46 protein-coding genes and 10 pseudogenes (1 of these 56 cut by a window edge) are annotated in these 57,671 nt (G+C 44.0%); 25 read left to right on the forward strand and 31 right to left on the reverse strand.

Annotated elements, in window-relative coordinates:
- The 7 genes and pseudogenes from Xhom_RS01410 to Xhom_RS01430 form a co-directional block, all read left to right on the forward strand.
- Nucleotides 1–130, forward strand: a 130-nt coding sequence (locus Xhom_RS01410; protein WP_244590775.1) for an IS1 family transposase, incomplete at its 5' end; no start/stop codon positions are given.
- Between the two features lie 23 nt (nt 131–153).
- Nucleotides 154–2,367: a CRISPR-associated helicase Cas3' gene (gene cas3 / locus Xhom_RS01415; RefSeq protein WP_232326121.1), complete on the forward strand. Its 2,214-nt coding sequence runs from the start codon at nt 154–156 to the stop codon at nt 2,365–2,367.
- A gap of 35 nt (nt 2,368–2,402) precedes the next feature.
- Nucleotides 2,403–2,846 (forward strand): annotated as a pseudogene (gene casA / locus Xhom_RS42650) (type I-E CRISPR-associated protein Cse1/CasA); the annotation flags it as partial.
- 95 nt (nt 2,847–2,941) lie between these two features.
- Nucleotides 2,942–3,067 (forward strand): annotated as a pseudogene (locus Xhom_RS48775) (hypothetical protein); the annotation flags it as partial.
- Nucleotides 3,068–3,129: 62 nt separating this feature from the next.
- Nucleotides 3,130–3,273, forward strand: coding sequence for a type I-E CRISPR-associated protein Cse1/CasA (locus Xhom_RS48780; RefSeq protein ID WP_472574430.1), 144 nt, complete (start codon nt 3,130–3,132; stop codon nt 3,271–3,273).
- Nucleotides 3,242–3,430: pseudogene (locus tag Xhom_RS01425) on the forward strand (IS5/IS1182 family transposase); the annotation flags it as partial. The gene Xhom_RS48780 and the pseudogene Xhom_RS01425, both read left to right, overlap by 32 nt.
- 286 nt (nt 3,431–3,716) lie before the next feature.
- The gene (locus Xhom_RS01430) at nt 3,717–5,231 is read left to right on the forward strand and encodes an MFS transporter (RefSeq protein WP_084023337.1); all 1,515 of its coding nucleotides are present in this window, start codon (nt 3,717–3,719) and stop codon (nt 5,229–5,231) included.
- Between the two features lie 558 nt (nt 5,232–5,789).
- Here the strand turns inward: Xhom_RS01430 and Xhom_RS36250 are convergent.
- A pseudogene (locus tag Xhom_RS36250) lies at nt 5,790–6,309 on the reverse strand (IS5 family transposase); the annotation flags it as partial.
- Nucleotides 6,310–6,668: 359 nt separating this feature from the next.
- Between Xhom_RS36250 and Xhom_RS01440 the strand changes: the two are divergent.
- From Xhom_RS01440 to Xhom_RS45575, 3 genes and pseudogenes are all read left to right on the forward strand, one after another.
- Entirely contained in the window at nt 6,669–7,484 is an 816-nt protein-coding gene (locus Xhom_RS01440) for a helix-turn-helix transcriptional regulator (RefSeq protein WP_069317103.1), read from the forward strand.
- Between the two features lie 35 nt (nt 7,485–7,519).
- A pseudogene (locus tag Xhom_RS45570) lies at nt 7,520–7,798 on the forward strand (IS1-like element transposase).
- A gap of 128 nt (nt 7,799–7,926) precedes the next feature.
- Complete coding sequence (locus Xhom_RS45575; protein WP_084023341.1) at nt 7,927–8,022, forward strand: hypothetical protein; 96 nt, start codon at nt 7,927–7,929, stop codon at nt 8,020–8,022.
- A gap of 514 nt (nt 8,023–8,536) precedes the next feature.
- Here Xhom_RS45575 and Xhom_RS01460 read toward each other — a convergent pair.
- Nucleotides 8,537–10,039: pseudogene (locus Xhom_RS01460) on the reverse strand (IS3 family transposase).
- Nucleotides 10,040–10,131: 92 nt separating this feature from the next.
- Between Xhom_RS01460 and Xhom_RS36260 the strand changes: the two are divergent.
- Nucleotides 10,132–10,399: pseudogene (locus tag Xhom_RS36260) on the forward strand (transposase); the annotation flags it as partial.
- 171 nt (nt 10,400–10,570) lie between these two features.
- On the opposite strand, the gene xhpG reads toward Xhom_RS36260, so the two are convergent.
- The 7 genes from xhpG to Xhom_RS01495 all read right to left on the reverse strand — a co-directional run bounded on the left by xhpG (nt 10,571) and on the right by Xhom_RS01495 (nt 23,772).
- On the reverse strand, nt 10,571–11,371 hold the full coding sequence (xhpG, locus tag Xhom_RS01465; protein WP_069317104.1) for a pyrrolizixenacetamide deacetylase: 801 nt from the start codon (nt 11,369–11,371) through the stop codon (nt 10,571–10,573).
- A gap of 45 nt (nt 11,372–11,416) precedes the next feature.
- Entirely contained in the window at nt 11,417–12,724 is a 1,308-nt protein-coding gene (locus Xhom_RS01470) for a phthiocerol/phthiodiolone dimycocerosyl transferase family protein (protein ID WP_069317105.1), read from the reverse strand.
- Nucleotides 12,724–13,524 (reverse strand): hypothetical protein, encoded by an 801-nt coding sequence (locus Xhom_RS01475; protein ID WP_069317106.1) that lies wholly within the window; start codon nt 13,522–13,524, stop codon nt 12,724–12,726. The genes Xhom_RS01470 and Xhom_RS01475 overlap by 1 nt, the downstream gene beginning before the upstream one ends.
- A gap of 94 nt (nt 13,525–13,618) precedes the next feature.
- Nucleotides 13,619–14,479 (reverse strand): 3-amino-tetrahydro-pyrrolizinone reductase, encoded by an 861-nt coding sequence (gene xhpD / locus Xhom_RS01480; protein ID WP_069317107.1) that lies wholly within the window; start codon nt 14,477–14,479, stop codon nt 13,619–13,621.
- A 33-nt stretch (nt 14,480–14,512) separates the two neighbouring features.
- Nucleotides 14,513–15,373, reverse strand: coding sequence for an SDR family NAD(P)-dependent oxidoreductase (locus Xhom_RS01485; RefSeq protein WP_069317108.1), 861 nt, complete (start codon nt 15,371–15,373; stop codon nt 14,513–14,515).
- Nucleotides 15,374–15,389: 16 nt separating this feature from the next.
- Nucleotides 15,390–16,586, reverse strand: a complete 1,197-nt coding sequence (locus Xhom_RS01490; RefSeq protein WP_069317109.1) for an FAD-dependent monooxygenase — start codon at nt 16,584–16,586, stop codon at nt 15,390–15,392.
- Complete coding sequence (locus tag Xhom_RS01495) at nt 16,579–23,772, reverse strand: amino acid adenylation domain-containing protein (protein ID WP_069317110.1); 7,194 nt, start codon at nt 23,770–23,772, stop codon at nt 16,579–16,581. Before Xhom_RS01495 ends, Xhom_RS01490 begins: the two co-directional genes overlap by 8 nt.
- 296 nt (nt 23,773–24,068) lie before the next feature.
- Between Xhom_RS01495 and Xhom_RS01500 the strand changes: the two genes are divergently transcribed.
- Nucleotides 24,069–24,734: a TetR family transcriptional regulator gene (locus tag Xhom_RS01500; protein WP_069317111.1), complete on the forward strand. Its 666-nt coding sequence runs from the start codon at nt 24,069–24,071 to the stop codon at nt 24,732–24,734.
- Nucleotides 24,735–24,825: 91 nt separating this feature from the next.
- Here the strand turns inward: Xhom_RS01500 and Xhom_RS01505 are convergent.
- Nucleotides 24,826–24,976, reverse strand: a pseudogene (locus Xhom_RS01505) (IS1 family transposase); the annotation flags it as partial.
- 114 nt (nt 24,977–25,090) lie between these two features.
- Here Xhom_RS01505 and Xhom_RS45580 point away from each other — a divergent pair.
- The 7 genes from Xhom_RS45580 (at nt 25,091) to Xhom_RS01525 (ending at nt 29,698) form a co-directional block, all read left to right on the forward strand.
- Nucleotides 25,091–25,549, forward strand: a complete 459-nt coding sequence (locus tag Xhom_RS45580) for a transposase (protein WP_420855240.1) — start codon at nt 25,091–25,093, stop codon at nt 25,547–25,549.
- Nucleotides 25,550–25,572: 23 nt separating this feature from the next.
- Complete coding sequence (locus Xhom_RS45585) at nt 25,573–25,701, forward strand: hypothetical protein (protein WP_420855241.1); 129 nt, start codon at nt 25,573–25,575, stop codon at nt 25,699–25,701.
- A complete protein-coding gene (locus Xhom_RS45590) occupies nt 25,662–25,778 on the forward strand; it encodes a hypothetical protein (protein WP_420855253.1) in 117 nt (38 codons plus the stop codon). Before Xhom_RS45585 ends, Xhom_RS45590 begins: the two co-directional genes overlap by 40 nt.
- 20 nt (nt 25,779–25,798) lie before the next feature.
- Nucleotides 25,799–25,978, forward strand: a complete 180-nt coding sequence (locus Xhom_RS45595) for a hypothetical protein (protein ID WP_420855254.1) — start codon at nt 25,799–25,801, stop codon at nt 25,976–25,978.
- 455 nt (nt 25,979–26,433) lie between these two features.
- Nucleotides 26,434–27,408 carry a hypothetical protein gene (locus Xhom_RS01515; RefSeq protein WP_069317112.1) on the forward strand — a complete coding sequence of 325 codons (975 nt, stop codon included), beginning with the start codon at nt 26,434–26,436 and terminating at the stop codon, nt 27,406–27,408.
- Entirely contained in the window at nt 27,408–28,559 is a 1,152-nt protein-coding gene (locus tag Xhom_RS01520) for a BamA/TamA family outer membrane protein (protein WP_069317113.1), read from the forward strand. Before Xhom_RS01515 ends, Xhom_RS01520 begins: the two co-directional genes overlap by 1 nt.
- Nucleotides 28,559–29,698, forward strand: coding sequence for a DUF4056 domain-containing protein (locus tag Xhom_RS01525; protein ID WP_069318494.1), 1,140 nt, complete (start codon nt 28,559–28,561; stop codon nt 29,696–29,698). The genes Xhom_RS01520 and Xhom_RS01525 overlap by 1 nt, the downstream gene beginning before the upstream one ends.
- Here Xhom_RS01525 and Xhom_RS01530 read toward each other — a convergent pair.
- Nucleotides 29,674–29,819: pseudogene (locus tag Xhom_RS01530) on the reverse strand (IS1 family transposase); the annotation flags it as partial. The gene Xhom_RS01525 and the pseudogene Xhom_RS01530 overlap by 25 nt on opposite strands.
- Nucleotides 29,820–29,847: 28 nt before the next feature.
- On the opposite strand from Xhom_RS01530, the gene ampC reads away from it, so the two are divergent.
- Together ampC and Xhom_RS01540 are read left to right on the forward strand one after the other, a co-directional pair.
- Nucleotides 29,848–31,005: a CMY2/MIR/ACT/EC family class C beta-lactamase gene (gene ampC / locus Xhom_RS01535; RefSeq protein WP_069317114.1), complete on the forward strand. Its 1,158-nt coding sequence runs from the start codon at nt 29,848–29,850 to the stop codon at nt 31,003–31,005.
- A gap of 90 nt (nt 31,006–31,095) precedes the next feature.
- Complete coding sequence (locus Xhom_RS01540; RefSeq protein ID WP_069317115.1) at nt 31,096–31,689, forward strand: type 1 glutamine amidotransferase family protein; 594 nt, start codon at nt 31,096–31,098, stop codon at nt 31,687–31,689.
- 152 nt (nt 31,690–31,841) lie between these two features.
- Here the strand turns inward: Xhom_RS01540 and Xhom_RS01545 are convergent, their stop codons facing one another.
- The 10 genes from Xhom_RS01545 to Xhom_RS01585 all read right to left on the reverse strand — a co-directional run bounded on the left by Xhom_RS01545 (nt 31,842) and on the right by Xhom_RS01585 (nt 42,990).
- Nucleotides 31,842–32,312, reverse strand: a complete 471-nt coding sequence (locus Xhom_RS01545; RefSeq protein ID WP_069317116.1) for a MarR family winged helix-turn-helix transcriptional regulator — start codon at nt 32,310–32,312, stop codon at nt 31,842–31,844.
- An 83-nt stretch (nt 32,313–32,395) separates the two neighbouring features.
- Nucleotides 32,396–33,151, reverse strand: a complete 756-nt coding sequence (locus tag Xhom_RS01550) for a maleate cis-trans isomerase family protein (RefSeq protein WP_069317117.1) — start codon at nt 33,149–33,151, stop codon at nt 32,396–32,398.
- Nucleotides 33,148–34,179, reverse strand: a complete 1,032-nt coding sequence (locus Xhom_RS01555) for a carbon-nitrogen hydrolase family protein (protein WP_069317118.1) — start codon at nt 34,177–34,179, stop codon at nt 33,148–33,150. Before Xhom_RS01555 ends, Xhom_RS01550 begins: the two co-directional genes overlap by 4 nt.
- A gap of 30 nt (nt 34,180–34,209) precedes the next feature.
- Nucleotides 34,210–35,121: a fumarylacetoacetate hydrolase family protein gene (locus tag Xhom_RS01560; RefSeq protein WP_069317119.1), complete on the reverse strand. Its 912-nt coding sequence runs from the start codon at nt 35,119–35,121 to the stop codon at nt 34,210–34,212.
- Nucleotides 35,122–35,123: 2 nt separating this feature from the next.
- On the reverse strand, nt 35,124–36,044 hold the full coding sequence (locus Xhom_RS01565) for a cupin domain-containing protein (RefSeq protein WP_232326122.1): 921 nt from the start codon (nt 36,042–36,044) through the stop codon (nt 35,124–35,126).
- A gap of 24 nt (nt 36,045–36,068) precedes the next feature.
- Complete coding sequence (locus Xhom_RS36265; protein WP_232326123.1) at nt 36,069–36,251, reverse strand: hypothetical protein; 183 nt, start codon at nt 36,249–36,251, stop codon at nt 36,069–36,071.
- 66 nt (nt 36,252–36,317) lie between these two features.
- On the reverse strand, nt 36,318–38,681 hold the full coding sequence (locus tag Xhom_RS01570) for a bifunctional salicylyl-CoA 5-hydroxylase/oxidoreductase (RefSeq protein ID WP_069317120.1): 2,364 nt from the start codon (nt 38,679–38,681) through the stop codon (nt 36,318–36,320).
- 102 nt (nt 38,682–38,783) lie between these two features.
- Entirely contained in the window at nt 38,784–39,203 is a 420-nt protein-coding gene (locus Xhom_RS01575; protein WP_069317121.1) for an acyl-CoA thioesterase, read from the reverse strand.
- 22 nt (nt 39,204–39,225) lie between these two features.
- Entirely contained in the window at nt 39,226–40,818 is a 1,593-nt protein-coding gene (locus Xhom_RS01580; protein WP_232326124.1) for an indolepyruvate oxidoreductase subunit beta family protein, read from the reverse strand.
- A 15-nt stretch (nt 40,819–40,833) separates the two neighbouring features.
- Nucleotides 40,834–42,990 carry a thiamine pyrophosphate-dependent enzyme gene (locus Xhom_RS01585; RefSeq protein WP_069317122.1) on the reverse strand — a complete coding sequence of 719 codons (2,157 nt, stop codon included), beginning with the start codon at nt 42,988–42,990 and terminating at the stop codon, nt 40,834–40,836.
- Nucleotides 42,991–43,429: 439 nt separating this feature from the next.
- Here Xhom_RS01585 and Xhom_RS01590 point away from each other — a divergent pair, with 439 nt between their 5' ends.
- The 3 genes from Xhom_RS01590 to Xhom_RS01600 all read left to right on the forward strand — a co-directional run bounded on the left by Xhom_RS01590 (nt 43,430) and on the right by Xhom_RS01600 (nt 46,739).
- On the forward strand, nt 43,430–44,554 hold the full coding sequence (locus tag Xhom_RS01590; RefSeq protein WP_099139634.1) for an AraC family transcriptional regulator: 1,125 nt from the start codon (nt 43,430–43,432) through the stop codon (nt 44,552–44,554).
- Between the two features lie 251 nt (nt 44,555–44,805).
- The gene (locus Xhom_RS01595) at nt 44,806–45,381 is read left to right on the forward strand and encodes a TerD family protein (RefSeq protein WP_069317123.1); all 576 of its coding nucleotides are present in this window, start codon (nt 44,806–44,808) and stop codon (nt 45,379–45,381) included.
- Between the two features lie 113 nt (nt 45,382–45,494).
- On the forward strand, nt 45,495–46,739 hold the full coding sequence (locus tag Xhom_RS01600; RefSeq protein WP_069317124.1) for a VWA domain-containing protein: 1,245 nt from the start codon (nt 45,495–45,497) through the stop codon (nt 46,737–46,739).
- 258 nt (nt 46,740–46,997) lie between these two features.
- On the opposite strand, the gene Xhom_RS01605 is transcribed toward Xhom_RS01600, so the two are convergent.
- From Xhom_RS01605 to Xhom_RS01640, 9 genes are all read right to left on the reverse strand, one after another.
- Entirely contained in the window at nt 46,998–48,773 is a 1,776-nt protein-coding gene (locus tag Xhom_RS01605) for an ABC-F family ATP-binding cassette domain-containing protein (RefSeq protein WP_069317125.1), read from the reverse strand.
- Between the two features lie 349 nt (nt 48,774–49,122).
- Complete coding sequence (locus Xhom_RS01610; protein WP_069317126.1) at nt 49,123–50,046, reverse strand: SphA family protein; 924 nt, start codon at nt 50,044–50,046, stop codon at nt 49,123–49,125.
- A gap of 61 nt (nt 50,047–50,107) precedes the next feature.
- A complete protein-coding gene (locus Xhom_RS01615; RefSeq protein ID WP_069317127.1) occupies nt 50,108–51,709 on the reverse strand; it encodes a phytoene desaturase family protein in 1,602 nt (533 codons plus the stop codon).
- Nucleotides 51,710–51,739: 30 nt separating this feature from the next.
- Nucleotides 51,740–52,210, reverse strand: coding sequence for a cyclase family protein (locus Xhom_RS01620; RefSeq protein ID WP_232326125.1), 471 nt, complete (start codon nt 52,208–52,210; stop codon nt 51,740–51,742).
- Nucleotides 52,162–52,629, reverse strand: coding sequence for a flavin reductase family protein (locus Xhom_RS01625; protein WP_232326128.1), 468 nt, complete (start codon nt 52,627–52,629; stop codon nt 52,162–52,164). The genes Xhom_RS01620 and Xhom_RS01625 overlap by 49 nt, the downstream gene beginning before the upstream one ends.
- Before the next feature lie 15 nt (nt 52,630–52,644).
- Nucleotides 52,645–53,622 (reverse strand): styrene monooxygenase/indole monooxygenase family protein, encoded by a 978-nt coding sequence (locus Xhom_RS01630; protein ID WP_232326130.1) that lies wholly within the window; start codon nt 53,620–53,622, stop codon nt 52,645–52,647.
- On the reverse strand, nt 53,597–53,890 hold the full coding sequence (locus Xhom_RS36270; protein WP_232326132.1) for an NAD(P)-binding domain-containing protein: 294 nt from the start codon (nt 53,888–53,890) through the stop codon (nt 53,597–53,599). The genes Xhom_RS01630 and Xhom_RS36270 overlap by 26 nt, the downstream gene beginning before the upstream one ends.
- Before the next feature lie 36 nt (nt 53,891–53,926).
- The gene (locus Xhom_RS01635) at nt 53,927–54,715 is read right to left on the reverse strand and encodes an SDR family oxidoreductase (protein ID WP_069317128.1); all 789 of its coding nucleotides are present in this window, start codon (nt 54,713–54,715) and stop codon (nt 53,927–53,929) included.
- 310 nt (nt 54,716–55,025) lie between these two features.
- On the reverse strand, nt 55,026–55,604 hold the full coding sequence (locus Xhom_RS01640) for an Ail/Lom family outer membrane beta-barrel protein (protein WP_069317129.1): 579 nt from the start codon (nt 55,602–55,604) through the stop codon (nt 55,026–55,028).
- A gap of 423 nt (nt 55,605–56,027) precedes the next feature.
- Here Xhom_RS01640 and Xhom_RS01645 point away from each other — a divergent pair, with 423 nt between their 5' ends.
- Nucleotides 56,028–57,302 carry a bifunctional O-acetylhomoserine aminocarboxypropyltransferase/cysteine synthase gene (locus tag Xhom_RS01645; RefSeq protein ID WP_069317130.1) on the forward strand — a complete coding sequence of 425 codons (1,275 nt, stop codon included), beginning with the start codon at nt 56,028–56,030 and terminating at the stop codon, nt 57,300–57,302.
- 185 nt (nt 57,303–57,487) lie between these two features.
- On the opposite strand, the pseudogene Xhom_RS01650 reads toward Xhom_RS01645, so the two are convergent.
- Nucleotides 57,488–57,671: pseudogene (locus tag Xhom_RS01650) on the reverse strand (RtcB family protein) (it continues 1,217 nt past the right edge of the window).

The following is a 57,671-nucleotide window of genomic DNA, read 5'->3' on the forward strand; positions in this document are numbered from 1 at the left end:
AGAGAGAACGAATTTAACTCAGCGTACTCGAGTAAAAAGACTGAATAGAAAAACTATCAGTTATTCAAAATCCGAAGAAATGCACGATAAGGTGATAGGAACTTTTATTGAGCGTGAGTACTATTTTTGATATTCAATCTAACTATTTAATACATGACCCAAAATATTGATGATGCAACAGCATTTACCCATGAGCTGCTTAAACTTTTTCAACCTCATCTACCACTGGAAAAATTACTGTCAAAAGAGTGGCAGCGCCGCCTGAAACAAGTGAGCTGGCAACTTGCCGGTATTGTGGTGCTGGCAGATTGGATAGGCTCTGACAGTTATCATTTCCGTTATCAGACCAAAGCTCTTTCACTGGCAGAATATTGGCAGCTTACCCAAAAACAAGCTCAGATTGCCCTGAATGACATTGATATCCATAACACTCCGGTAATATCTCCTTATACCTCTATCCAAAAATATTACCACTTCGCTCCAACTCCATTACAAAAATGGGCTGAAGAAGTCCCGATTGATGATTCCCCACAACTTTTTATTCTGGAAGATGTAACCGGAGCAGGCAAAACAGAAGCTGCCCTTGCCCTGACTCATCGCTTGATGCAGGCCGGTGCTGCGGACGGCTTCTATTTTGGCCTGCCGACAATGGCAACATCCAACGCTATGTTTGGCCGAATCGCCAAACACTATCTTAAAATGTTCGAGGGAAAAAACGGCAAACAACCCAGTCTCGTTCTCGCTCATGGCGCACGTGAGATGAATGATGATTTCCAAGACATCATCCTGACCTCAAAACACAACGACAGCGATTACACCAGAGACGATACCACCGCAACAGCGCAGTGCCATCAATGGCTGGCTGACTCTAACAAAAAGGCTTTATTGGCATCAGTTAGCGTAGGCACTATTGATCAGGCCTTGCTTGCGGTTTTACCGAGAAAATACCAGTCACTCCGGTTGATCGGGCTAAATCGTAAGGTGTTGATCTTCGATGAGGTACACGCCGCGGATGACTACATGTTTGCGTTGCTGGAAAGTCTGCTGAGCCTGCACCTGCATCAAGGGGGTTCCGTGGTATTACTGACCGCCACACTCTCTTTAAAACAGCGTCAACGGCTGGTGGATATTTGGTTATCCGACAGAGGAATACCTCCACAAAAATTGCAGGAAACTGCCTTTCCACTGGCAACTCAAATCATATTAAACCCAGAAAGCCCGCTTATTGAGACTCCCTTGCACAGTCGTGCGGATGTCAGCCGTACCGTCGCGGTGAAAACAGTGAACCATCTGGATGAGTGTGTACAAATCGCCCTGAACGCCGCTCAAAATGGGCAATGCGTGGTTTGGGTTCGCAACTCCGTGAATGATGCTCTGCAAGCCTTCCAGCTTATTCAGTCGCAGATGGATAAGCCGGAAAATTGTCTGTTATTCCACAGCCGCTTTATTTTGTATGACCGAAAAACAATCGAAAACCGTGTACTGGATATATTTGGCAAAAAAAGCACACAGGAGGATCGACAAGGAACGATCCTGATTACAACGCAGGTGTTTCAGGAAAGTCTGGATGCAGATACCGATGTAATGATCTCTGATATCTGCCCAATCGATGATTTGATCCAGCGGGTTGGTCGCCTGCACCGCCATACCCGCGATGCAAATGGAAAATATCAGAAAGGCATCACCGACTATCGCGCTGCTCCTGAGTTATATCTCCATGCACCAGAATGGGACGATCAACCTAAAACTGATTGGCTGAGCAAAGATTTCCGCAATACCCAATATATTTATCGTTCAGGCGGACGTTTATGGCTTGGCCTGCGCGAACTGCGGCGCTTGGGAGCTATTTGTATGCCAGCCGAGGCTCGAACTTTGATCGAAGCGGTTTATGGTGAAGATGCCGATAAGCAAATTCCCGATGCACTCAGAGCCAAGGATAATGAAGAAATAGCGGAAGGCCGTAGTAAAGACGCCATCGCGCGATCGCAAGTCCTACAATGGCAGCGCTATGAATATAGTAAACGCAGTGCTGATGGCTGGTATGACGATGACCGGGAGATCAGCACCCGACTTAGCGACATCGAAACGGTAAGCGTACTGCTGGTCAAACTGACCGAAAGCGGTGAGCTGATACCGTGGATAAATGATGAAAAGTTCCCCGTTCAACTCAGTACCGTCAAAATCTCAAAAAATAAGTTTGCCGATAAGTTGCAACCTGTACCAGAGTCTCTTTCCCAGGCAGTGGAACGATTACAGGAGAAATTCAAAGCCGTCAAATACCTGCAAATCTGGCTGCCTGAGCTTGATCCCAATTTTATTTACGATCCCAACATGGGTTTTTATGAACACCCTAAGCAGGAGGCGTGATGAATCTCGTTAAAGACGCATGGCTGACTTTTAGAATGAGAAACGGCAGTGAGGAAAAGCTGCCGCTGGCGGCAATTTGCGATCCCGCCGTGATGGATTTTTCCCTGCCACGGTCAGATTTTCAGGGAGCGGTTTACCAACTGGCAATTGGCTTGCTGCAAACAGTTTTTGCTCCCGAAGATAAATACGAGTGGCATGACTTTTATGAGCAAGCCCCCACACAAGCAGATTTGCAGACCGCTTTTAATCGCGTGGAACATGCCTTCAATCTGATAGGAGATGGCCCGCTGTTTATGCAGGATTTTGATTCATTAGCTGAAAGAAAATCCACCAGCATTTCAGGATTACTAATTGAATCACCTGGTGAAAAAACATTAAAGGATAATACCGACCACTTTATCAAACGCGGTAAATGTGAAGTGATTTCCCCTGAAATGGCCGCCATTGCCCTCTTCACATTACAGATTAACGCCCCTGCCGGCAATGTCGGGTTACGAGGCGGCGGCCCGTTGACAACGTTAATTCAGCTACAAAACTGGGCGCTTCACTATGGCAAAAACTTTGGCTCAACGTCATTAATAGAGAACGTTGGTCTCACTCAGACCCTGATCTCAGTAGTTCAGATATTTTTCCGTGGCTGGGTAAAACTCATACCAGCCAAAAAGCAGGTACAGAAATCTACGCCCATAATGTGCATGAGCTGCATATGTATTGGGCAATGCCACGACGGATTTGTCTGGAAATAGACGATAAACCAGCCACTTGCCAATTAACGGGGCAACCAACCAGTCTGTTTCTGGTTATCGCACTCAAAACTATGGCAACAATTACTCTGGCACTTGGAAACACCCCTTAACGCCCTATCGATGGAATCCGAAAAAATCGTCGGGTAAAACGGGAATATGACAGGGAACTTTACCGACATCGGCATTTGGTTGAAAATGCGTTCCTTCATCTTAAACGCTGGCGTGGTATAGCAACGCGATGATAGGCGAAAAATAGTCAGTCTTTCCTCGCCGCCGTTCAAATCCGTTGTCTCATGCTCTGGCTGAAAATTTCATGACGATACCATATAGTACTGTAACTCCGACTGAAAGACAGCTCAACATTGTTAAAGACAGGTTCTTTCTATGTCTTGTCAAAAACTCTGACAACTTGTCCTTAATACTACTAAGCCCACGATCATCCACACCATTGCCAATAGTAATAGGATAAATAGCTATATTGTCATGAGATGGCATTACTCCGAATATATGTGTGACTTACTTAATTAATATTTAAATAAAACTGGAGGTATTTTTGTGACACATAATAATCTTTCAGATATCGTTAAAACGTCGGGTAAATGTATGCATAAAGATGCGAAACGGGCTGGTCTGCGCGAATGGGCTGGACTCGCACTTCTCTCTCTCCCAACTATCCTGCTCGGACTCGATCTGACCTTGTTACATCTAACTCTGCCAGTACTAGCAATTGATTTACAGCCAACAAGTACACAGGCCCTTTGGATTATGGATGCTTATGGCTTCCTAATTGCGGGCTTTCTTATCACAATGGGTACATTAGGTGATCGTATTGGCCGCCGTAAACTGCTATTGATCGGTGCAACTGCTTTTGCTATTGCCTCTGTAATCGCAGCATTTTCCGCCAATGCTTCCATACTCATCGCTGCACGAGCAGCACTTGGTATCGCAGGCGCAACGTTGATGCCTTCAACTTTGGCATTAATTAGCAACTTATTCTCCGATCCGCGTCAACGTGCTCTCGGATTCGGTATATGGGCAACAATGTTCGGAGTTGGCTATGCGCTGGGACCAGTTGTGGGAGGAGCATTACTAGAGCAATTTTGGTGGGGGGCAGCCTTTCTTATCGCGGTTCCTGTTGTTGGCCTGCTGCTTATCTTAGGTCCATTCTTATTACCCGAGTATAAGGCACCGAATAGCGGAAGATTAGATCTGTTTAGTGTCGCGCTTTCACTTACCGCTATATTACCAATGATCTATGGTATCAAACAGCTCGCTAAATATGGCATTACCCTAGATACAATTATTGCAATAGTGGTGGGAACAATCTTTGCCTTTCTGTTCGTAAAACGGCAACGCCAGCTTACCGATCCTTTACTCGATATGACACTCTTTACCAACCGAGTTTTCTCAGTAGCACTAATCGTGCTGTTAGTTGGCCTAGTAGCCGTTGGAGGAGCGATGTTGCTCGTCGCCCAATATCTGCAATTAGTGGTTGGATACTCTCCTTTTATAGCTGGTTTATGGATGGGACTAGCTGCATTAGCTATGATCATAGGAGGCATAGCATCACCTCTAGCTACTAGATATATTCGGCCAGGCTTCGTAGTTGCTGGTTCACTTGGTTTATCGGCTGTAGGCTATCTTATGTTTACTCAACTGGGTAACGGCACATACGACGTAATGATTGCTGTTGTCGGCCTCGCTCTAGCCTATCTTGGAAATGGTACAATTGCTGCCCTAGGCACTGAGCTTGTGGTTGGATCGGCTCCACCAGAGAAAGCAGGATCAGCTTCAGCAATGACTGAAACTGTACAGGATCTTGGTGTTTCCCTTGGTATCGCTGTACTTGGCAGTATCGCTAGTGCAGTCTATCGCTACACTATGCTCGACCAGATTCCTGATAACCTTACAAGAAATATGCGAGACATTGTCAGTGATAGTCTGTGGTCAGCCTCATCTGTAGCATCAGAACTACCCGTTGGTTTATTGATAGAAGCTCAAACAGCGTTCACTGCAGGATTTCATACCGCAGCTGCAATAAGCGCACTCAGTATTGCAATCCTCGCCATATTAGCGGCTATCACTTTGCACCGTATTGGAATCTATGATGATAAGTAGTAATGTTTACCAACGTTATGATCAAGCTAAACGTTAGTAAGAAAGGTAAGCTGCAAACAATTATTCCCTGAATCGAACTAATTTTTCCCAATGCCTCCAGAACGGAGGCTTTATTTCTAAACAGAAAAACTTATAGAAACTATCCAGTAAGGCCACCCTACGTTAAAGAATATTTGGATTATTGCTTTTGAAAGAAGTCCACTTAGGCGTACGTCCCTGAAGAATACATCGTGGATTATGAAGTTCATGGAAACCAAAGTGGTGAATATGCTACCACTCTGGTGCAGCAAACGATACTCAGAAAATGGTACTGACTATTACTACAGTCGTAACTGCTCTGTAAACAGACAATCTCCCTGGCGGCGATGGTGACATTGTTGCGCCCGATATTGATGCCGTCGTCGCCAATCTGACCAAGGGAGGAGCTGAGTTAAGTTCTCTCCCGTTCTTTTCATCAACTTTGACAGTAGCTTACGGAAAAAACGGGAGGGATAATAGAACAGATTTTACATTGGTCAGACTGGCGGCGAGGAAAGACTGACTATTTTTCGCCTATCATCGCGTTGCTATACCACGCCAGCGTTTAAGATGAAGGAACGCATTTTCAACCAAATGCCGATGTCGGTAAAGTTCCCTGTCATATTCCCATTTTACCCGACGATTTTTTCGGCTGGGAATTTGAACCTGCATTCCCTGTAGCTCAGCTTGTTCCACAAGGGTGTTATTGTCATAACCTCTCTATCCGCTAACAAATATTCGGCTTCCATTCCCGCAATTAAGGTCTCAGCCTGTGAGCAATCCGCTGCGGTCCCGCTTGTAATAAGTACTCTGAGCGGCATACCATGCACATCCACGCCCAAATGTATCTTGGTGCTGAGCCCCCTTTTGTGTATCCCATCTCTTGGTTACCGCCTTTTGCACCTGCCGCATGAAGGTGAACCTTAATGTGACTGGCATCAATCATCAACCACTCGAAATCCGGTTCCAATATCAATTGTTCGAGTAGCTCCTCCCACATGCCTTTATCCCGCCACCGGCAAAATCGACGGTGAATATTTTTCCAGCCGCCATAATCGGGGAGCTAATCCCGCTAGGGACAACCTGTTCGCATGCGATAAAAGATCCCCTCGAAAGTCAAGTAATGTTCTTTTTTGTAATATACAAGTCCACTTTGTTGCATCAATACAACTAGCTTATTCCAAAGAAAACTTGATAACATGGTTCTTAGCATGATGGTCCAGGATAATGTTTTTTTCGCGAAGACAGTGATACCAGATCATCATGCTGTTCAAATTTCCCTCACAAAACGTCAATAAACCCTAATATTCGGGGCAGAAAAAAACAGAACACTTAAATTAGCAAGGAATACCAACTACCTTGACACTTACCGATAATGTTATAGTATAGGTTATTATCCTATTATAAGGAGTAATACCCTTGAGCGATAGAACTCTAGCTCGTACACGAGGTGATCTCTCAAATTTCCTGATACATCACAGAACAAAGCTCAAGCCAACTGATGTCGGCTTATCTACTACGGGTCGTCGCCGTACAGCTGGGCTACGACGAGAGGAAGTAGCTGCACTAGCAGGGGTCGGGCTCACTTGGTATACATGGTTTGAACAGGGTCGAGACATTCAAGTATCAGAGGATTTCCTTCTCAAGGTTGCTAAGGCCCTAAAGCTGAACGATATAGAGTGTAGTCACCTGTTCCTTTTAGCTCACCGACGTCCACCACCACCAGAAGCGTGGCAATGGCCTTCCGTTAGCCCATTGATTCAACAACTGCTAGCCGATATAACTGTACGGCCTGCCTATGTTATCAACCTCCGTTGGGATATTATTGCTTGGAATACCTTAGCTGACCACTTATTTGGCTTCTCTAGCCTCAAACAAGTCAACCGCAATATTATCCGCATGGTATTTACCGATCCTGAGTTTCGTTGCCGCCTACCTGCGTGGCATGAAGATGCGCCAAAGTTACTCTCACAGTTTCGTAGGGATTTGGCATCTGTACCAAACGAGTCAGACATGCTATCGCTAGTTACTGAATTAAAGGAATTATCATCAGACTTCCGGCGCTGGACCGAGCAACCAAGCATAGAAAGCTATAGCCGTGGATTCTCTATCATCTCTGATGAAGATGATGAAAAATCGGAGTATGTTCACGAAATGCTTATCGTCGACGAACATCGCCATTTAAAAATGATCGTCCACTTCAAAAAGAAATTGGTCATGACTTCAAAGCGTTAATTTGATATTCCTGCACTTTTTAATGGGACATCATCATGACTGTAACAATAGAAGTGACTTGTCGATATTGCGACCAAGCTGAACCTGTACGCAAACACGGAACAGGTAAGGCAGGCTTCCCTCGCTACTATTGCAAAGACTGCCAAAGAACCTTTCAACTCCACTATCGTTACCACGGCCATAAACCGGGTATGAAAGAAAAAATTGTGGATATGGCGATGAATGGCTCTAGTGTGTGAGACACCGGCCGTGTGTTAGGTCTCGGTATCAATACGGTAATGCGGATATTAAAAAAATCTCGCCAACACAAGTAACATCGCGACAGACCGCTTATGACGATGTCACCCTTATCTGTGAATGGGATGAGCAAGGGTCTTTTGTAGGCAATAAAAAACAACGTCATTGGCTTTAGTATGCGTTTGATACGAAAAGGAAACAAGTCATAGTCCATGTCTTTGGCCCCCGAACGGATGCACCTTGCCGAAAATTGCTCAACTTATTGGCGCCTATATTGAAAAACATCATTACACCCCTTTAGAGTCATGACTAATCCAAGAATATAATAGCGCTTCTGTAAAAAGCTACCTACAGCAGATGGTTTCAGCTTATTGACAAAGTGCTATTTGACAAAAAGTGCTATTTTTTATCCGATACTTTATTTTAAGAAAGTGCATTCTCGGCCAATATCGTTGAGATCTGTTTTATCACTGCCGTGCCTACCGACGTGCTGATACAAAATGTTATTCATGGCGATGGCCCCTTGTAACAAAAATCACCCTGTCAACATACTCCTGCAGGGTAAGGGTGACCACCTTATTAAGTCTTCAATAATGACTGGGCGGCCACTGGAAAAAAAGCCTGAAGCTAACCCTTAAGGAACAGTGAAGATAGACAAAGGTTAGTACCACCTAACCGGAAAGCTAATTTATGCACTGACTCAATAAACTAAGAGGATTCTTTTACTTTGACTACCGTACTATAGACGTAAAAATTGGCATCATCACTGATATTTACGCCGGTAATTGTCAATATTGTTGGCACCTTGGGTTGGTTTAAGTTGCCTGTTTTTCTCGTTCCGAATTCAGTGTTACCGCACCAACAGGTTGCCAGTTCCTTGTCTTACCTGACCAGCGTTCCGGACGGGATAACTGGGCGGCTCGATAAACCGCATCGCGTTTCATTAATAGTTCCTTATCTTCCCCTCTGTGCCGTTGTGATGGCGTAACATAGCGTATCCTGCTGTGACGATGTTCCGTGTTGTAATAATGCGTAAATCGCTCCGTCCAGTCCCGGGCTTCAGCCAGTGTGTTGAACCCTTTTTCCGTCCATGCCGGGATATATTTCAAGGTGCGGAACAGCGATTCTGCATACGCATTATCATTGCTGACCCGGGGACGACTGTGAGAGGGCGTAATATTCAACTCCTGCAATTTGACCTGCAAGGTCTGTGATTTCATTGCCGCTCCGTTATCCGTGTGCAAAATCAGGAGATGGCGATAACAACGCTCCCGCAAGACACTCCGCTGTATCAAGTTAGCCGCCAGTTCACCACTCTCGCATTCATGCACCTCGTAACCCACAATTTTTCTGCTGTACACATCTTCAATCAGGTATCAGTAGAACCAGCGACCTTTCACCTATGACGCACACCACGTGATGTCCCAACTCCAAAGCTGATTCGGACCTGATGCCTTCCAGGTCGTCGGTTGCACCTTCTTCTGCGCGGCATATTGCCGTCCACGACGGTGGGCTTCGCCATGACGACGTAATACCCGGTAAAACGTGGATTCGCTCGCCAGATAGATCCGCCAAACGTGGGACGATTTGCGAGGGCGGCAGGCTGGCATATTCCGGCTGATGGCACACGGCCAGTATCTGCTGCTCTTCCTGTGCACTTAACCGATGAGCCGGGGTTGGCCTGACCGCGGATGGTCGCTTATCTTCCCGGTTTTTCTGCCAGCGCCGCCATGTGCGCAGACTCAACGGGACTTCTTTCAGGGATATCGTTAACCGAGCGCCAGCTTCCACCGCACTATGTACCCCATTGATAATGGCCTGACGGTCAGCAATACCAGTTAGTCTTCCTCGCTGTCCGTCCCGAAGTGTGCCTGCAATGTCTTTCGCAGGACCAGTATCGCTGCCGCCTCCGCCAGGGATTTGTCCTTGCAGGCCAGTTCACGTTTCAGGTGTTTATTTTCTTTCTGGCTCTGTTTCAGCGCCGCTTTTTCATCCCGGTCGGGCACCTGTAAAAAAGTCTGCTTCCATTGCTGAATTTGCTCCGGTAAAGCCCTTTCTGACGGCAATATTCGGCCAGCTCTGCGGCGCTGAGCGTGGCTGTTTCAATGATGACGGCCAGTCTGGCTTCAGCGGGCCATTGTGCTGTGGTTTTGTCTGCGCCCGACACGGGTTCCCCTCTGCTTTTGCCTGATTACGCCAATTATACAATGTGGCTTCTGATATGCCTTCCATTTGAGCCACAGCGGCGACGGGCATGTTAAAAGGGGCAGTAATTTAGCCAATGCAGCGGATTTACGTTCGGGTGAAATCTTAGTCATGGATAGGTTGTCCTCGTTATCCCATAAGTCATTTTAATGGGGGTGACAACAATCCTGACAGAGAAAGTATTCTGGAGGGCAGTAAAGATTAAGCCAAAGAAAACCGATTAACCCCATGGGATAAAAGGGTCTACAAATGACAAAGGGAGACAATAGAACACAGTTTTGCGGATGTAAAGTAGTATAATGGGCACTGGTGTATTCGTTTTCGTAATTTACGAAAAGTTCAGGCACAATGTCTATTAGTGGCAATCGACCAAAAATATCAATAAGATAGCGTTGCTGATCACGATACTTTGTTGTTTTTATCTCTGGATAGTGGAAATATACAAAGTAGCAAGAGCTAAAATGATGTTTTAGTGAGAGTCCAAAATGGGGACATGATTATTCACCATGAAAGAAATAAACTCCGCTCTGTTATTTTCAACGAAGCTTGTCAGCGGTTTAAAACCGCTGACAATAAAAAATAATGGGGAGGTGGTTATAGAGTATAACCGTTATCCCCTAGACCGAAACTTATTCTAATGATAGTTAAGGCACATCCTCCGACAAAAGAAAACTACGTAAAAGTAAAATAAACTCCTCAGGATTCTCTATATGTGCAAGATGCCCCGTATGAAGCTCAGTATATTGAGCCCCTCGAATAATCCTAACAACAGATTTTGCCTGTGATGAGGGTACAATATGGTCATGTGAGCATCCAATAACAAGAGTGGGCTTTTCAATTCTACGTGCAGCTTCAGATACATCAATAGAAAGGTCGAGTTCAACCTGGCGAGCCATCCCCTCCCAGTTTATTTCTGAAACAAAAGAATTGATAATAACTGAAACTCCATCATGACCTTGCTTTGAAATAAAATCAGGGCTAAATCCTGTTAATAAAATTAGTCGTGATAAAGCTGCCCGATCTGTACGGATAAGGTCTCGCCATAATTCGAACTGTGTTTTTTGCCGGATATCTCTACTAGAAAGAAAAGCACCGAGAAGAACAATCCGTCTAACTAGATGCGGATAATCGGCAGCTATAGCTATCACAACCGCTGATCCAAGTGAGAAACCAACAAGATCAAAAGGGACAACTCTCGCAGCCTCAGCTGCTGCTACCACTTGAGCAGCTATTTCTTTCACTTCAAGCTGTTTTCCCTCGTCACTTGTTATCCCTGAACCAGAATAATCAGGCCGAACAACAGTCCAATCATTAGTCAAGGCGGGCATAAGATGGCCCCAATTTGTTTCCGAATCTCCACCTGTCCCATGCACCAACACTAATCCTGGTCCTTTCCCATCAATACAATAGGACACCTGAGCATCGCCAACTTTAACTTTATTCATAACCAAGCTCCTCAACTATTGTTCTGCTAATCACAACTATCGTTATCAATTAGTTAATTTGCCGATAGCTGTCCGCAAAAAACGAAGGCAGTTATCAGCCAAAAATTCTGCACGATTTTCCGGTATTAAGTTTTTAATGTAGGTAAAGTTCCAAAACAGCCGTTTATGACTAGAGTTAATAGTCGCAACAAAATAACCATTTACTGATATGCCAGACAAAAACTGTGCATCAGAAAGTTTCCATTCTCCTATCTGGTTGGGAAATGGGAAGAGGCCAAGATTGGAAGAAACCAAGTTAATTGGCCCTTCTGCCTCCATAAACTCCATAAATGCCCGTGCATCTGCTATAGACTGTGGAGCATTAGCAACAATCATTGTCAGCAAATTGAAATGGTGACCATGCAGCCTACGTTCTGAAAGGTCGGTAGTGATCGAACGAGCGATATCCCAGAATGGGAGTGAATAATCTACTATTGACAGCACCGTAGCAACATAGGAACCGACCTCATCTGAACGAACTGGAGGCAACAATTCACCTCGGAAGTTTACTGGTGATCCAACAGCAAAATAATTTGATTGGAAATTAGCATCATGTGCTACAGCCAACACCAATGCCGCAGTCAATGCTCCATGCACTGTTGTTTTATGTCTACGAGATACCTGAATCACAGCATCAAGCTCATCCTCGTTCAACTCTCGATGTAGCAGCTGGCTCTGACGCAATTCGAACGGAATCATCACACTCGGCTTTACTCGCCCCGGTTTACACTGAGCTATCAATTCTGTGTCGCCGGCATTTTGCTCGGCGAGACGCTTATCCCCCTCATCGCCGATAAATTGTGGTGGCCGCAACTCTTCTACAGAAGCAAGAACACGATTTGTTCCTTTTATAGTTGTAGAGCCGCTTGCCAACGTAAGCCACTGCTCAGCCAGAGAAAGTACTGTAGTACCATCAGCAATAGTGTGAGCAACAGTGACCAATAAATCATGTATTCCATTTGGATCACTTATAACCACAACTCGGATAAGCGGGCCTGTATCTGGATCAATTCGTTCTAACAATTCCCGTTCATTGATTTCATGTATCCATTGGTCGTCCCGCTCACAATATACCTTCCGTAAGGGAATTGGTTGATGAATAGGTAACCATCTGGGGTTAAGGCCTTTATCATGTTCAACCTTCGCTCGCAGCAAGGGATGTCGTGCCTGTAGTTCGTCAAGAGCATAACGTAGAGTTTCATAGCATAGTTCGCCATATACGCGAACCCGAGAGATAACATTTAAGGTAGAAAACTGGTCGCAGATCCAGTACCAGCGTTCCACAGCAGAAAGTGGGCGATGTATATTAGGCATCAATCATCTCCAAAAATATTAATGTCAACTGGCTTATTGTGCGTAAACCTAGTTAGAGGGAGAATAGGGTTTGGGTGAATTGACATGGGAAACATAAAAGGTCGATGGTTTTCCGAAATCGCTAATGCTGAAGATATATTATCTTTATAGAATGAACTAACGATAGGGAACTTTTTACAGGCTACATAGAGAATCCACGGAATAGGAGTAACTATAGTAATACTGTTTTTCTTATGAAATTTCCATACCCTTTTATAAATAACACTATACCCAAACTGACTATCAATACTTGAACACATCAATCGTAGATAAAAACTTTTACTTCTATTATCATTATTCCTCGCAATCAGTTCATACTCTGAAAACCCTATGAATATATACAAAATTGATAGAAATACTTTAAAAAAAGGCTCCTCAATGGAGAAACAAAAATAAGAAAAAGTCACAACATCGTTACTGCTCAAGTTATGGGACAAATGTAATTTTTTCTCTATCATGATCTTTTGAACCATACGTTCAAGACCCTGTTGCTTAAAAACAGTTTCAATATCTAAGCTCATCAATAAAGAAGAAAGTGAGTAAGTGACACAAACAATCATCAAATTTTCAGTATAAGCAATAGCTATAACATAGTCTTTTGATAATTTTGGATACCTATATGAATGAATAATCCCAATAAGACTAACTGAAGAAGCAAGTCTCAATGGTGCAGAAGCCGCACACGTATTCCCAAAGACGAAATCCATTCGTATAACAAGGCATAAGGATTTAAATGACCATATTTGGAATGTTTCAAGCATGATTTGTTTCCTTATAACATAAAGTATACCGTGATATTTTCCGGTATACTTGTCACGCCATTTCAATATACGGTTGTGAAATAAAACTAGTATCCTAAATTTTCTTGAATTCAGACTCCGTTGGCGACTGTAAATCGAACCACTCATCTATTTCAGTCACAGTTAATATTTTTGATTTATTAGAAAAATTTTTAGCATCATCTCCAACATAATAATGAGTCTCGGGTATTTCAGCCTTAAATATATCAAGAATAACTTTTGCAAAATCGTTTCTAGTTGTTTTCACTGAGTTGACACCTATCTGACTAGCCTTCAGAAACTCTATAAATGATCTTTCATAAATTTTCCGTTTTTCATCAAGTGAGTTATCTAATATTTCCTGTCCAGTTACTAAGAATTTATCCCAGATTGGCGTATAAATCGCGCCAGGCTGTACTACACTGACCGTTACTCCAGAATGCTTCAGTTCCCGTCGTAACACATCGGTAAACGCCATCTTAGCAAATTGAGCAATCGAATAAGCTCCCAAATAGGGTACTGCAATACTCCCAAGACCAGATGTTATGTTAATAATTCTGCCCTTAGATTTTCGAATAAACGGAAGTGCGAACTGCGTAACTAATAACTGCCCAATAACATTTGTATCCAATTGCTGACGCAAATCAAACTCCCTCAGAAGTTCCAAGGGGCTAGGAACACAAATTCCAGCATTATTGACTAACCCCCACAAAGGATAATCCTTTTGTGTAGCTTCAATGTAAATAAAGAGCTCTTCGATTGACTGTTCATTTGCCAAATCTAACTTCAGTTCCTTAATATTTTTTATATTACTAAACATGCCGCGTATTTCTCGTACTGCAGCGAAGACGTAAAAACCATTCTCTGCGAGTTTTTGAACAGCTGCATAACCTAGACCTGACGATGCACCAGTTACCAATATACTTTTTCTTGTCATAAAATTACCTTTCTCATTTATGAAGCTATTAAGCTAAACTTTCTCGAATTCTTCTGCCGTTGGAGACTGCAAATCGAACCATTCATCCACTTCAGATACGGTCAATGTTCGCGATTTTTCAACAAAATCTTTTTCTTCATCCCCTATATAGTAATGAGTGGCAGGTTTGTTGGTCGTCAAGACATCAAGAATTACTTGAGCGAAGTCGTCTTCAGTTAACTTAAATGAGTATCCCTCAGCTTGGTTAAGCATTAGGAAATTCTTAAATGACTTTTCATAGAGCTTCCATTTCTTATCAACTGATTGATCGAGAATCTCTTGGCCCATTGTGGAAAATTTGTCCCATATTGGCGTATAAATTTTTCCTGGTTGTACCACACTCACGGACACACCAGAATGTCTCAATTCGCGGCGCAATACATCAGTAAATGCTCTCTTGGCAAATTGTGCAATCGAATAAGCCCCTAAGTAAGGTACTGCGATATTTCCAAGTCCGGATGCGACATTAATAATCCTTCCCTTAGTGCTTCGAATAAATGGAAGTGCAAATTGTGTAACCAATAGATGTCCAGTAACATTTGTGTCCAATTGTCGGCGTAGTTCAGATGGACGCAAAAGTTCCAAGGGGCCAGGAATACAAATTCCTGCGTTGTTGACCACTCCCCACAAGGGATAAACCTTGTTCCTGGATTTAATATAGGAGAAGGATTCTTTTACCGACTGTTCATCTGTTATATCGAGTTTTATCTCCTCAATATTTTCTATCTTGTCAAACACGCCGTGTCTTCTTCGCACTGCAGCTAAAACGTGAAAACCATTAGTCGCTAGCTTCCTAGCAGCAGCGTACCCAAGCCCTGATGATGCCCCAGTAATCAAAATACTTTTTTTATTCATGGTATCACCTTGTTATTTAATAAATATTTTTCGTATTATAATTATCCTGAACAATAATATCGTTAAACAGTAATGACTCTTTAAGCTTATCCCTTATAGTCTTTTGAGACGCAAACAACATACCCATATCGCGTTTTAATCGTGGAACCAAAGAGTCGTATTGCTCGATCTCACTTAATGCTCGAGAAGCATTAACGATAGCGCGCGCGCGCGGCTGCCTAATAACCTCATATCTCTTTAAAGCTTCCGTATAATCATCAGTATTTCTGAGGACATAACCGAGAACAGCTGCATCTTCAATGGATAATCCTGCGCCCTGACCAAGGCTTGTGAGCATTGGATGAGCAGCATCACCAAGGAGTGTTACTCGTCCCTTAGTCCAAGTTTCAGGAAAGGTTCTGTCTTTCGCATCAACAGTAATGATGGAGGTGCTATCAGTTGAAAGGATGATATCGAGAACAAGATCTGGCCAGCTGCTATAAAATTCTGCAATATCCTTATTCGTGCCTTGCCATGATTTAGCTTCATATGGCGACATATTGGCTGTCCCCCACCAATACACCCAACCATTACCAATATCAATGATACCAATACGCTTTCCGCTACCCCAGTAATGAACGACATATCCCTGAGTAATTTGCGGGTGAGAGTACTTTACCAATGCAAGCCAACAAATGTAGCCTGCCTCCTGAATTATAGATTCCGTTCCAATTGATTCCCGAATAGATGAATAAAATCCATCAGCTCCCACTAAAATATCTCCGTGATAAACAGTGCCATCATCAAAATTGAGTTGTATACCATCAGTGGTTTCTACATAACCAACCGCTCGTTTTCCAAATATCATACTTGTATCACCAAGATGATTGAGCAAAGACTGTTGTAACTTCTCCCTTGAAATACAAATACAGGGAGCACCTTGCTGATTCGAAATTTCTTGCATAGGGAGACGTTTAAGAAGTATTCCCGATTTGTGACGTATCTCAAAGTTATGAATTTCAGCACCATAACTTTTCAGATCAAGATCAATGCCAAGAAGCTTTTTCATGGCCGCACTAGCATTGGACATTACAGAAAGTCCTGAGCCAGTAGTTCTCAAACCATCTGATTTCTCAAAAAGCTGGACAGACCATCCAATATTTTCTAATGCTATTGCAGCGGATAAGCCACCAACACCAGTTCCTATAATTAACGCAGTTGGATTTTTACTCATTTTCCAGTACCTCACTTGCAGCATTAATCTCGTGGACGATAGTCTGTACTAATTCCTTAACATACGGTTCTTCCATTATTGTGAGATGGTTTCCATCTATCTCTATCACTTTTATTTTTCCTGAGGTTTTGTCTCCCCATCCATTCTTAGGATCTTTATATTCACTACATATAGTGTCATGCATCTCACGTAATATCGTAGGGAGCGGCTCTTTTGCGCGAATAAGCGTAATATCTAAGTTCGGACGACCTACATTATATTCCGTCGCAGCTTGCCAATTTGTTCGGTATACATCAAAAAGCCGATACATGACTGCTTTTGTGCTACCAGCTGGAATTGCACCAATTTTGATCGCATAATCCGTTATATAATTGAAGCGCTCCTGCAGATCTATAATCTCTGGCGGAACAATTTGAACGGGTAATGACGATCCTCTGGACGTCCACAATAATTCCCAGAAGAACCATGTGAGCAAAGCATCATCACTTGCCTTACCCTGTGCATGTGAATTAAGTGCCATCGTGTCAAGAATCAAAATATTAGCAACAGTATCACCAGCTCGGATTAACTGGTTTGCTATTTCGAAAGTGATAAAACCACCATACGACCATCCACCAATCACATATGGACCATTTGGCTGAACTTGCTTTATCTTTTCGATATAGAATTTTGCCTGCTCTTCGATAGTTGGAATTGGCGAAGAACCTATATCAACGCCCGATGCCTGCAATGCGTAAATTGGTTGATCTTTAGGAAGGTAAGGAAGCATACGCAGATACGAAAGGATATTCCCCCCCATCGGATGCACGAGAAAAAGAGGACTACGGCAACCAGTTTCACGCAGTGGTACAAGCGGATCAAACTTGAATTCTCCCCCACCACTACGGATTAATTCTGCAAGCTGAGCAATGGTGGGAGCACTGACAAATACGGAAAGGGGCACGTTGATACCATATAATTTTTCAACAATAACAACAATACGCATTGCTGTCAGCGAGGTTGCGCCACAATCGAAAATATTCTGTTCTGGAGAAATTTGGTGAATCTTCAACAACTCAGCAATCAATTTGCAAAGCTCATGCTCGTATTGGTCTTTTGGCGCACGATATTCTCTGTTTGACTCACTTCTGATTTTCAGCTGACTGAGCCTTGCATCGTCGCGCTTACCGCTTGGTGTTTTTGGAAGAGAGTCTATCCAAACAAGATAGGATGGAACCATATATGGTGGCAACTCCGATCCAAGATATTGCAGTAACTGTTCTTGTATGTTGTGATCTTCTTTCCCTACAAGAAAAGCGACGAGATAAGAATCAAGATCATCACGGCGGCAAGCGACCACTGCTACCTCTATACTTTTCCCTTTTTTTTCAAAAAAGCGGTGGATTTTTAGCTCTACTTCAGATGGTTCAATCCGATAGCCACGTACTTTAATCTGCATATCATTGCGGCCAAGACTGATGATTTCACCACTCGGTAATTGAATACCTATATCACCAGTTCGGTAGAAAACACCTCCTGGTATATCGGGATGCTTTACGAATTTTTGATGCGTTTGATTTAGAGCACGGTAGTAACCTGATGCCAATGCCTTACCATACGCACAAATTTCACCTGGAATACCTGCAGGCACCACATCTGAATGTTGATCGAGGATAATAATACCAACACCACTGATTGGTGTGCCAACTGGTGGTAGTGGAGCAAAATATGCTGAATCGCCACTCATGTTATTGTACGCAATAACATGAGTCTCTGTCGGCCCATACTGATTTTCCAGCATACCTCCTTTCAAGCCAGCAATGAAGTAACGGATTTCCTGAGTAACGCGTAGTTGCTCACCTGAGGATGCAACTACGCGTAATTTCTGTGGAAATAAACCAAGTGATACAGCTGTCTCAGCGAGTTGCTGCAAAGCGATATAGGGCAGGAAGATCCGTTCAACAGCCTTACGATCTAAAAGGCGAAGCAAAGCTACAGGATCCCTTCGTTCAGATTCATCTATAAGATGCAATATGGAGCCAGCCGCAAGTGTAGACGATATCTCCTGAAAAGAAACATCAAAGCTCAAAGGAGCAAATTGCAACGTTGACAGAACCTGTGATCCACTGCTGATACGATTTTGCCAATTAATAAGATTAGCTAAGCCCCTGTGAGGCATAGCAACACCTTTTGGTACACCTGTTGAGCCAGAAGTAAACAGAATATAGGCTATATCCGCTGGAGTAACTTCTGTATCAATATCTACAGTAATCTTTGGGATAATAGCATCTTCCAAGATTAGCAACCGCTCGAAATTTGGTAATTCAGTGACTTCAGGCACTGTAATCAAGACAGCAGGTTCAGCAATATCTAGAATCAGCTTTATGCGGCTAGCAGGATATGAAATATCAATCGGAAGACACACAGCGCCTATACGGAGGATAGCGATAATCGCCGCAATTTGCTCAAATGATCTTGGTAACGCAACTCCAACAACATCATGCATTTTTACTCCTCTTTCATGAAGTAACAATGCAATGCTTGCACTCACCTTCCAGAGCTCCTCATAAGTCAACTCGTTACTGCCATGCGTAACAGCGATACTAGTTGGATTACTTTCTACAGCTCGTCGAATGAGAATTGGGATCGATTCAAACGGTTCTTCCGACAGAGAAGGAATGATATTCCCTTGAGCAGAAAGTGATTGGCTCAAAGTTACGGCAGAATGTGGCCAACAAGCGATTTTTTCAAGCGCCAGCCTGAATAAACTTACGAATGTTTCTCCTTGTTCTCTTGAGTATAAATTTCCGTCAAGATCAATCCGAATGCTGACTTGTTCCCTCGCAAAATCACGCATTACATTCACGAGGATAGCAAAATTCGTCTCTTCTCTGGGCTCAAAACCAAGGATTTCGATATCCGTCTTAGAACTTACATCCTGAAGGACATGGAAGTGTATGTAGTTGAATGCAGTCTGAACCGTGATTGTGTTGACATAGGCCTGTATTTCGCTCAAGGGAAAACGTCGATGTCTATGATTTTTCTTTTCATGTCGATGGACAGTTTCAGCAAGCTGAATCCATGTCAATCCCTTTACACTGACCCGCAAAGGTACAGTGTTCAAGAATAACCCGAGGAGATGTTCAGCATGCCTGATATCTGGACGAGTATGAGTCACTACCCCAGTAACCAATTCCTCGCTGTCACTCATCAAAGCCATTACGACACTATGTGCAGCAAGATAGAAAGATTTTACAGGTAATTGAACCGTTTTAGCTAAGTCTCGTAAGGCTGTGTCAAGTTTAGGATCAACTTTAAAACGGTAGGAAAACATTCCTTGGGATGGTAATTTCGAATATTTTGCTAAACCAATAGGAAGTGTATTGGGAGTTTCACTGAGGTATTCCTGCCAGTATTCTCGATGCTCTTCTACCTCGATCGCTTCGATCTCATTTTGGACAAAGAGTGATGGATTAGGTAGCTCTTTTACTGTATATCCGAGTTCAACATCGTCAGTTTTCCCCGCATAGGATAATAGGAGCTCACGAATAAAATTTGCAACACTTCCACCATCAAGGATCGCATGATGAAAACTTAAGATAAGATCAATGAGTCCAGAATCTTTTCTAATAAAAATACCTACATGAAAAAGAGGTCCAGAATCAAAATTGTAGTTATAACGAGACCACTTATCAAAATGATTCATGATTGTATCTTCATACACATTAGCTTCTGGTGTAGAGATTAACAAAACATCTTCAACAGGAACGTCATTCTTGATGATTTGAAGTGGCCTATCAAAATCACTCAAATTGAACGTAGTTCGCAATGCAGGATGCCGCCAAATTAGTGCCTGCAAAGCTAGCTTAAATGCGGTTTCATCCCACATAGTCTTGATAGTGTAACGGAACACATCTTTATAGGTACGTCCTTCTCTACTCTCGTAACTATGGTAAATGAGGCCAAGTTGCAACTGCGATGCAGGATATGCATCGTAGTAATCATGATGTCTCAATTTATCTCGATCTAGCTCACTTACCAAAGCAAACGAAGATAGTGGCTCTTTTGCAACCTGTTGAGTTTCCGAGAGCCTATTAAGAATGTTTCCCAAAGTACGAACTGTAGTATACTGTGCAAGCTCTGTAAGCCCCACCCTATAATCATAAGCCTCCAATTCGGATCGTACTTTCAGCATCAGGATGGAATCTCCACCAAGAACATAAAAATCGTCGTCAGGATAGATGTTATGTTGGCCAAGGATTTTGCTCCAGACTTTGACCACAATTGTTTCACCCTCTCCCAGCTCAACTGATGGAAGAACATCTTTTTTTGTACAGAGCGCACGGGTAACCTTACTGTGATCGAATTTTCCGTTAGGAGTAAGCGGAATACTTTCCAACCGTTCAAATCTTGTCGGAATCATGACGATTGGTAGAATCTTTGCTAATTGTTCGCGGATTTTACGCTCGTCCACATCCTTCTTCGCCACATATATTCCAATCAGATGTTTTCCCCGAATTTCATCATCTTCTATTAGGACCTCCGCTTTCTGTATTTCCGGAAGCCCAAGAAGCGCATTCTTCACCTCACCAAGCTCAATACGGTTCCCACGGATCTTCACCTGCCCATCAATCCTACCAAGATAAATAATAGAACCATCTTTATCCCAAGCTGCGAGATCACCAGAGCGATACCAACGAGAGCTTCTTTCACTCTGATCAAAAATAAATCTATCTGAGGTTAAGTCTGGTCGATTCAAATAACCTTGTGCGAGCTGAACTCCTCCAATCTGGAGTTCTCCTGGTATACCAATTGGTAATCTCTGTCCATGATGTGACACAATCCTGATAGAAGTATTGTTTATCGGAAAACCTATAGGTACAGATACGATTTTTTCCCTTTGTTCAAGGTTCAATTCATAATAAGTAACATCTACCGTGGCCTCTGTTGGGCCATAGAGATTTATTAGTCTCGGAGGTTGTCTATCCTGCATGAAAAGTTTCTTATATCTATTTACAACTGCAGGAGTGAGAGCTTCACCACTCATGAATAAACATTTAAGTCCTGACACGGCATCTAAACTATTCACATCTTCAGCAAGAGCTTGTACATAGGGCTCAAACATTGAAGGAACAAAATGTACAACAGTTACACCGTGCATGGAAATTGCTCGGATCAATTCTCGTGGGTCACGTTGAGCCCCTTGTTTGAGAAGAACCACTGATGCTCCTGTTATTGCCCACCAAAATAGCTCCCACACCGACACATCAAAGGAAATTGGTGTTTTCTGGAGAATGACATCTGTCGTATTCAAGGCATAAACTTCCTGCATCCATTCAAGCCGATTAATAACAGAGTGGTGTTCGACAACAACCCCTTTTGGACGACCAGTCGACCCTGATGTGTATATAACGTATGCTGCGGAGTCTGGTCGCGTTCTGATGTTACAGACAATATGACTATCAAGCTTTTTCGCCACAGAGGTAGGATCAAAATGCCGTGAATCGTCAACTGAAATGACATGTGGCAGATTTGAAATTACCACTTTGACACGACTATCCTCGAGCATATATCTGACACGGTCCTCAGGATATTCACTGTCGATAGGCAGATATGCAGCACCTACTTTCAGAACTCCAAATATTGCAGCGATCATTTCCGGCGACCGTTCAAGTGATACTGCGACGATATCTCCAGGATTGATACCTCGTGTTTCTAAAGCATAGGCAATAGAAGATGACCATTCACTTAATTGAGCATACGACACTCCCCCCCTATCTTGGCCACGCAAGGCAATATTGTGTGGAAACTGTTTGGCTTTAGCCTCAAACAAGGAGATAACTGTTTCAGTTCGGCTGTAAGGTTTTATTGGACCATTCTCATACTTTTTCAGGAAACTAATCTGTTTCGGTGTGAGAAGATCGATTTGGGAAACATACTCATCAAGTTTCTCATGGAGATGGTTTACAAGCTGAATCAGAGTTTCAGCAAAAGCTCTTGCAGTCATCTCATTAGTGAAAGCCGATGGATTTAAACAAATCTCACCATAGACATCAGTATTATTGCCATAAGTGTGCATGTGTATTGCAATAGCATCTTGCTCATGCACATGTGCAACATTCTTGATAAATTCACCATTGTCGGATTTAACACAATCCTGCGGATATCGTAGGTACGAAATAGTTGCATCAAATAATTGTCGAGAAGTTGTTGCTCGCGAGAGCTCAGATATGAGCTTTCCTAAAGGTACCGCTTGGTGCGCCTTGAGGAAGGTTATTTTATCCTTGATAGCCAAGCTAATTTGGCTTGGAGTGGAATTTGAATGAACTTCAATCTTGACAGGAAGGAAATTAGCCTTTTGCGTAATAGAAGTAATTTCATTTTCGTTCCTGTTTAGAAAAGGAACACCTATGAAAAATTTTTCATTTCCATATATATTCGAGAGTAATATAGATAGAGCTGTAGCAACAGTCATAAATGGAGTAAACCCTCTATCTATTCCGCGCATTACCTCAACAGCCGAAATTCTAAAAGTTTTTCTAATATCTTGGTAATTAGAATTTCCACTCCAATTCTTAGAAAATAATACCGGATCAACATCTTTAATTTGAGATACAATTTTATTAAGTGATTTATTAAAATCAAATTCTTCACTTACAGAGGAGGATGTTACAATTTTTTTTAAATTTAGGTGTTCATTCTCAGTATCTCTTACGTTACCTTCATAGGCATCCAGAATTTTCTGGGTAAAAATATTTAAAGCCCAGCTATCAGCAACAATATGGTGAGCTCGAACCATTAATACATTTTTCTTATTAGTTCTTCCTATAGCAATATCAATCAAAGGCGAATTCGATATATCCCAAATTTTATATGACCAATCGCTAAAAAAAGATACTAGTTCCTGCTCATTATCGAACTGATAATCATGGACTTGAGGCAGCACTAAAGAAGGGTTTATTTTCACTCTAGGACTATCTTCATACTTATCAAAAGCTTTACGAAACATAAGTTCCGATGACAAGATTTGTTCAGTAACTTGTCTAAACTTAACAAAATCAACAGACTTCGGCAGAGATCTACTGAGTGCTACCGTGAATTGAGAACTATTCGGATTACGTATCGCCTCAACCCAAATATCCTGTTCATATGGGTTCAACATAGTGTCATGCAAGTTACGAAATGCAAGTTCAGTAGCAATATTCATATTCAACACTCCATACAAATGATGAAATAAATTCTACAAATAAAGAAATATACAAAATCAAACTAACCAAAACTTATTTTGGTCGTTGCGTAATAGCTCTCTACAAGAATAAGAATAAGAATAAGAATAAGAATAAGAACAAGAACAAAAATACCACCAAATAATGTCATTAGATGACATTATTTGTCAACAGGCAAAATACACTTAATGAAATTTATAATTATTTACAATATTTAATTTCGTGCTAAAATGAAAGGTTAAGCATTATAAGATTTTGGTTTATAACGAGGTAGTAGATGATAGATAGAAACAAAGAAGAATTTGGTCGCCGTGAGCGCAAAAAAAGGATGTTGCGAAATGCTCTAATTAAGGCATCTTATGAACTTTTTTCTATAAAAGGATTTGACGAAACACGGATAGAAGATATTACCGAAAAAGTTGATGTTTCTACTCGCACTTTCTTTCGTTATTTTGCTTCAAAAGAAGAAGTTGTTCTTGATTATCAAGAAGCAGAGAATAAAGACTTCATCACAGCCCTCTCCCACCGCCCGTCAAGTGAGTCCGTCATAACGGCATTACGACATGCTGCTGTAGAAGTTGTAAAGAAATGTGAAAAAGGCTCTTACGGCTTTGATGCAGATCGATTCATGACGTTACAAGAATTACTGAGAAATCACCCACTGGTAAGAGCTAAGAGTTTTCAATATAGTGAAAATACAAAAAATTCAATCACTTCGTTAATTGCAAAACGAATGGGTACCAACATTAGTGATGACATTCGTCCAAGCATTATCACAGGAATTTTAGATTATGCACACTGGGCTGCGTATAACACTTGGAAGAAAAACACACACAATACTGTTGTACCTTACTCCGATATTCTTAATAAAGTATTTCTGATTATCGAAGGTGGTCTTAACTTTCCTGCAAGCAACTCATCAAACTCTGGTAGTACTAAATAAAATTCCAAAATATCTAACAACGCAGACGAGTGGAAGGAATCTATTGCAAATATTCTATAACATGATTATATATTCACGATGTTGATTAGTCTTAAACATAATATTCACGCTCAATGAAAGTGCCGATGATTTTATCATGCAGTTCAGCTAACTTTGAATACTCCAATGTCTCACGATTCAATCGCTTAATTTCGGTTACGAAACATCAGATTCTCACGCTCGATACGTTGTGTGAAACTTTTCCTTATGAGACACTTGCTAGTTAACCCGAATTCTGGATAAGAAATTGAACTAAGTGGCTGTTCCAAGATCAGAGTTTTAGACCGATAAAAAACCAATCTTAAAAGGAACAGGCAATGGATAAATTAGTTGAACTTTTCTGCGATGTCGATGATTTTTGTCGGGCTTTTATTCCTCAATGGACACAATTTTGTCTCGAAAACAGGTATCGTCAGCGCCACCGTCAGGATCGTATGAGTCTCAGCGAGATAATGGTCATTTTGGTCTTGTTCCATATGTCCGCCCACCGGAATTTCAAAACATTCTATCTGGGGTTTATTTGGCAATATCATCATAAAGACTTCCCGACCTTACTCAGTTACACTCGTTTTATCAGTGTAGCCCCATCCGTTTTAGTCCCACTTTGTTGCTATTTCACTCGATTAAAAGGAAAACACATTGGTATCACTTTTATTGATTCTACCTGTCTGCGTGTTTGCCGTAACATCCGTATTCCCCACCATCAAGTCTTTAAGGGGATCTCAGACGGGGGAAAACGTCAATGGGATAGTTTTATGAATTTAAGTTGCATTTGATCGTTAACCCTCAGGGGGAAATTGTGGCGACCAATATTACCGCCGATAATGTCGATGACCGGGAACCAGTCCGTGAATTAGCCAAAGAATTAACGGGGGCTCTTTACGGGGCATCAAAGGTTATCTCAGTCAAGCGCTCACGAACGATTTAGCAGACACTGGTGCAATGCTCATCACTCAAAAGCGTCGTAATATGAAAGCACAGACCTCGCTGAGTGGGATAAGATAATGTTATAAAATCGCTTTATTATTGAAACGATCAATGGACAGTTAAATAATATCTCTCAGATAGAACACTCACATCACCGCAGTATCAAGAGATTTCTATTAACCGTGTTGGGGGGACTCATTGCCTATTGTTTGAAAAAGAAGAAACCGTCACTAAGTCATCTTTTCCATTCGGGAGAAGATGACTTAGTGACGGCTTAAGCAGAATTTGGGTTAAGTAAGGGTAAGCATCATGAGTGTTCCCCGTAAGTACGGGAATAAAACCGAAATATTAAGAGGACAAAAGGTTACCACGGTAATCAAAAACAATTTCACTTTTAACAATGGATGCTATAAGAATTTTTTCTCAACTCTCTGAATCAATTATTCATATATGACCATAATTAAAAATATTTTCTGTAATCATTTCTCTAACAAAAAAACATCAATAAAAAACATTACCGTAAAGATAATAATAAAATAATTAATTTAATTAACCATTATAGAGGATATATTAGTTTAATTTGACGATCAAACAAACGAACATTCCGAATTCATAAACATATTATCACCAAGCACCATTCGTTAATGCTTGTCCAAAAAACCTATGGTAATCTACGCGGCCTTCCGTCCCTTACAGTTGATTTTACAATCAAAAATAGGAACCTAATTTACTTATGAAATTAACTAACACCAATAAATTGTTAGCCGTGACGCTATGTCTGGCAACCTCATACAGCTACGCAGATAGTGAACGTCCACTTTTCTCATTAACCATGACTGAATCAGGCGTCCCTCAGACAAATAATGACGGTAGTTTATCCCGCTCTTCCAAATCTGAGTCTCGTATTCTACCAATTTGGGGTAATGAAGCTCGGGCGAAAGGTTATGATCTGCCTGAGCCGTTTGGTGTTAGTTATGGTTATATGAATCTGCGACAAGACGTTGTTGTGGATAAAATCGGTTTTATTATGCCTAAAAATCCATCTACTGCTGAAGCCTTAAAAATACAAGCAGGAAAGACTCGTGAACGAAATGAGTCACATATGCTTAAACTAGATACATGGGTACTACCATTTTTAAATGTTTATGGAGTGTATGGAAAAACAAAGGGTACCTCCGCAACTAATATTGAAAATGTAGAATTAGGTTTTTTTAAATTTAAAAACATACCTTTTGAATTAGACTTTCAAGGAAAAACTTTGGGGGGTGGTTTAACATTAGCTGGTGGCTATAACCAATTTTTTGTAACACTAGATGCAAACTACACGCGTACTAATCTGGATATTTTAGACGGTGATATAACAGCTTATGTTATGACCCCTAGAATTGGCTATGAATTCATTTTTGAACCATTATTTGCAGGGCAAGGTAATACCAAAATCCAAATTTGGGCTGGTGCCATGTATCAAGATATTACTCAGCGTTTCAAAGGTAACATTAATAACCTAAATTTACCTGGAGTTTTCGGTGTTCTCGTTAAAGCAATGGATGATCCAGATATGAAATTCGACGTCGAACAACATCTCGCCCACAAATGGAACAATACCGCAGGCGTTCGTATCGAACTTACCCGTAATTTTAACGTATTATCCGAAGTCGGTTTCGGAAACCGTAACAGTTTCTTTATTTCCGGAGAGTTCCGCTTCTAATGTCTGGCCTCGCAACATTGAAAAGGCTGGTGATATCCAGCCTCCTGATGTTTACTGCCTCAGCCGCACAAGCGCAGATTTTACCTGATCGGCAAAAAATTGATGGTTGGTTAAACGAATTAGGCGGCAGCAATCATTTTGATGCCCACAAGAAAATCGACTGGGGCGTATTGCCCGGGCCTTTCTACACCCCTGAAATGGGTGTGGGGGTTGGTGTTGCCGTTGTGGGTTTATACCGCCCCGACAGCTCAGATCATATCAGCCAAACATCTTCACTGGGACTCAGTGGTTTTGGCTCATCTACCGGCGCATTTGGTCTGAATTTCACCAATTATAATTTTCTTGCCAACGATCAATGGCGATTGTTCGTTTCAGGTACATTGAATAACACCCCAACTTATTATTGGGGCAAGGGCTATAACGCCGGTCAAAATAACCGTAATAAAGAGAAATATCACTCACAGGAATTTGATATTCGTCCCCGTCTCCTCTATCGCGTTGCCGATGCGACGTATATGGGGCTAGGCTGGCATTTTTCATCTCTCAACGCCAGTAACCCAGATATCGGGGCTAAACGGTATTTTGACCATTCCGTCGGTGGCCGTTCAGTAGTCAGTTCCGGTGTAAGTACCTACTTCAGTTATGACACACGGGATTTCTTACCCAATGCCCAGCATGGACAAACGTTTGAGATAGTTTATACCTATTTTTCCCCAGAATTAGGGGCAGACCATCGTTTCCATACGACCCAATTTCAGTTTTCGACCTATCACCAGTTATCAGACAAAACCGTACTGGCCTTTGATAACTATGCCCGTTTCAGTGCAGGTGATGTGCCGTGGAATCAACTGTCGCTACTCGGCAATGGTCAGCGAATGCGTGGGTATTATGAAGGCCGCTATCGTGATAACAATATCTTCACGACACAACTGGAAATAAGGCAAAAACTTGATTGGCGCCATGGTGTCGTCGGCTGGGTAAGTATGGGGACATTAGGTGACTCCCCTTCTGAATTAGGAAAAAAACATTGGCTCCCCTCCGTTGGGGTTGGCTATCGTTTCGAATTTAAACCACGTATGAATGTCAGATTAGATTTTGGTGTTGGTAAGGACAGTACAGGGTTCTATTTTCAGGTAGGAGAGGCATTTTGATTTTAAGAGCATTAATTACTCTGTACTTCTGCTCTTTGTTAGTCGCATGCCAGAGTAAATCAGAATCCATTGCTTCCGTAAAACCTGTTCTCACCAGTGATACACACGAACAGTCACAGGAAATTTGGCTCACATTGCCTCCGATTGCGCCACCTGAAGGTTTAAGGGCTTGCTGTGCTTTCGGTTATAACCTTAAGACTCAACTAGGGAGTATTTCCATTCCCTTCTACGGTATCGACAATATTGTTGAGGCCGAGAAACTGGGTGAGCATCACTACAATGACAGTATAGTGGGTGCAAGCGCAGCATTGTTGGGAGTGAGCAATGAAAAATTGGGTTTACTCTATACGAATAAGGGCGGATTTATTGATATCTCCCATGTCAGAGATACCGCAGACTATACGCTCTATTTGTTCAGCCAAATATATGCTCGTCTCGGCCAAGAGAGGGAATTGACTCTGAGCCATGAACTTGCTGCGCGTAAAATTCACTTTTTTGCTTTTACGCCGCCGGAAGATCCCGCTGAACGCTATACTCTTAGCGCCTATTTGGCGGCTAAGTTAGCGTTTCAGCTAGCAGTCTGGCATGAAATCGCACAATGGTATGGTTATCAATCCGTTCCGGGATTTCCAGAAGGCATTTCTGCTTTTTCCCCAGAAGATCTTTATTCGAATCTGTTGGGTGCACGGCTGGCAATGACGCTGATCTTGGAAGGCCATGCTTCTTCGGTGTCTCACTTCTCCGCTGCAATGGCAAGTATCTTACCGATCGCTTTGCATGAGTTAGAGGCTTCTTCTCGATCACGTACAAAAGAAATGTTTGATAGCGTAGATGGATTATGGTGGAACAGTTATCAACGTATTCCTCAGAAGTTTTTAGTCCTACGCAGAAATTATGAAACCCAAGATAACCGTTATCCCCTGACACCTTGGGGTAAAGAGCGTTTTTCTTTACGTCTGTCTCTGCCTGAGCGTTATCAACATTATTCGTTGGATAAACTGGCTGAGTTCCAGTTATGGCCAACGAATAAGATGCAAAACCTACCTGTTCCAAAACAATATTGGGCAGCGAAAGATTTTAAAATGCTGGCGGAAAATGCCCAATACCAAGATAATCAGCAGCTTTTATTGGCTAAATAGCGTTCACTTTCAATGAAAACCCCTATCACTTTGTCGTGCATTTCCTCCGATTTGAAATAACCAATCGTTTTTCGATTCAGTTTTTTATTCGGATACGATAGATTAAATTGTTCCTCTCTAGCACTTATTTCTATGGATGATTACCAACAATGCAAAAAAATCTTGGCTGGTCTCTGGCAATGGCTACTCTCATTGTTTCCACGACATCGTTTGCGGCCCAGAAATCGCTGACCGCAGAGCAAATCAATCAGGCCGTCAATGGTACTATTACACCATTGCTTAAAGAACAGGCCATCCCTGGCATGGCTGTTGCCATCATTTATCAGGGGCAAACTTATTACTTCACTTACGGTAAAGCGAATATAACGAACAACTTACCGGTAACAAAGCAGACGCTGTTTGAGCTTGGATCCGTTAGCAAAACTTTTACTGGCGTGCTGGGCGGCGATATAATCACCCGTGGCGAAATTAAGCTCAGCGATCCAGCAAAAAAATATTGGCCATCACTGACTGGTAACCAGTGGAAAAACATCAACATGCTGCACCTAGCGACCTATACCGCAGGCGGCCTGCCGTTGCAGATTCCGGATACAGTCACGGACAACGCGTCACTGCTTAACTTTTACCAACATTGGCAACCACAGTGGGAGCCAGGCACAATGCGACTATATGCCAACGCCAGCATAGGTCTGTTTGGCGCACTGGCAGTCAAACCGTCAGGTATAAGCTTCGAACAGGCGATAAAACAGCGCGTATTCCAGCCACTGCAACTGACACATACCTGGATTCATGTACCTAAATCAGAAGAAAAGGAGTATGCCTGGGGTTACCGCGATAACCAGCCAGTGCGCGTATCACCAGGAATGCTGGAAGCAGAATCCTACGGGATAAAATCCACAATTGAGGACATGGCTACCTGGCTGCAGGCCAATATGAAACCGCAGCAAGTTGAGAATAATACGCTGAAGCAGGGAATACTGTTGGCGCAGGCGCGTTACTGGCGCATTGGCGATATGTATCAAGGCTTAGGCTGGGAAATGCTTAACTGGCCAGTCAATGCAGATGCTGTGATCAATGGTAGTGATAACCTGGTCGCACTGGCACCACATCCTTCGGTTGCCATCGATCCACCAGCTCCGGCCGTGTCCGCTTCTTGGGTACATAAAACCGGCGCGACTAACGGTTTTGGCGCCTATATCGCTTTTATTCCCGAAAAGCAGGTGGGCATCGTAATACTAGCAAACAAAAATTATCCCAACCCAGCGCGTATAAAAGCAAGCTACACTATTCTGCAAGCACTACAGTAAGAAAAAAGTCCGCGGCTTTGCTGCGGACTTGTACAAAATACTCAGCATGTGTATACGTTAATTTAATACCCTACAAAAAATGAGTAATTAATGAAAAAAGCGATTTTTTTCTTGTTAGAGGATTATGCGGATTGGGAAAGTGCATACCTCTCTAGCAGACTCAATATCCACGAAGAATGGTCTGTAGAAACTGCTTCTTTAGAACAAGGAACATGTAAATCAATCGGTGGATTTGAAACTGTCATCAACTACTCTTTAGAAACACTCACTCATCATATTGACCTGTTTGTTCTAATCGGAGGCAACTCTTGGAACATAGAAAATGATCAGCTCAAAAATCTGATCTCTACTTATCTCGACGCAGGTGTAACTGTTGGTGCCATCTGTGGCGCTGTCGATTTTTTAGCAAAAAATGGTCTATTAAACGATTTTAAGCATACGGGAAATTCTCAATCGTTGTGGAAAGAATACAGGGAATACCAAAACCCAGAAAACTTCATAACAGAGCAAGTTGTTACTGACAGAAATCTCATCACCGCCAATGGAACTGCATCAATTGAATTTTCTGAGCATGTGCTGAAAGCTTTATGTATTGAAAATACACAAAAAATAGAGAGAGAGCATGAATTATTGAAAATAGGTTATTACAATTACTGTTGTAAATATGGTGACCCATTTGTTTAAACTTATTTTGTTTAAGCTTAAAGTGGATGACGGCAAGAGAGCTGTTCCCCCCAGAAGCATAGCGAGCAACTCTGTTACTGGGGGGGCTGAATGCGTGTCGCTCGCTAGCAATTCGAAGGGTAAGGAGTTTGAAGGGTAAAGAGCAGGTAAAGCTACTCTTTAAATCCCCCCACGGTCTTGCGTACTGGCGTATGCTGTTTAATCAGCTCTTGCAAAACCTCTTTCAATAACTGACTTTTGCCATTGCCCAGTGGCTCCAGAACACTTTTTTCATGGGATTCCGCCTCAGTCAGCAAGCCTACTACCATTTGCTGCCCCATCTCTGTCAGGCTGACCAATGTAATACGGCGATCAACATCACCGTTGGAAAAACGCGCTACATGCCCTTGTACTTCCAGACGTTGCAAAACACGGGTGATGGTCGGCTGTTTACTGACGGTTTTCTGTGCCAGCAGGCTGATACCGATCGGGCCACTTCCCGCCAATGTCGATAACACCCGCCACTCCAATACAGACAGCCCCCGAGCTTCAACAATATCATGAAATTCAGAAGAAACTAACATCCATGCCTGCCCGAGTAAGGCAGGCAAGTAATTGTCAACAAACACTTTTGAATCTGGCATAAGCTGAACAATCCTTTTTGTCTCAGGAAGTTTTGATTCTAAAAGTTTCATTCATGAAAAACACGCTCACGACAATCATTTCATTAATATTTTCCTGATAAAAGTGAGCCAAATCTCGGAACATATGTATTCAGCCCAAGTTGTTTCAATATCATGTATGTTGTCGCCACAGAAGATGAAATAACGGGTAATCCCACACGATCTTCGATCAGGGGAACTGACGCTAAAGAAGGCATTTGTACACAGGCAGAAGCGACTATCACATCCACATTGCTGTTCAGGCGCTTGGTGATCTCTACTGGGGCAAGGGGATCTTGTCGCCCGACATCAAGGTTGTCAGGGATCGCCAGCGAGATGCTATCAATGACTTCAATTCCCTCATTTTCAATATAATCAATCACTAATTGAGTTAATGGCTCCATATAAGGCGTCAATATTGAGATGCGTTTTGCTCCCAAAGCATGAAGCCCATCCACCAAGGCTCCTGCACTAGTAACAACCGGCGCCGGATAACCATTCTCCATTGTCCACAGATGGAGGCGTTTTTCAGAAATTCGGTGATATCCCTTGCCCATGCTCATAATTGCCACTAAACAGGCATATCCCAACACATCTACCGACGCATCCGATAGTTCAAGCGCACAACGATCACTCTCTGCATCCATCGCCGCCAGTTCTTCTTTCGTGACCGTTTTCATTCTCATGCGGCTGGAATGAAAGGTAAAACGCTCAGGGGCGATCGCTTCACGGGCGCGCAGAATCGTAGGGATCTCCGTTTCCATCGTCGTGTTTGAAGAAGGCACTATCTGCCCTATCCGAAAATAACGTGGCTGATTCATGGGCGATCCTCCTGCGTGGGATCTGCACGTTCAACACTCTCGCCCAGATAGTCACGATTCAATGGTAGATCTCGAAAGCGGATCGCATTCATCGGTTGACGGTTGACTTGCAGATCGAAAATATCAAAGCGGTTGTAGTGTCCCGTAATATCGTGCATCTGTCGGGGCTGAATGCAACGGTTCAAATCAATATCTGCATAGACGATCCCTTCTTCATCAATCAGGGGGCTGCCAATCACACGGCCATCTGGCCCAATAATTCCCGTAAATGCGCTATTGGGACGCGCCAGCAGCTCTTCGGCTTCTGGATGCGTGGCTGTCATGGCTTGCACGATTTCCCGTGAGATCGTGGAGCAGGCAACGATGGTAAAAACTTTACCCTCAAAGCAATGAGCCGCTGCCCGTAAACGGATTGCCTCAGCCATGTCATAATCCGGTGGTGCGACAGGCAGGGAAATATAACTGGCAACATGCACCAGCTCTCCCTGAGACAATAAAGCAAAACGCGCCAGCGTATTGGTGTTCTCGCCGCAGGCCAGAGCCCCCAATGGGCCTATGCTGGTTTCATGTACTGTTAAGGAAGAAGCATCTCCATTCGCCCACGTCAGCTTTTCCGCCCATGTCGGCACCAGTTTGCGATGGCGCCCCAGAATGCGCCCATCATCGGAAATGGTAACCAGCGTGTTATAGAGCGTCGCGATACCGTTGGGATTGCGCTCATTAACCCCGATCACGACGTTGATGTGATGACGCGCTGCGGCTTGCGCGATTTTTTGGATCTCAGGCCCCGGTACTTCAATGGCTGATTTGCACAGTTTTTCAAACCACGGGCTTCCCTGCACAGGTGTCATCACCCAGTTCCAATAAGGGTAACCGGAAACAAACACTTCAGGAAAAGCCACCAAACCGGCACCATTATCTGCCGCTTCTCGGATCAGGCGGCAAACGAGATCAACCGTTGCATCCGTGTCCAGAAAGATTGGAGCAGCCTGTACCGCAGCCGCCTTGAACTTAGGAAGATTCAGCATATCAGGTTCCTTTTTCTCTACACAGTTTCTTTACACGGCAATGACGGGATGACGCAGTTCACCAATCTTTTCAAGATTCGCTTCAATAATATCCCCCGGCCACAACCATTCTTGTGGATCGCGTCCTGCTCCAACGCCTTCCGGTGTTCCTGTGGCAATGATATCCCCCGGCTCCAGTGCGATGCCCTTGCTGATATCGGCAATCAGGGTATTGACCTTAAACAACATGTGACGAGTGTTAGAATCTTGTTTGGTGACTCCGTTAACTTTCAGATTTAATGCAAGGTTCTGAGGATCGGGAATTTCATCAGCAGTGACAATACAAGGGCCGAAAGGAGCATAGGTATCCTGCCCTTTGGAGTAGATCCATTGCCCCGCACGGCGACAGTCACGGGCGCTCATGTCGATCAGCAAACTATAACCGAAAACATATTCCAGTGCGTTCGCTTCTGATACGCCTTTGGCGCGTGTCCCCATAATTACCGCCAGTTCCACTTCCCAATCCAATTGCTGAGTGATTTCACTGTTATGTTCAATGGCCTCATCAGGGCCAATCACTGTGGTCGGGGGTTTCGAGAAAATGACGGGTTCTTTTGGCAGCTCTTTTGCTGTATCCAGAGATAAACTGGATTCCGCCACATGTTCAACATAGTTCAGGCCAATCCCAAAGATGTTTTTCCGTGGGCGGGGAATGGGCGCCAAAATTTTTACATTCTGCAATGGTAGTGCAACGCCTAGCGGCCATAATCCATTGAACGACCCCAAAAGCGCGGTGGTACTGTCCACTGCCAGTGGCCCGAGATCAATAAAATCCAGCATATTATCCGGTAATACTTTACCAACATGGCTTGCCAGTTTGGCTAAATCCACCACATTGTTATGCACAATCGCCCCCAATCGTGCGGCTGATGTCACTTCTGTACGGTAAGTGATTAAACGCATCTCTATTCTCCCACTCGTTGATGCCCATCGTTATCACTCAGGGCTTCTTCGTAATACAATTGCAATGCCTGCATCACGGGCAGATCGTTAAAGCAGAATAGGCAAGCATCGTCTGTTTGTGAAGTATTCACATGTTCATGGAATACCCATGAAGGAACACAGAAGATATCCCGTTCCTGCCAGTCAAACCGCTGACCATCAATCACGGAGTAACCCTGCCCTTTCGCCACCTGATAAATGAAACTACCGGTATGCCGGTGTGCTTTGCCAACAAACCCGGGGCGTAATAATTGCATACTGGCACCGAGAGTCGGCATCACGTGGCCGCCTGTCAGCGGATTGGTGTAGTGCATCAGAATGTCATCGAAAGGCGATCCTTCTGAGGTACGTGCAAGGCGTTGCAAGGCTTCATAAGTTGGTTCCCATTGATATTTGAACAAGGGTGAATAAGGTTTATTCCAGCCAATATTGTGGGGCCGCAAGGCGGGTGCGCTCCAAAGTGCAACAGAGGAATCCACGGGTTCAGTCACGGCTTGGCGCAAATCAGGATGTACTTTATAAAACCCCGCCTCCAGTACATTGACCAGTGGCATATCCAGACCATCCTGCCAAATACATGGCAGACCATCAGGTTCAACGCCGTGTTCATGCCATGTACCATTGGGCGTCAGGACGAAATCATTCGCCCCCAACAGCATCTTTTGTCCATCGACGATGGTGTAAGCGCCACGTCCTTCCATGATAAAACGCAGGGCAGAAGAAGAATGGGAATGAGCCGTTGCAGCTTCCCCCGGTCGCATTGTCTGAAGGCCTGAATAAAGTAAGCCCACTGCGGTAGACAACCCCCGCTCTCCAGAATTGTTCAGATAAACCACACGGCGTCCAGCTTGTTCCGGTGTGACCAAATCAGCGGACTTAAGCACCTGTTCACGCAGATCTTGATAACGCTAAATAACCGGTACTGAGGCTGATTTTGGTTGCCAAGGCTCAATTTTATTGGCGATGGTCCAGAGTGCGCCTGTCTTGTACTTTTCCAGTTCCTTGTAATATGCCAACAATTCTGGAGAATCAGGCACATTAGCCCGGCCAGCAATATTTTCTCTATATTGATCATTTTCTTGTTGAGACATCGGTAGCTCCTATACGGATAAAGTCGGAATTTACTGATAACGTTAGAAGTAGCTGCAACTGGAAATCTATCGGGCCGTTTTTTGAATCAGTTGGTGTTCTAGCTGCTCTTTGCCGTAAAGGTAAGGCTTTGGCCAATTAATATTTGTCCAGCCATATTTGGCACATTCATGCAGCAACCAAGCTGCATCAGATAAGAAGGGACGTGATAAGGCACAGAGATCAGCACGGCCAGACGCAATAATGCCGTTGATTTGATCCGCATCCGTAATCGAGCCGACGGCAATCACAGGGATTTTGCCCTCATTACGAATACGATCAGCCATCGGGGTTTGGTACATACGTCCGTAAACAGGGTGTTGTTCCACGGAAACTTCACCTGTGGAGCAGTCCACTATATCCACACCGACTTCACGGAAGTAACGGGCAACGGCGACTGCCTCATCAACTGTCGTTCCTCCCTCAACCCAATCCGTGGCAGAAATCCGCACAGATATCGGTAAATCAGCCGGCCAGACATCACGTACCGCTTTAAAAACCGCTAACGGGAAGCGAATCCGGTTTTCCAACGAGCCGCCATATTCGTCATCACGTTGGTTCGTCAGTGGTGAAATAAAGCTGGATAACAGATACCCGTGGGCGGCCTGAATCTCCAGCCAGTCAAAACCCGCTTCAACGGCACGGTGCGTCGCTGCGACAAACTGTTCAATGACTTTATTCATCTCTGCTTTGGTGATGGCTGCTGGTACTTGGGACACCTCAGACAGGTAGGGCAAAGTCGATGCTGAAACCAAAGGCCAGTTTCCCTCAGGCAAAGGATGGTCAGCTTGTTCCCATCCCACTTGTGTCGATCCCCGTCGTCCTGCATGCCCCAACTGAACACCAATCAGGGCGTCAGTGTGCTGATGGACAAAATCGGTGATCCTCTTCCAAGCCTGCACTTGTTGATCATTCCACAATCCCGTGCAAGCGGGAGTCACGCGTGCTTGTGGCGAAATGGCCGTCATTTCCGCGATCACCAGACTGGCTCCCCCTAATGCCCGGCTTCCAAGATGAATCTGATGAAATTGCCCCGGAATGCCATCGACTGCGCTATACAGCAGTGTAGGAGACACCACAACGCGATTTTTCAGGATCACGCCCCTTATTTTATAAGGTGTGAGCAACGGCGGGATTAGAGGGAATACGTGTTCAGGCTGCCGGATGAACCGGCGTTCATAATTCTCCAACCATGCTTTGTCTCTCAATCGCAGATTTTCATGGGAAATACGCTGTGAACGTGTCAGCAAAGAATAAGCAAATTGTTCCGGTGGGAAGTTTTCGTAGCGAACCACATTTTCAAACCATTCCGTTGAATTGCGCGCAGCATTCTGGATTTTCAGCACTTCCACGCTACGTATGTCCTGATAATGGGATAGGCCCGCTGATACATTCCCCTGATAGACTTTCAGGCAATGAGTCAATTCAATCGCATCTTCCAATGCCAATTTTGTACCGGAACCAATAGAAAAATGAGCGGTGTGGGCAGCATCGCCCATTAACACGATCGGGACACGCTTTTTTCTATTACCAAGATTACTATCGCTAAATTTACTATCGCCAATTTTCCTGTCACCTTCTGGATTGATCCAATGCACCCAATTTGAGCAAATGATCCGGGGAAAGCGGATCCAGATGGCAGCTCCACGCAAATGGGTCGTATTCGAAATCAATGCGTGTCCATCCAACCACAGTGCGAAAAGTTTTTCACAGTATGCAATGCCCTCTTCCTGTGACATTTTATCAATGCCCGCGGCCAACCACGTCTCTTCCGTGGTTTCGACAATAAAAGTTGATAACCCTTGCTGAAACTGGTAAGCATGAACCTGAAACCAGCCATGTTCTGTTTCTGCAAATAAAAAGGTAAAAGCATCAAAAACTTTATGGGTTCCCAACCAGACAAAACGGCAATGGCGCTGATCGATATCGGGTTCAAACACGTCAGCATAACGGGTGCGGATCTGGCTATTGATGCCATCGGAAGCAATCAGTAAATCAGCTTGGTATTTGCGGGCAATCGCCTGTTCATCATTAATTTGGGTTTCGAACACCAGCTCAACCCCTACTTCCTGACAGCGATCTTGCAGAATATTCAGTAATTTTTTGCGGCCAATACCGATAAATCCGTGACCTCCGCTGCGATTTACCGTTCCCTTGAAGTGGATATTAATATCATCCCAATGGCTGAATTCTCCGGCAATCGTTCCGGCTGACACCGGATCGGCCATATTCAGGTTTTCCAGCGTCTCATCAGAAAATACGACTCCCCAACCAAACGTGTCATACGGACGATTACGTTCGATTACCACGACACTATTATCAGGATCTTGCAACTTCATCAGCAGACCGAAATACAATCCAGCCGGCCCTCCACCAATACAGACTATATTCATGCTTTTTCTCCTGTCACACGATACCTACACGCGAAACCTATCACTCCATTCCTGGCTGTGCTGATTAGGGAAGTTTGAGTTAAGGTGCGTAAGGTGTTTGAGTTAAGGCATATGTTCGGTTAACGCATAATAAAACTCATCAGGTATCGGGATCGCTTGATGGGTATCCAGTGATGTCGTGACATAAGTCTGGATCACACTCATCCTTAGTTCCCCTTTCTGGCCGATACAACGATGGAGCAAGGTCAGTGATTTTCTGCCAATTCGCTCGACCTTCAATTCCAGAAAAACCTCATCCCCCATTCTGCTAATCGCCTTAAATTCAGCTTCCAAATGAACAGTTGGCAAACCAAAGCGATGTTTAATGATGTAGTTGGAATAACCCATCGGAGTTAACTTATCGAACCAGACTTCCAGTAGATTGTTGAACATCACGAAATACTGGGGATAAAAGACAATCCCCGCAGGATCACACTCAGAAAATCTAATTTTATGAGGTTGTGTAAATCTAAGCAGGCTCATAGCAGGCTCCTCAATACCGTTTTTATAAGGAAAGATGACGTTGGCATTCGCGTAATTGATTACCGTATTCATCCGCCAGTGCCGCTTCACGCAATTGCTTCAAACTGGCAGGAGACAAGTGATTCAAATGACGATCAACGATGTTCATCAAGGTTTGGAAATTGCGTAATCCACGGATGTGTGTATCTCCATATCCCTTGATTAATCTCTGGCATTGGGCAATTTCCAGCGCCAATGCCGGATCGCGTTTTGCTGCCGCCACCAGCCGTTGTAACCAGCCTTCAATCCGTTCCGTTTCACACTGAAAACGCAGCGTACGGCGACGCATCCGCCGCCAGCTTGCCAACAGGTAAAGCAGCAGATATCCCCGAATTGAGCTGGTAGTAATCACACGTCCATGACTGAGTAACTTTGCCAGCATACGGTTGGCAAGATGCGGACGAGATAACCAGCGTCCAATCTGGCTGGGTAAGGTATCGCACACTTCTTCTATTCTGGGATGCAGGAATTCATTGATCTCCACAATGTGATCCCGTTCTCCCCGTACTTCTTTGCGAACACGCTCGAACCGGCTGGCGCGGATCTTCAGATCGGCCACCCGGATGGTGTCTTCATAAGCCATCCACAACGCCAGATGACGCGCAGTTTCACGCAATAACTTCTCATCACGGCTTTCTGTCTGATCTATCAAGTTCTGCAACCGATCAAGATACAAGCTGGCATAATCCGGATCTTGATAATCAATCAGCCGCCTGATGCCTTCGATAGCAACGTTATGAATGCAGGATGGCATTTGTTTCTGAATACGCCGTAAGAGGGCATTAACTTTGCCGTGACTTGAAGAGCGTATTTTCTTCGTAGTTGGGACGATATGTGCTGTTGGTATCGCTTTTGCGGTATTAGTTGTCATATTGGCCGCAGTATCAGTTAATCTTGAAAACGCACTTTCTGCTGTCCCCGATAGCACCCGATCTATCCCCAAACCAAACGCTTTCAGACTTAGTTTGATCCCTACCCCTCCTTTGATGATCGTCTCTTCAAACTGAAAACGGCTAAATGGCAAAACTCCCGTACCACAGAGTGCGCCGAACAATACTGCACTGATCACACTGCCGCTCTTCTCTGCCATCACGGCCATATCAAAATGGACAAAACGCAAAGCAGCCTGTCGGGATTGCCGGATCAACACACAACTATCCACACGTCCATCTCCCATCGCCGATTTTTCCGTGATCGAGAATATCCGGTGAGTCGAAGCAATCAATGTTGTGCGATCGGGTGTCACAAAACCTCGTTGGACAGCGCGTCCGGCTTCCATCAATTCAGAGGCCAGCACGATATCCACATCACCGGCAGTTGGCATCAGTGCCAACACGGGCACCGAAACGTCGGGATCATCTGCACCGGGGAACAGTTCAACATAATAGATAGTTGCCCCTGTCCGCTGTGCGACACCAGGCACTGATGTTGTTTGAGCAAAGTAGCCATGCTCTTCACCCAGACTGACGATCCAATCCGCCAGTACACCACCGCCTTCCCCTCCCATCGCCAAGATCGCAATTTTAATGGGCTGAGCCGTTTTTGCTTTGATGGGTGATCCCATGAATGATGTCATGAAGATGATCCTTCCTTAAAAGTCATATTGACCTCGACGTTTGGCATCACGACGTTGCAAATAACTGATGATCTTTTTGCTGATGCGATGGCTCAGCCGCTCCCAACACGTCGGATTAATAATGATCCGCGCCTTGAAAAATGAGGGGCACAGCACTGCTGCATGAGAAACTTCTCCACACAACCCACACCCTACACAGCTATTCAATACTGTCACCACCGGATCAGTGCGTAGCGGATCAGGATTTGGTTTAATCGATAAGGAAGGACAGCCCGACAAGCGGATACAGGAGTGATCTCCCGTACAGGTATCATGATCGACCCCGAAACGTTCACGGACGATCCGCTGTCCCGCCACCATAGATTCCCTGATCTTTTTTTTCTCACGACGCTGTTTATTCAGCATGCATTCACTCTGCGCAATCACGACTTTCGGCCCTTTTTCGCCTGTTGTCAGTGCCTCACGCAAGGTATGGATCATGGTCTTAAGATCGTAAGTACGCTTGATCGTGCGTATCCATTTCACGCCAACGCCGTTGACCGCTTTTTCAATTTCATGGCCTGTACTACGGCTCGGATTAGATGCCATTGAAGATGGAATATCCTGCCCTCCCGTGGCAGAGGTGTAACTGTTGTCCACGATAATGGTCAAATTGTCGCTACGGTTAAAAACACCATTCGCGATGCCACTCGTCAGGCCGTTGTGCCAAAATCCACCATCGCCCATCACTGAAACCGCCCGCTTATTCGTTGCTGACGTATTCAGCGCTGCTGCACTCGCTGCGCCCAAGCCATAACCCATCGTGGTATTGCCCAGATTAAAAGGGGGCAGAATGGCAAACAGGTGGCAGCCAATGTCGGCACTGATATGATGTGCGCCTAATTCACGCTCGATCAGCTTCATTGCTGTAAAAATAGGGCGTTCCGGACAACCAGTACAGAATCCGGGTGGACGGGCATGGATGTTATCTTCCAGAGGATTTTGCGGTAAGGTGATAGCAGGAATACGTACCTGACAGGCGGCCACCGCACTCTCAATCGCAATTTTGCCGTAACGTTCGAGGAAAGCACGGAGTCCCGCCAGTACCGTCGCAGTGTTGTACTCCCCTGCCATCGGCAACAAATCTTTACCGTGTAATCGAGTGGAAATGCCACACTGACGTAAAATATTAGCAATATTTTGTTCTACAAAATTCGGCTGTCCTTCCTCCAGCACTAAAATCGCCTGCTTACCGTGACAAAAGCGATCAAATTCTTTATCAATCAGTGGATAGGCAACATTCATCACATACAGCGGGATCTCGCTCTGGCCGAAAACATCCGCCTTCCCAAGTAAATTCAAAGCACGGATCACGGTGTTATAGCAGCCACCTTGCAGGGCAATGCCAATGTCATCCGCATCTTTGGCAAAAAACTCATTCAACTCGTGCTGTTGAATAAAATGCACGGCAGCAGGCCAGCGATCCTGAACTTTCTCTTTTTCATGCAAAAAACTGGCTGGAGGCAGAACAATACGGCTGAGATCGCGTGTCGGATGCTCCAACGCATCTTTGATCATGAATTCAGGTACGCGATTTTCCGCACAAACAAACCGACCATGTACATGACAGGCACGAATGCGCATCTGCAACATAACCGGCGTATTACTGGCTTCCGACAGTTCAAACCCCATTTTCACCGCTTGCACGATCGAAGGCAGATTAGGACGTGGATCAAGCAACCAGATTTGGGATTTCATGGCGAAAGCATGACTGCGTTCCTGCATGATAGAAGAGCCTTCACCATAGTCTTCACCCACAATAATCAGTGCCCCACCAAGAACTCCACCGGACGCCAGATTTGCTAACGCATCCGAGGCAACGTTCGTGCCAACGGTAGCCTTAAATGTGACGGCTCCACGCAATGGATAATTAACCGAGGCAGCGAGGGTTGCCGCAGCAGTGGCTTCACTGGCACTGTTTTCAAAACGAATACCATACTCGGACAGAATATTTTGCGCATCTGCCAGTACATCCATCAGATGGGAAATGGGGGCGCCCTGATAACCAGCTATATACGCTACGCCAGATTCCAACAGTGCTTTTGTCACGGCCAGTATGCCTTCACCGCTGAAAATTTCGTCCTGACCCAGACGTAATTTTTTCACTTCCTCAACAAATGATCGCTCAGCCATGCTTACCTCATATTTTCTGCCTCAGACGTTCCAACTCTTTACTCAGCGATTTATCCATCTCTTTGCTCTTTGTAATGTTGTAATGTGGGTATGCATTAACGGTCAATGCATGATTTGTCATGTATGCAGTGTTTGGATAGAGCGTGCAGCGAGAGGATAAATTATCAGTAAAAACAGGCAGGAAATGAGAATACTTGAGATTAATTATCATCTGAATAATTAATAACGCATCTCATGAATATATTCACAATCATATATATTTCATTTAAACAAAATGTGGATACTGTAAGTAGAAAACGGAATAAACCGGAACTTGAAACGTTGTTTCTTTAATAAATTGTTCCTTTAATAAAACTGTCCCTTTAAAAATTCATCATCATATTAGCGGGGGATCTCTCACACAATCATAACAATTCTGTTATTGGCCGGAGTTATCTGAATGACGAGCAATTCACGATTTCACTATTATTCTGATCCAAGAAACGATTCCGGTGAGGAAAACTATTCCAGTAAAAAAAATTGTTCTGGCATAAAAAATCCGGAATCAAGATATTCAGATGCAAAATGTTCAGATCCCAAATATGTGGTATCAAAGATTGAGTCTCACCTCAATTCTCCAGACCATTTACTTTTTTCATCCAACGATCTTGATGAAGTGAAATCTATGGTCGGGCGGGTAATGCAGCCCCACCAATTAAATATACTGGGTAGCAGCCGGAAAATTAATGCCAAGATGCACTATATTCCGCTGGGTGATTTTTCCATGAGCCGGCTGCGTTACAGTGCTAACGTTAAAATTAATCCGGGAGCATTGGACGCCTTTTTTCTCGTTCAGATGCCGCTATCGGGCTGTGCCTGCATTGAAAGTGGCTGTCAGCATCTCGATTCTACCCCACATATGGCATCCGTTCTCAGCCCTGAACAAAACACATCCATGCGTTGGAATGCCGATAATGACCAATTTATGGTTAGGATCTCCCGCTCTCTGCTGGAAAGAACCCTTGTCGGTCAGCTAGGCCATCCGCTGGATCAACCGCTGGTATTTGAGTTGGGTTTTGAATGGCAGCATTGTCAAGCATGGCGCTGCTTGATGCTTTACCTGCTGGAATGCACTATCCAAGTGCCCAATATTTTGCAATACAAACTGATTACCAACCAGATGGAACAATTACTTTCGGTGACGTTGCTGTCTGTCCATCGGCATAATTACACTGACTCCCCTACCAACCGCCGGGGAGCTATTCGTCCACGACATGTACGGAAAGTGCAGGAATATTTACAAGCCCATGCCCACGAATCAATTACGGTAGAGCAGCTCGCCCAAGTGGCAGGAGTCAGCCTGCGTAGCCTCTACTCTGGTTTCAGGGATTTTTTGAATATCAGCCCAATGCAGTATTTACGCGACCTGCGTATGGAACACGTCCGCACAGAATTGCTGGCAGGAGAAGCCAGCAGCGTTACGGGAGTCGCCCTGCGTTGGGGGTTTGCCCACATGGGACGCTTTAGCGCAGAATACAAGGCCCGCTATGGTGAAACACCGAGTGAAAGTTTAAGACGTGGATGAATTTGAATATTCCTTTCATTGAGAGCTGTCATTGAAGCGTTGTGATTGAATAGTTGCCATTGAATAGTTGCCATTGAAATTACAGCCAACCAAAATAACACTTTAAGCCAAATAAACAGGCCATCTCACTAATGAATGCGCTGTTTTTTCGGGTGAATTCCCTCTACAATCCTGCTTGGAAAAATAATTTCCATTTAAGACAGGGCAGTTACTGATTGCCCAATAATTCAATCAGAAGCAGGAGCTTTACAATGGCAGTTTCTCTCGTAAAAGGTGGTAACGTCTCTCTCACTAAAGAAGCCCCTACCATGAATGTAGCTATGGTTGGTCTGGGTTGGGACGCACGAGTCACCGATGGTCAGGCTTTCGATCTTGATGCCACCGTATTTATGGTGGGAGAAGATAACAAGGTTCTGTCCGACGCTCATTTCATCTTCTTTAACAATAAAGTTAGTCCATGTGGTTCAGTTGAGCATCAGGGTGATAACCGTACCGGTGAAGGCGACGGTGACGATGAACAGGTAAAAATTGATCTGACTAAAATTCCGGCTGATGTTAAGAAACTGGTTTTTGCCGTCACTATCTATGATGCTGAAGGCCGTAAACAAAACTTCGGCATGGTAAACAGCAGCTTCATTCGCATCTACAACAACGATAATGGCACTGAAATCGCTCGTTTCGATCTGTCCGAAGATGCATCCACTGAAACGGCAATGCTCTTCGGTGAACTGTACCGCCACAACTCAGAGTGGAAATTCAAAGCGGTCGGTCAGGGTTTTGCCGGTGGGCTGTCAGCGCTGGCTGCACAGCATGGCGTAAACGTCTGATCACTATTTTTTCTACCAACCCCGGCAATAGCCGGGGTTGTTTCAATTAAAAGTTATATCTGTAAGAAACATCCACAAGGGACATTCACTACACTCTTAAAAGGATATCAGGAATGAATCTTCAGGCAGGACAGAATCTCGTTTTATCTACAACCTCTCTTCGATTAACACTCTCTTACCCAACAACGCCTTCTTTTCACAGTGAAGTGGATGCTTCCGCTTTTCTGTTAACCTCTAATGGGAAAGTCAGAGGAGATAGTGATTTCTACTTTTTCAATAACCCCGCCGCCGCAGACAACAGTCTGATTTTGGAAACGTCCCATCAAAGCAGCGTTATCACTGTAGATCTTGCAAAAATAGATGCCAATGTGAGCAAAATTGCTATCACGCTGGTGATAGACGGCCCGGATTCAGTTGCCGGTCTTCAGCAACTGACATTGACAGCTCAAAATGTTGCCACCTTTTCGGTTTCAACAGCGAACAGAACTGAAAAAGCAATCATTGTTGCAGAAATTTATCGGCATTCAGACAACTGGAAGCTCCGGGCTATCGGGCAAGGCTTCAATGGTGGGCTGGAGCCTCTGGCTGTAAATTTTGGTGTGGATGTGGAGCAACCCGCTTCTGCAAATCCACCACCGATCCCAACCATCAGTCTTGAGAAAAAACTACAAGATAAAGCGCCACGCCTCGTGAGCCTTGCCAAAAACGCAACCGTCAGCCTGAGTAAACACAACCTGCAATCGGTAAAGGCCCGGGTTGCATTTGTTCTTGATGCATCAGGATCAATGCATGCTCAATTCAAAAAAGGAAATGTTCAGGCTGTTCTGGATCGCATTGCGGTATTGGCCGTGCAATTTGACGATGACGGCTCTATGGATGTCTGGGGTTTTGCCGAGAAACACCAAAAGTATCAGGACGTGACCCTGGATAATCTTGATGGCTACATTCATGCAATACAGACCGCCATAAAACGTTCCATGTGGGAAATTCTCCCCGGCCTCGGCGGTACAAACAATGAACCGCCAGTCATGGAAGAAATTATCGACTTTTTTAAAGACAGTGACCTCCCTGTCTATGTTGTGTTTATTACGGACGGTGGCATCAATAAAACGCGTAAAATTAAGGATGCCATTCGACGTTCAGCTAACTACCCTATTTTTTGGAAGTTTGTTGGCTTGGGTGGCTCCAGATACGGAATACTGGAAGATCTCGATAACTTTACCGATCGTCGTCTGGATAACAGCCATTTCTTCGCGATCGACAATTTTGCGACCGTAAAAGAAGACGTACTGTACGACCTGTTATTGAAAGAGTTTAGAGACTGGTACGATGCCGCTGTTGCTGAACAGATCCTGTAGTTGTGAGCGCATAGTTGTGAGCATGTAGTTATTAATAGCTATTAATATATAGTTATAAGCGCCCCAAATTAGGGCGCTATGTCTACCCAAATCACTTATATGGAACATACAAAAAACGATAAAAACCCGGGTTAACCCACAGACTATCTTCCACGATATGTAATTCCTTATTTATCGCTCGAAGCTTCTGAAAGGAAACGCAATCAAAAAGAACAGGATCATTTTTTTCATTACATTTTTAATGACCATAGAGAGAATTTATCCCAATATTTCATAAAGTTTCTCAATTTCCTTTCTCCATATTTCCTGGCTTTTCAGCTTTTGGTGCTTTGGCTTTCTCGCCAAATCCTCAGCAAGATTCCGTTCCAGCACCACAATGCGCTGAAGTATTTCATCTTCACCGACTAATACTTCCAATTCATCATCAATGCGTTCTTGAGCCTTATCCTCTGATTTTTGAGAAAGGATCACTTTTTCGTTAATAAACTGATAATACCCATCACTGGACGTCACTTCTTCCAGCTTGCCATTTTTAATCAGCAAAAAGCGGTTGGCGATGTTATCGATAAATGCCCTGTCATGCGAAGTAATTAATATCGTTATATCGTTATTAATCAACTCACTTTCCAGCTCCATCTTGCCAAAAATATCCAAGTGGTTAGTCGGTTCATCGAGAATCAAAAAGTTGTGTTTATTTAATTTCAAGATTAAAAACATCAGCCTGGAACGTTCGCCACCGCTTAATCTTCCCACTAATTTATTAAAATCTGCGTATTCAAACCCTGCCGCAATCAGTTGTTGCTTACAGGCGATATCGTCAATATTCGGCGTGTTATTTCTTACCGCATCGAAAATCGATGCGTTTAGCGAGATTTTTTCCAGCTCCTGATCGAGATAGCCCATATTGCACTGCGGGGAAAAAGTGATGTTTTCAGTATCGTAAGCCGAATTATCCAACGGTTGATCATACTGATTTTTTGCTTGGTTATAGGCTTCAACAAGCGTATGGATCAGTGTGGATTTACCCACGCCATTATCACCCAGCAGTGCGATCCTATCTCCCGGCCTGATGTATAAACTATTAATAGAAAAAAGCGGGTTAAGTTGCCCATTTTGTTGATAGCCAATCCACTTTTCCTCAATCTGCAACATTTGCTTGGATTTGATCACATCAGCATCTAACGACAGGATATAAGTTTCTCCTTCGGTGATTCTGGTTTTGCTCTTTTCGAGTTTTTCAACCCGTTTCTCCATCGATTTGGCTTTTTTAGATAACTTGCCGTTATCGTAGATTTTCCCCCACAACGCTAAGCGTTTTGCGCTTTCTTGTATGCGCCGAATGTTCTTTTCTTCAGCTTTCAACCGCAAAGCATCCGCTTCATCTTTCTCCTGCAATGCTTCAAAAGCCTGAGTAAATGGCAGGGAAAATGCCATTAATTGTTGGTCACGTAAGAAAATCGTCTGATTAGTGACGTTATCCAGAAAGTTTCTATCGTGAGAAACGATAATAAAGGCACTCTTAAGGTTGTTATTAAAAAATTCCTCGAAAAATTTCAGGGTATTGGTATCTAAATGGTTACTGGGTTCGTCAAATAAAATAATATCAGGCTCTACGATTGCACTCATGGCAAACATTAATTTTGTCTTTTGCCCACCGCTAAGATCAGCAACTTTAGTCATAAAATCTGCATTTTGAAAGCCAAAATCATAAAGCATCGAGACGGCTTTATAATCACCATATTCATCCACTTGTTTCACTTTTTGCGTTATACATTCCAGCAAAGTCATTTCAAGCAATGAATCGTCGATAAACTGAGAAACCATTTCCAATCTCAGGCCATTGGCATATTCAATCAGCCCCTCATCCGGTTTTTCAATGCCAGCCAGTAGCTTGAGTAAATGCGTTTTACCCGTACCGTTATAGCCAACCAACGCAATTTTATCGTTCTCTTTAATGGTTATAGTCAGGTTGTTAAATAATGGTTTTGAATTAATGCTAAAGTTAGCTTTATTACAATTAATTAGCGTTGACATTTATTATGTTTCCATCGTAATGCTTTTATTAATCGCATAATCATGCTGCGTTATTTTTAATCAAATTTATATAGTTAAAGGCAACACAGGTCAAGTTATTGTCGGGTAAGTAAAGCAGATCACAGTGATATTTTATCTACCAAATCGTTATTATTATTTTTTTAATCAACTTATATCCCCAAAAGTATAGGTAACTATATGGCGGGTATAAAAACAAACGCTACCCATATTGCTGAGCAGCGTTTTTATTTTTTACCATGTGATTTTATTTTCCTATAAGTCTTTAATTTTTTATTGCTTAAAATTCAATTCATTAAAATCTTATTCCTCTATAAAAAATAAACCAGTATCAGAATGGAATCGCCGCTTTTAAGAAAATTTGCGAACCTGCCGGACGGTTATTCACAGCAAAGTCTTTTTGCCATTTTGCTGCGATTAGCCAGCCTTTATCATTGGCATAACGAATGGATGGGCCAATCGCTAATGCACTTGCTTTGCCCTGTGCTGAATTTGGGCCACTGTCATTCGTGATCTGCTGGAAGATATAACCGCCAATTCCTGCCACAAAACCATTTCCAAATCCCCATCCCAATGCATAATCCGCATGGAGAGCCTGACCAGAAGTCGTTTCGGTTTCGCTGTTTTTAAAATTGAAATCATACATCACTTTCAAATCTGCATTGATGCCATAAGCAGGAAAATAGCTAATCGCTCCAACAGGTTGAGCTGTCCAGTAATTTTTCCCCAAGCTAGAGAGGTCATTGCGATCGTAGTGACCTGTCGGTGCGTTGACATTCACGCCAAGAACATAAGCCAAATCGGGGGCAGGGTGATAACCCAACGCCGGACCAAAAGTGATATCCCCTATTCCCTTGCTATTATCGTGATGACCAGCAACATCAGTGGTTACATCCAATAACGGAACGACCGCATGATAAGCCAGTTGACCACCCAAAACTGGCTGTTCCGTCACCCAAACCAGCCGGGGTGCAAGAACATTCACGTTAACTTTAAACCCAGGTACCGGGATCTGTTCACCGTGATTTCCCACCAGCTTGTTATAGTGAATATGCCCGCCATAAAACAGCGCATAAACACCCGGAGGGGGTAAAGCACCAGACAAATAGTTATCCAGACCATCTGGATAAGCACCAACACCACCGCCTTCTGTTGCCATCACTGAAGTACTCAATATAAAAGTACTCAATAGTGATAGCGTGATCAATCGTGATAGCGTGATTGAATAAATGCAATGCCTGAATTTTATCGTCATATAACCTTCCTCTTTGCAAGAGATGAATGAACAAGGGGTAAAAAATGACGGGCTGATTTGATCAGCGCCGAGCAAGTTGACGGGCAACAAGATAACCAGAAGTACCGCCCAGTCCCGGGCCGGGGTGAGTTGAAGCCCCAATATGAAATACATTGCTGATGGGAGTTTGATGCGCCTTCGCACCTTGAGAAGAGGCAAAAGGACGCAACCAGAAAAACTGATCGGGAGAGCAAATACCTGAATAGGGATCGCCCCCGACCAAATTACAATTCAATGCTTGTAAATCTGCCGGAGAATATGCCTTACGCCCAACAATTGAGGATGAAAAACCGGGCATTACGGTTTCCAGACGCGCCTGCACACGATCGGCCATCACTTCACGGACGGCTTCATTCCATTTGCCATCAATGGGGATCGAAATTTCTCCCAACGCATCGCCTTTCAAATACGTAGGTAATTCCTGTAATTGAACCCACAAGATCCATCCTTCTTCCGGGGCACGGGAAGGATCAAGGGCTGTGGGCTGCCCAATACCCAATGTCGGATGGCCCGGCAAATAACCATTATTGGCCTGCGTCACTGACAGGCATACCTGTTCCATGCTCTCCGTTAAATGGATCAATGGCACATGGAGTAATTCCGGCTCACACCACGGCGGCAGTGCATTCAGGGCAAAATGAATCTGCATGCACCCGCGCCCATAACGGTAACTCCTCGCCCGTTGCCAGACGCTATCCGGCACATTCTCCAATAAGCGGCCATAAAGCTGTTGCGGTGTCACATTGCACACCACCGATTCACTGGCCTGATAAACTTTTCCTGCCACCATCACGCCAGACGCTCGTCGCTTGCTCCCTTGCCCCTGAGTGATGATCCGGTGGACTCGGGCATCTGTGATAAGCTGGCCGCCATGCTGTTCAATGATCGTCCTAAGCGCTTCCACCACGCGGGCACTACCTCCTTTTACCACAGGCATTCCCCCAGCAACCACAGCAGCAAAGGTCAATTTGCCAATCAGGGCTGAACTGGCATCATCCGGCCCCAATCCCGTATGCAATACCCATGGTGCAATCAGGGCACGACTGAAATCAGACTGTAATTCACGCTCAGACCAACGCCGGAAAGTTTCCAGTGAATGACTGGCAAACGCGGTCAATCCATCTATCCCGCGTTTGCGCCACTCAGAGAACAATAACTTGAATATTTCCAAGCCATAAGGGTCATTCCCCAACAAGCCAAAGTTCAGTGCAGCATCATCATGGAGAATTTGCTGTGCCATACGGTTCAATGCGGCTCCATCTCCCAGCGAAATTTCATCAAGACGCTGAGAGGAAGCCAGAATATCCCGCGTTAAGGCAATCGCCTTACCATTCGGCTGTACTAACCCGGTTGAGTAATCACTCTGTATAAATTCCACCCCTGCCTTTTCCAGCTCAGGTTGAAGTACTTGATAAGCAGGACAGGCCAAAAACAGCGGATACCAGCAGGAAAGCACATCATGGGTGTAGCCGGGGAAAAGTTCCTCCGTTCGGATGCAGCCGCCCGGCACACTATTTTGTTCCAGTACCAAAACAGATTTACCCCATATCGCCAGTAAGGCCGCACAAACCAGTGAATTGATACCACTGCCCACGATGATCACTTGTGGCTTGGATTTACTCATTGTGTCTTTCCTCAAAGATTGTGGCGCTCCTCAAAGGGACTCAAGCAATGCCAGTACACGCAGCGGACTCCCTGATCCTCCTTCAATTTTGAGAGGGGCGGCAATAAGTACCACACCAGTGGGTGGCAACAAATCGAGGTTTTTCAGGCATTGCAGGCCATATTTATTCGCCCCGTGCATCAAGGTATGGCAAGGGTAAGCCAATGGCCACGTGTAGGACTGGCCTGCGTCAGTATTGATGGTTTCAACGCCAAATCCACGGATATCACGCTGCTGGATCAACCACTCGACCGCTTCCTGACTCGGCCCCGGCGTATGGGCGCCATCATCACGCATATTAAGGAAGCGAACCGGATCGTCTGCCCGCTTTGACCAATCTGTTCTGAACAGTAGCCATGCTCCCGTAGAAATGCGCCCGTACTGCTCCTCCCAGGACTGTAAAAACTCGACCGTCAACACCCAGTCAGGATCTTGTGCCGCCTGCGAGCTGGCATCGACCACCACCGCTGGCGCCACAAAATTATGCAAGGGAATAGAATTGAGGGAACACCTTCCGATGTTTCCTGCACCGGAATATCCTGAAATTTGTTTTCCACCCTCGGATTGGCAAAACGCAATGCCAACTCCTGATGATCACACCCAAGAATGCTGATCGTGAAATATTCACAATCACGAAACACCGACAGATTAGGTGAATGATTGACCAGACTCCAGAGCACCAATGGCGGTTCCAACGAAAGCGAAGCAAATGAGTTGATAGTCAAGCCCACGTTACGTCCGTCAGCAGTACGTGTTGCAACAACGGCAACCCCTGTCGGGTAATTGCCCAAGAGTGTTCGCAACGCTCTAGTTTCAAATTCGGTTGCTCCCCATTCGGTATCCAGCAACAGCACCTGACTGTTCAATATATTCATGTTCATGGCGATCCTCCTTGCTCAAACCCGAATTTCTTCGGTCATCTGCGAATGGATATAAGCGTCACAAATAAGACTGTCCTCCCACCAAGGAAACAGCACAGGGGGATAATTGAAAGCATTGGCAATAGTGTTGGCAAGTGTCGGGGAGTGCTGGGCAGAACCTAATAAATGCAGGATATGTGGCTTCGGCGGAGCAAGCAGGCTGTTTGTCCACTCCACAACATAGCGGCCATAATCCCAGAAGCGTTCGAAAGTGTCGTTCATCCATTCAGCCGTAAAAGGTTTATCCCCATGAGCAAGAATAGCTTCGTAATACACTTTGCAGGCCTTGGTCGCATTATTGGAACCCTGCCCTGTCAGCGGATCGTTCGTAACCACTGCATCACCCAATCCAAAAATCTGGCGACCAGAAGGCAATGTCAGCACAGGCTTACGTACCATTGGCGCAAAACGCCCAGTCAGAATACCGTTTTCATCGGTGAGTTCGATCTGCTTACAACGCTCGGCTTCCCACGGTAAAAAAGTTTTAAGGATCTGCTGACTATAGGCCAGATGTTCCTGTGGCGTTCTGGCACCGCTCAAACCATCCATTGCTCCCCCCGGTAACCCTTCAAAAACCATGATGTCACAAGGACCATTCAGGGTCAGGGCAGGAAAAACGAAATATTCCCCCACGCCGGGGATCAGGTTAAAAGACACACGGGAATATTCCGGCGTTGGCAACATGCCATTCACATAGGTCAAGGCCAATGCACGCTGAGGTTTATCATAAGGAGAATGTGAAGCATCACGCTCAAACAATGTTACAATATCCCCCTTTCCTCCCGCCAGAATGACCAGATCATGACTACCCGCCAGTCGCTCTAACCCGATAATATCTACATTGCTGATCTCCAGATTACCGCCCCGGGAAACGAACTGTTCCAGCCAAAATGGCATTTTGAGACGCTGATCAACGGCTTGAGCGTATTTATCGAGCCGGGCACTTCCACGCAATTACCTTTTCGTTGGAAATTTCAGGATGGGGAACGGCGAAACCAATACCTTCCACAGGCGGACATTGAGATTCCCAGTGATTCAACCCTAAATCACGTTCAAATTGCAAAGAGGAATCGAACATACACTGGCTCGACATAACCCGACCATTGCAAACATCATCAGGCGTGCGATTGGTAACAACAGTTACCTGATAGCCCTTGTCAAGCAGACCAAGGGCCAGAGGCAGTCCAGCTTGGCCACCTCCCACGATAGCTATACGACGCATATATTTTCCTCTTTATTTTGGATTTCTGAACCGAACCTATTCCGTCAGACGTGGAATAGCGGGTTTCGCCTGCTCAGGCCCCATAGCTGAATAGCCTCCATCAACGGCGTAATCTGCTCCAGTTACAAAACTCGCCAAATCTGACAGGAGAAATGCCACCACCTGAGCGATCTCTTCGGGATCGCCCACCCGGCCAAGCAGGTGATAATCGGCCGCGACTTCATCCGTTTTCTGGCGATTGCCTTGAGTCAGCTCATCCATGACCCGTGACCAAGTCCAGCCTGGCGAGACGGAATTAACACGAATGCGGTCGGGGGCATAATCCATTGCCATGTTGCGGGTGATTTGCAGTAAGGTGGCTTTTGAGGCGGGATATAACCAACGCCCTGTCTGGGCAATAGAAGATGAAATGCTGGTGAAGTTAACAATGGCCCCACCTCCCGCAGCAATGAGATGAGGACGCGCAAACTGCGCCGCTCTGACGGCACTGACCACATTAATATTCAAGGCAGCCAGCCATATCTCACGGTTGGAATTGGCACCATCATCCAGATAAGTTGTCGCGAGATTGACGAGATAATCCAGACGATCATAATGGGCAACAACTTCAAGCACTCCCTGAGAAAGCTGTTTATCGTCAGTGAGATCGACATGCCAAAAGCGGATGGATTCAGGTTGTAGGCTGGCGGCTTTTTCCCCACCTTCCTGATCAATATCAAAAATCGCAACCTTAACACCATATTCACTCAATACCTTGGCAACGGCCGCGCCAATTTTGGTCGCCCCACCCGTGACAATAGCAACTTTATTATTTAAGCCCTTCATGAGTGCCCCTCTTTTCGTCATGAGGGGTTAATCATTACGTGAAATATAAAATTTCAAATAGCCGCTATATGCAAACAAGATCCATCTAGTGCAGGTATACAATGAATATTGCAAGAAAAATAAGACACTATCCAAATAGTGAGTTTGATATCCAATAATATTGGTAAATTTAATGCTTGATTATTTAAATATATTATTAACTGATAAATAGAGTCATAAACATAAAAAATCGCACCCAATATTGAATGCGATTTTTGTCTGAAAACATTAGATTTTGGGAGACACTCCCTGACTATTTCTATTTATTGGCTTAAAAACGATATCCTACGCCAATATTAAAGCCATTGATGCCAAAGTTTTTGTCATAATGTTTTGCTGAAGCCCCCTCATAGCCAGCATAAAGGCTAATGTTTTGAATTGGATTAACTTCTACTCCAGCCCCATAAACGAAATTAGTTGATTTGCTATCTGCTTTTCCAGTAATAGAAGTTATTCTTCTGTTTATTTTAATAGACTTGCTAACAGATACGTCTAATGTTGAATGTGCAAATCCCAATAAGCCATATACACTCACATAATCATTGATACGATAGGCAGGACCGGCCACCAATGAATAATATTTCACATCTAGACTTCCTTTCTCAATAGAATCTTCAGACTTATAGTTGCCATTTTTATCACCTTTCATATAGGTGAATGAGCCAATAATACTGACAGGAGAATCCCATTCATAACGGTAATGAAGATTCACTCCGCGAATATCTTTAAAATTTTGCACTTTACTTTGTGCATAGCCTACTGCAACAGTATGCGAATCTGCATAAGCGAATGAACCATATATAAAACCAGATACAACTACAGTTGCAAGAAGCGATTTTCTCATCACCATTATTATTACCCTTGATATCTAATTAGCGTTAAAAGTATAGATACTTTCTGTAAGACTCTCTGACGAACTCCAATAAATGTGAATTATATTGAATTATCAATATCATGTTATACCATTACTTATAGATATATTTCATTACAGAAATCAAATGAATACCGCCTTACCCCAGATATCAAATTGATATCTATTGATATTTATTTTTGATATTGTTAAATCACCCTGTCATTTTGTAAATCATCTATAATGGCGCTCTCATTTAGTAACTTAACAATAAGATAGAAGAATGGTATTGATATGCTTCACTCTTCAATCTACCCAAGGGACCTGAACCACTACATCAAATCAATCGAAACCAAAGCACCACTATTTTTGATTGTCACTCTCGAATGCAAATATCACTTTAATTAACCAAAGGAAATGACAATGAAATTAGAAACACTATCCATCCATGCAGGCTATTCACCCGATCCTACAACAAAAGCCGTTGCTGTCCCCATTTATCAAACAACGTCTTATGCCTTTGATGATTCCCAGCATGGTGCTGATCTATTTGATTTAAAAGTTGAAGGCAACATTTACTCCCGCATAATGAACCCGACCAACGATGTACTGGAGAAACGCGTCGCTGCTTTGGAAGGAGGTATTGGGGCACTTACGGTTGCTTCAGGGATGGCGGCAATCACTTACGCTATTCAAACCATTGCCAGCGTGGGAGATAACATTGTCTCGGTGGCAAAACTATACGGTGGAACTTATAACTTGATGGCACACACTTTCCCAAATATTGGGATTGAAACCCGTTTCGTTGCTCATGACGATATTGCTGCCATTGAAGAGATGATTGATCAGAAAACCAAAGCAATATATTGCGAATCCATAACCAACCCAAGTGGAAACATCGTTGATATTAAGGCACTGGCAGATATTGCCCACTGGCACGGTATTCCTCTGATTGTCGATAATACTGTCGCCACACCTTATTTATGCCGCCCGTTTGAACATGGTGCAGATATCGTTATCCATTCCCTGACCAAATATATTGGGGGCCACGGCACTTCTATTGGCGGAATAATTGTTGATTCCGGGCAGTTCCCCTGGACAAAGTACCAAGAACGCTTTGCTATTTTAAGTACACCGGATGCTTCATACCACGGGATCACCTATACCGAACACTTTGGTGCTGCTGCCTTTATCGCGCGTTGCCGCGTCGGGCCACTGCGTAGCACGGGAGCCGCACTCTCTCCTTTCAATGCTTTTCTCATCTTACAAGGGCTTGAAACATTGGCACTTCGTATGGAACGTCATGCTGAAAATGCCCTGAAAGTTGCGCAATATCTGGAAAAACATCCTCAGGTATCATGGGTTAAATATGCAGGATTACCGACACACCCAGAACATGATTTGGCCGTCCGTTACATGGATGGAAAACCTTCTTCAATTCTTTCTTTCGGCATTAAAGGAGGCGAAGAAGCAGGTATACGTTTTATTGATGCGTTACAACTGATTGTACGCTTGGTCAATATTGGAGATGCTAAATCATTGGCTTGTCACCCTGCCTCAACAACCCACCGTCAGCTCAATGATGAAGAAATGGTAAAAGCAGGTGTGTCACGGGATCTGATTCGCCTATCCATTGGTATCGAGCACAGTGATGACATTATTGCCGATCTGTCACAAGCACTAGACGCAGCAAAATAATTGTTAATATTGTTTCTATTTAAATAAGCATTAGTAATCTATCGGTATCAATAAATATTGATACCGATAGATATAGTTATTAAAAACATGATACATGTCATATAAACAAAAAAATAACCATCCTTGGGCAAGACCGAATTTCCGTTAGATATGAACAAGGACTGGCTAAAACCAGCCCTCAACTATCAGGCCTTAAATGTGATCCACGGCCTAACTCTTGCCACTGATTGAATTAACCCAGCCTGTTCCTGAATTTCAATCACGGGCGTAATCGGCTTATAAGCAGCGGGAGCCTCTTCACACAAACGCTCATTTTTCAAGGTGATACACTACCACGGTAATTGGCTGCTTTTTTGGATATCGGGTAAT

The sequence above is a fragment of the Xenorhabdus hominickii genome (assembly GCF_002632725.1).
GTDB classification, from domain to species: Bacteria; Pseudomonadota; Gammaproteobacteria; order Enterobacterales; family Enterobacteriaceae; genus Xenorhabdus; species Xenorhabdus hominickii.

What these genes read in the sequence shown, in the direction of transcription:
- cas3 (WP_232326121.1), top strand. Translation starts at nt 154, where the DNA reads ATGACCCAAAATATTGATGATGCAACAGCATTTACCCATGAGCTGCTT.
- Xhom_RS01430 (WP_084023337.1), top strand. Translation starts at nt 3,717, where the DNA reads ATGCATAAAGATGCGAAACGGGCTGGTCTGCGCGAATGGGCTGGACTC.
- xhpG (WP_069317104.1), bottom strand. Translation starts at nt 11,371, where the DNA reads ATGAATAAAGTTAAAGTTGGCGATGCTCAGGTGTCCTATTGTATTGAT.
- Xhom_RS01470 (WP_069317105.1), bottom strand. Translation starts at nt 12,724, where the DNA reads ATGCCTAATATACATCGCCCACTTTCTGCTGTGGAACGCTGGTACTGG.
- Xhom_RS01475 (WP_069317106.1), bottom strand. Translation starts at nt 13,524, where the DNA reads ATGCTTGAAACATTCCAAATATGGTCATTTAAATCCTTATGCCTTGTT.
- xhpD (WP_069317107.1), bottom strand. Translation starts at nt 14,479, where the DNA reads ATGACAAGAAAAAGTATATTGGTAACTGGTGCATCGTCAGGTCTAGGT.
- Xhom_RS01485 (WP_069317108.1), bottom strand. Translation starts at nt 15,373, where the DNA reads ATGAATAAAAAAAGTATTTTGATTACTGGGGCATCATCAGGGCTTGGG.
- Xhom_RS01490 (WP_069317109.1), bottom strand. Translation starts at nt 16,586, where the DNA reads ATGAGTAAAAATCCAACTGCGTTAATTATAGGAACTGGTGTTGGTGGC.
- Xhom_RS01495 (WP_069317110.1), bottom strand. Translation starts at nt 23,772, where the DNA reads ATGAATATTGCTACTGAACTTGCATTTCGTAACTTGCATGACACTATG.
- Xhom_RS01500 (WP_069317111.1), top strand. Translation starts at nt 24,069, where the DNA reads ATGATAGATAGAAACAAAGAAGAATTTGGTCGCCGTGAGCGCAAAAAA.
- Xhom_RS45580 (WP_420855240.1), top strand. Translation starts at nt 25,091, where the DNA reads ATGGATAAATTAGTTGAACTTTTCTGCGATGTCGATGATTTTTGTCGG.
- Xhom_RS01515 (WP_069317112.1), top strand. Translation starts at nt 26,434, where the DNA reads ATGAAATTAACTAACACCAATAAATTGTTAGCCGTGACGCTATGTCTG.
- Xhom_RS01520 (WP_069317113.1), top strand. Translation starts at nt 27,408, where the DNA reads ATGTCTGGCCTCGCAACATTGAAAAGGCTGGTGATATCCAGCCTCCTG.
- ampC (WP_069317114.1), top strand. Translation starts at nt 29,848, where the DNA reads ATGCAAAAAAATCTTGGCTGGTCTCTGGCAATGGCTACTCTCATTGTT.
- Xhom_RS01540 (WP_069317115.1), top strand. Translation starts at nt 31,096, where the DNA reads ATGAAAAAAGCGATTTTTTTCTTGTTAGAGGATTATGCGGATTGGGAA.
- Xhom_RS01545 (WP_069317116.1), bottom strand. Translation starts at nt 32,312, where the DNA reads ATGCCAGATTCAAAAGTGTTTGTTGACAATTACTTGCCTGCCTTACTC.
- Xhom_RS01550 (WP_069317117.1), bottom strand. Translation starts at nt 33,151, where the DNA reads ATGAATCAGCCACGTTATTTTCGGATAGGGCAGATAGTGCCTTCTTCA.
- Xhom_RS01555 (WP_069317118.1), bottom strand. Translation starts at nt 34,179, where the DNA reads ATGCTGAATCTTCCTAAGTTCAAGGCGGCTGCGGTACAGGCTGCTCCA.
- Xhom_RS01560 (WP_069317119.1), bottom strand. Translation starts at nt 35,121, where the DNA reads ATGCGTTTAATCACTTACCGTACAGAAGTGACATCAGCCGCACGATTG.
- Xhom_RS36265 (WP_232326123.1), bottom strand. Translation starts at nt 36,251, where the DNA reads ATGTCTCAACAAGAAAATGATCAATATAGAGAAAATATTGCTGGCCGG.
- Xhom_RS01570 (WP_069317120.1), bottom strand. Translation starts at nt 38,681, where the DNA reads ATGAATATAGTCTGTATTGGTGGAGGGCCGGCTGGATTGTATTTCGGT.
- Xhom_RS01575 (WP_069317121.1), bottom strand. Translation starts at nt 39,203, where the DNA reads ATGAGCCTGCTTAGATTTACACAACCTCATAAAATTAGATTTTCTGAG.
- Xhom_RS01580 (WP_232326124.1), bottom strand. Translation starts at nt 40,818, where the DNA reads ATGACATCATTCATGGGATCACCCATCAAAGCAAAAACGGCTCAGCCC.
- Xhom_RS01585 (WP_069317122.1), bottom strand. Translation starts at nt 42,990, where the DNA reads ATGGCTGAGCGATCATTTGTTGAGGAAGTGAAAAAATTACGTCTGGGT.
- Xhom_RS01590 (WP_099139634.1), top strand. Translation starts at nt 43,430, where the DNA reads ATGACGAGCAATTCACGATTTCACTATTATTCTGATCCAAGAAACGAT.
- Xhom_RS01595 (WP_069317123.1), top strand. Translation starts at nt 44,806, where the DNA reads ATGGCAGTTTCTCTCGTAAAAGGTGGTAACGTCTCTCTCACTAAAGAA.
- Xhom_RS01600 (WP_069317124.1), top strand. Translation starts at nt 45,495, where the DNA reads ATGAATCTTCAGGCAGGACAGAATCTCGTTTTATCTACAACCTCTCTT.
- Xhom_RS01605 (WP_069317125.1), bottom strand. Translation starts at nt 48,773, where the DNA reads ATGTCAACGCTAATTAATTGTAATAAAGCTAACTTTAGCATTAATTCA.
- Xhom_RS01610 (WP_069317126.1), bottom strand. Translation starts at nt 50,046, where the DNA reads ATGACGATAAAATTCAGGCATTGCATTTATTCAATCACGCTATCACGA.
- Xhom_RS01615 (WP_069317127.1), bottom strand. Translation starts at nt 51,709, where the DNA reads ATGAGTAAATCCAAGCCACAAGTGATCATCGTGGGCAGTGGTATCAAT.
- Xhom_RS01625 (WP_232326128.1), bottom strand. Translation starts at nt 52,629, where the DNA reads ATGAACATGAATATATTGAACAGTCAGGTGCTGTTGCTGGATACCGAA.
- Xhom_RS36270 (WP_232326132.1), bottom strand. Translation starts at nt 53,890, where the DNA reads ATGCGTCGTATAGCTATCGTGGGAGGTGGCCAAGCTGGACTGCCTCTG.
- Xhom_RS01635 (WP_069317128.1), bottom strand. Translation starts at nt 54,715, where the DNA reads ATGAAGGGCTTAAATAATAAAGTTGCTATTGTCACGGGTGGGGCGACC.
- Xhom_RS01640 (WP_069317129.1), bottom strand. Translation starts at nt 55,604, where the DNA reads ATGGTGATGAGAAAATCGCTTCTTGCAACTGTAGTTGTATCTGGTTTT.
- Xhom_RS01645 (WP_069317130.1), top strand. Translation starts at nt 56,028, where the DNA reads ATGAAATTAGAAACACTATCCATCCATGCAGGCTATTCACCCGATCCT.